Genomic DNA, 57,671 nt, shown 5'->3' on the forward strand with positions numbered 1-57,671 from the left:
TGGACGAATCGGTGCTGATCTATAACCGGGAGCGACCGCATTTGTCCCTGAAATACAAAACGCCCGATGCGGTGCATCGGGCGTTTGGCGACTGAAACAGGTGTAAACCTATTTCAGGACTAGACACTGCAGATCGAACCGGATCAGAAGTCCAGGTTGGACACTGCCAGGGCGTTGCTTTCGATGAAGTCACGACGTGGCTCGACCGCATCACCCATCAGGGTGTTGAAGATCTGGTCCGCGCCAATGGCGTCTTCGATGGTCACTTTCAGCATCCGGCGCGAGCCTGGGTCCATGGTGGTTTCCCACAGCTGATCCGGGTTCATCTCACCCAGACCTTTGTAGCGCTGGATGGTATGGCGCTTGGTGCTTTCGGCCATCAGCCACTCAAGAGCTTCCTTGAACTCGGTGACGGCTTTCTTGCGCTCGCCGCGCTGGATGTACGCACCGTCGTCCAGCAGGGTGCTCAGTTGAGCGCCCAGGGACACAACGGTCTTGTAGTCGTTGCTGCCGAAGAAGTCACGGTTGAAGGTGACGTAGTTCGACAGGCCATGGGAGATCAGTTCGACCTCTGGCAGCCAGACGTTACGTTCACGGTCTTCACGCAGGCTGGCCTTGTAGACCAGGCCAGATTTCTCGACGGTGCGCAGACGCACTTCAAACTGAGCCAGCCAATCCTGCATCGCAGCGTGATCGGACAGTTGCTCCAGGCTGACGGCCGGCAGGTAGATGAAGTGCTCGGTAAGCTCCTGTGGATACAGGCGCGACAGACGCTTGAGGGTCTTCATCACAAGACGGAAATCATTGACCAGACGCTCAAGGGCTTCGCCCGAGATACCCGGTGCATCTTCGTTCAAGTGCAGGCTCGCGTCTTCCAGGGCCGACTGCGTCATGTACTCTTCCATGGCGTCGTCGTCTTTGATGTATTGCTCTTGCTTGCCTTTCTTCACTTTGTACAACGGCGGCTGCGCGATGTAGATGTAGCCGCGCTCGATCAGCTCCGGCAACTGACGGAAGAAGAAGGTCAGCAGCAGGGTACGGATGTGCGAACCGTCGACGTCAGCATCGGTCATGATGATGATGTTGTGATAACGCAACTTGTCGATGTTGTACTCGTCGCGGCCGATGCCGCAACCCAGTGCGGTGATCAAGGTGCCCACTTCCTGGGAAGAGATCATCTTGTCGAAACGCGCCTTCTCGACGTTCAGGATTTTACCCTTGAGGGGCAGAATGGCCTGGGTCCGACGGTTACGACCCTGCTTGGCGGAACCGCCAGCAGAGTCACCTTCCACCAGGTACAGTTCTGAGAGGGCAGGGTCCTTTTCCTGGCAGTCCGCCAGTTTGCCCGGCAGGCCGGCGATATCCAGCGCGCCTTTACGACGAGTCATCTCACGGGCTTTACGCGCCGCTTCACGGGCACGGGCCGCGTCGATCATCTTGCCAACGACCAGCTTGGCTTCGTTCGGGTTTTCCAGCAGGAAGTCCGAGAAGTACTTGCCCATTTCCTGTTCGACAGCGGTCTTCACTTCGGAAGACACCAGCTTGTCCTTGGTCTGGGAGCTGAACTTCGGATCCGGCACTTTCACCGAAATGATCGCGGTCAGGCCTTCACGCGCATCGTCACCCGTGGTGGCGACTTTGTGCTTCTTGGCCAGGCCTTCGGCTTCGATGTAGGTGTTCAGGTTACGCGTCAGTGCGGAACGGAAACCCACCAGGTGAGTACCGCCATCGCGCTGAGGAATGTTGTTGGTGAAGCACAACAGGTTCTCGTTGAAGCTGTCGTTCCACTGCAGGGCGATTTCCACGCCGATGCCGTCTTCACGCTGGATGTTGAAGTGGAACACCTGGTTGACCGCAGTCTTGTTGGTGTTCAGGTATTCAACGAACGCACGCAAGCCACCTTCGTACTTGAACAACTCTTCCTTGCCGCTGCGCTCATCCTTGAGGACGATGCCGACACCGGAGTTGAGGAAGGACAGTTCACGAATCCGCTTGGCCAGGATGTCCCAGCTGAAGTGGATATTCTTGAAGGTTTCAGCCGAAGGCTTGAAGTGGATCTGGGTACCGGTTGACTCACTGTCGCCAACGATCTTCATCGGCTCTTGTGGTACGCCGTGGACGTAGGTCTGCTCCCAGATCTTGCCGCTGCGGCGAACGGTCAGAACCAGCTCTTCGGACAGGGCGTTCACTACCGACACACCTACACCGTGCAAGCCGCCGGATACTTTGTAGGAGTTGTCGTCGAACTTACCGCCGGCGTGCAGCACGGTCATGATGACCTCGGCTGCCGAAACGCCTTCTTCTTTATGCACGTCTACCGGAATGCCGCGACCGTTGTCGCGCACGGTGATGGATTCGTCCGGGTGGATGATGATGCTGATGTCGTCGCAGTGGCCGGCCAAAGCTTCGTCGATCGAGTTATCGACCACCTCGAACACCATGTGGTGCAGACCGCTGCCATCGTCTGTGTCACCAATGTACATACCGGGACGTTTGCGTACGGCATCCAGGCCTTTCAGCACTTTAATGCTCGTTGAGTCGTACGTATTTTCTTCGCTCATGCCTTCACTCCCGATGGTCGTGGGTCTGGGTGATACGGCCCTGTTCCACGTGGAACAAAGCGACTGGCGTTTCCGTCTGCCAGACTTCCCTCAATAATTCGTGATCTACACAAGTGATAAACACCTGGCAGCGTAAGTCTTCCAGCAAACGGCAAAGCGCGCGGCGGTGCTGCTCATCCAGCTCGGACGGCAAGTCATCCACCAGATAAATACATTGGCCGCGCCGGGCCTGGCTGACCAGATGCCCTTGGGCGATGCGCAGCGCACAGACCACCAACTTCTGCTGTCCACGGGACAAGATGTCCGCGGCATTGTGTGCGCCCAATCTAAGACGCAAATCAGCGCGTTGTGGTCCGGCCTGGGTATGCCCCATTTGCTGATCCCGGTGAACGGACGCAGCGAGCACTGCACTCAGCTCTCGCTCTTTGTCCCAACCCCGGTAATAGCTAAGCGTTAAACCCTCGAGTTCGACGAGTTCACTCAAGGTCTGTTCAAAGACAGGTTTCAAGGCTTTGATGTAAGCGCGGCGGTATTCATCAATTTCAGCGCTGGCCTGGCACAGTTCTCTGTCCCAAACCGCTTGCGAAACGGCGTCAAGTGTACCATGCCGCAGCCAAGAGTTTCTCTGACGCAGGGCCTTCTGCAGGCGCTGCCAGGTGGACATGAAACGCGGTTCCACGTGGAACACACCCCAATCCAGAAACTGTCGGCGAATCTTCGGCGCACCTTCCAACAGGCGAAAGCTGTCCGGGTTGATCAGTTGCAGTGGCAGGATCTCTGCCAGCTGAGCGGCACTACGAGCATTCTGCCCATCGATACGGATCTGAAACTCTCCCTGGCGATCCCGGGAAATTCCCAGCGCACTGTGCCCACCTTCAGCCAATTCGACCTGACCGAATACCGTGCACGCCAACTGCTCGTACTGGATCACTGGTAACAGTCGGGTACTGCGAAAGGAACGGGCGAGCCCCAGCAGATGGATGGCTTCCAGAACACTGGTTTTGCCGCTGCCGTTGGCGCCGTACAGGATGTTGATGCGGGGAGAGGGGGAGAAGGTCACCGGGTGCAGATTGCGCACCGCGGTGACCGAGACACGACTGAGGGACATCTAGCGGCTGCTAAGCATATTTACAGGCGCATCGGCATGACAACGTAAGCCGAGTCGTCGTTGTCGGACTCTTGCACCAGCGCACTGCTGTTGGAGTCAGACAGGATCAAGCGCACTTGCTCGGTAGTCATCACGCCCAACACGTCGAGCAGGTAGCTCACGTTAAAGCCGATTTCCAGCGAGCCACCGTTGTACTCAACGCCGACTTCTTCTTCCGCTTCTTCCTGCTCCGGGTTGTTGGCCTGGATCTTCAGTTGACCGTTGGCCAGCTGCAGGCGAATGCCGCGGTACTTCTCGTTGGACAGGATCGCAGTACGGCTGAACGCTTCACGCAGCGCCTGGCGATCACCCAGTACCAGCTTGTCGCCGCCTTTGGGCAACACGCGCTCGTAGTCCGGAAATTTGCCGTCGACCAGTTTCGAGGTGAAGGTGAACTCGCCGGTGGTGGCGCGAATATGGTGCTGGCCCAGAACGATGCTGACATTGCCATCCGGCTCGGTGAGCAAGCGTGCCAGTTCCAGGATACCTTTACGCGGAACGATGACCTGGTGGCGATCCGGCTGGCCGATATCGGCCTGCATCGAGCACATGGCCAGACGGTGACCGTCGGTGGCTACGGCACGGATGATCCCGGCGGACACTTCCAGCAGCATGCCGTTGAGGTAGTAACGAACATCCTGCTGGGCCATGGCGAAGCTGGTGCGCTCGATCAAACGGCGCAGCTTGCTCTGATCCAGGCTGCAGGTCAGCGAACCCGGGCCTTCTTCCACGGTCGGGAAGTCATTGGCCGGCAACGTCGACAAGGTGAAACGGCTACGGCCGGCTTTCACCACGAGCTTCTGCTCATCGACCTTGATGTCGATCAGGGCATCGTTCGGCAGGCTTTTGCAGATGTCCATCAGCTTGCGTGCCGGGACAGTGATTTCGCCCGGCTCGGCCGGCTCTTCGAGTTGCACACGACCGACCAGCTCGACTTCCAGGTCGGTACCGGTCAGCGACAGCTGCTGGCCCTCGACAACCAGCAGCACGTTGGAAAGCACCGGCAAGGTCTGTCGGCGCTCGACGACGCCTGCGACCAGTTGCAGGGGTTTCAACAGGGCTTCGCGTTGAATGGTGAAATGCATGGTCTAGTCCCTTGCCTTAATAAGCTGCGCTGGTGTTCATCAAGTGGTCAGTGTACGCAGCAGGTTCTTGTAGTCCTCGCGGATGTCCGCGTCGGATTCCTTAAGTTCATTGATCTTGCGGCAGGCGTGCAAAACCGTGGTGTGGTCGCGTCCGCCAAACACATCGCCGATTTCCGGCAGGCTGTGGTTGGTCAGCTCCTTGGACAGGGCCATGGCCACTTGCCGTGGACGTGCGACCGAACGCGAACGGCGTTTGGACAGCAAATCGGAGATCTTGATCTTGTAGTACTCGGCGACAGTGCGCTGAATGTTATCCACAGAGACCAGTTTATCCTGAAGCGCCAACAGGTCCTTCAAGGATTCGCGAATCAGCTCGATGGTGATATCGCGCCCCATGAAGTGCGAGTGGGCGATGACGCGCTTGAGTGCGCCTTCGAGTTCACGGACGTTGGAGCGAATGCGCTGGGCGATGAAAAACGCGGCGTCGTGCGGCAGGTCCACTTTGGCCTGGTCGGCTTTCTTCATCAGAATGGCGACGCGGGTTTCCAGTTCCGGAGGCTCTACGGCAACCGTCAGGCCCCAGCCGAAGCGCGACTTCAAGCGCTCTTCAAGACCCTCGATTTCTTTCGGGTAACGGTCACTGGTGAGAATGACCTGTTGGCCACCTTCAAGCAGTGCGTTGAACGTGTGGAAGAATTCTTCCTGGGAACGTTCCTTGCGGGCGAAGAACTGAATGTCATCGATGAGCAACGCGTCGACCGAACGGTAGAAGCGCTTGAACTCGTTGATCGCATTCAACTGCAACGCCTTGACCATGTCGGCCACGAAGCGCTCGGAATGCAGGTACACGACCTTGGCATTCGGGTTCTTCTTTAATAGGTGGTTACCCACTGCGTGCATCAAGTGGGTTTTACCCAAGCCAACGCCGCCATACAGGAACAGCGGGTTGTAACCGTGCTTGGGATTGTCCGCAACCTGCCAGGCCGCAGCGCGCGCCAGTTGGTTGGACTTACCCTCGACGAAGTTCTCGAAGGTGAATGTGCGGTTCAGGTAACTGGTGTGCTTGAGCGCACCTTCTACCTGCACGGTACGTTGTTCCGCACGTACCGGGGCCTGTTGCGAGCTGGCGCCAGCCATCGGGTCAAAGCTGTCACGGGACGGCTCTTCACTTTCCTCGACGACTTTTTGCGTTGCACGCTTGCTCGGCGCGGCAGGCGCGGGCGCGCTGACCGGTGTCGGTGCAGCGGCCGCCTGGGCGTGCGACGCTGCCGCAGCCAACGGTGCATTCGGTGCAGCCCGAGGGGCTGAACTGCGTTTGCTGCCTATTAATAAGGAAAGCGCGGGCGCCATGCCGTTGCCATGCTCATCCAGCAGTTCAAGCACGCGGCTCAGGTACTTTTCGTTAACCCAGTCGAGAACAAAGCGATTAGGTGCGTAGACACGCAACTCGTCGCCTTCGGCTTCGACCTGTAGTGGACGGATCCAAGTGTTGAATTGTTGGGCAGGCAGCTCATCGCGCAAAAGCTCCACGCACTGCTGCCAAAGTTCCACTGACACGGATATCCCCTAAGTTGAAAGCCGGTGAGGCAAAAACAAGCGCCCATTGTAACGGCCGGACGCAGACTTATCCACACGTAGCGTGCCCACAGGTGCAGATGAATCAACGTTTTATACGTAAAAAAGATGACCAACGGTCTGTGCATAAGCCCTGTGGATAAACCACCCTGAGCTCGTTGTACAAGTGAGGGGGAAACTCGGTGGATAACCGGCCTGTGGATAACCATCGATTCCACACACAGCTTATCCGACAGTGCAGCACAGGCTTAACACGGTTTTCCCTTGTAGTTGTCATTCTCTGTACAGCGCGGGATAGAAGGGCTCAAGCCAGTTATCCACAGATGGATGCCGCCCTAGCTTTTATAAGCTTTACAGAAAAGCTTTAAATCATTTCCTTCTTTATTTTTATATTTGACTGTCTGCCTTTCAAGGACGAACCGCCTGGATGACCATTTAAAGGAAACGCTGGTTGGAAATTGACCTAGAGGCTTGCTTTCTCTAGAATCCCCGGTCTCTTAAAACGGGGGCCATTCCGGCCCGTTGTGGACGAACCAGGTAACACGACATGAAACGTACTTTCCAACCAAGCACTATCAAACGCGCTCGTACCCACGGTTTCCGTGCTCGCATGGCTACCAAGAACGGCCGTGCCGTCCTGTCGCGTCGTCGCGCCAAAGGTCGTGCGCGTCTGGCAGTTTGATAATCCGGTACTGGAGGTGAGTCAGGACTTCAGTCGGGAAAAGCGTTTGCTGACCCCCCGGCATTTCAAGGCAGTCTTTGACTCCCCTACCGGCAAGGTTCCGGGGAAAAATCTCCTGCTCCTTGCACGCACCAACGATCTCGATCACCCCCGTCTAGGGCTGGTTATCGGGAAAAAGAGTGTGAAACTCTCCGTTGAGCGCAATCGCCTCAAACGTCTGATGCGCGAATCGTTTCGCCTCCACCAGGATTCTCTGGTTGGTTGGGATATCGTGATCGTCGCGCGCAAAGGTTTGGGCGACGTAGAAAACCCCGAATTGATTCAGCATTTCGGCAAACTCTGGAAGCGTCTGGCACGTAGCTCGCCGGTACCAGCAGTTAAAACCGAAACTGTAGGGGTAGACAGCACCGATGCGTAAACTGGCACTCGTTCCGATCCAGTTTTATCGCTATGCCATTAGTCCCCTGATGGCCAGCCACTGTCGTTTCTACCCCAGTTGTTCCTGCTACGCGTATGAAGCCATTGAAAATCATGGCCTTCTGCGCGGTGGCTGGCTGACCTTTCGTCGTTTAGGTCGCTGTCATCCGTGGAATCCCGGTGGTTATGACCCGGTTCCACCTATCCCTACCTCCCGTTCTTCTTCGATGGCCGAGTAATCATGGATATTAAACGCACGATCCTGATCGTCGCCCTGGCAATCGTGTCCTACGTCATGGTCCTGAAATGGAACCAGGACTATGGCCAGGCTGCCCTGCCGACTCAGAATGTTGCTGCCAATCAGGCTGCCCCGGCAATTGCGGACACCCCACTTGGTACCAATGCTTCCGCCAGTGCCGATGTACCCAGCGCGAATGCCGATACCAGCACCCCTACCGAAACTCCGGTAGTGACCAACAAAGACCTCATCCGCGTTAAAACGGATGTGCTCGAACTGGCTATCGATCCTCAAGGTGGTGATATCGCCCAGCTGATGCTGCCAAAATATCCACGTCGTCAGGACCACCCGGAAATTCCGTTCCAGCTGTTTGATAACGGTAGCGAACGTACTTATCTGGCCCAAAGCGGCCTGACCGGTACCAACGGTCCGGATGCGCGTCCTACCGGTCGTCCGGTTTACTCGACCGAGCAGAAGACTTATCAACTGGATAAAGATCAGAACCAACTGAATGTTGATCTGAAATTCAGCGATGCTGGCGTCAATTACATCAAGCGTTTCACCTTTACTCGCGGTCTGTACGATCTGAAAGTCACCTATCTGATCGACAACACCAGCGACAAGGCCTGGACTGGCAACCTGTTTGCCCAGCTCAAGCGTGATGCCAGTGCCGATCCTTCTTCGACTACCGCCACCGGTACCGCTACTTACCTGGGCGCTGCCCTGTGGACAAGTGCCGAGCCGTACAAAAAAGTGTCGATGAAAGATATCGACAAGGCGTCGTTGAAAGAAAGCGTTAACGGTGGCTGGGTTGCCTGGCTGCAACACTACTTCGTGACGGCCTGGATTCCAGCCAAGAACGACAGCAACGTGGTGCAGACCCGTAAAGACAGCCAAGGCAACTACATCATCGGTTTCACTGGCCCGGCGTTGACCGTTGCGCCAGGTGCCAAGGCTGAAACCAGCGCCACGTTGTACGCAGGTCCGAAAAGCCAGGCGATACTGAAAGAGTTGTCCCCAGGTCTGGAACTGACTGTCGACTACGGCATCCTGTGGTTCATTGCCCAACCGATCTTCTGGCTGCTGCAACATATCCATGAAATCGTCGGGAACTGGGGCTGGTCGATCATCTTCCTGACCATGCTGATCAAAGGGATCTTCTTCCCGCTGTCGGCTGCCAGCTACAAATCCATGGCGCGTATGCGTGCAGTGGCACCGAAACTGGCCGCGCTGAAAGAGCAACATGGCGATGACCGGCAGAAAATGTCGCAAGCCATGATGGAGCTGTACAAGAAAGAGAAGATCAATCCGCTGGGTGGCTGCTTGCCAATCCTCGTGCAGATGCCGGTTTTCCTTTCGCTGTACTGGGTACTCCTGGAAAGCGTTGAAATGCGCCAAGCGCCGTTCATGCTGTGGATTACCGACCTGTCGATCAAGGATCCGTTCTTCATTCTGCCGATCATCATGGGCGCAACCATGTTCATCCAGCAGCAGCTGAACCCGACTCCTCCGGATCCGATGCAGGCCAAAGTGATGAAAATGATGCCAATCATCTTCACCTTCTTCTTCCTGTGGTTCCCGGCGGGCCTGGTGCTGTACTGGGTTGTGAACAACGTCCTGTCGATCGCTCAACAGTGGTACATCACGCGTAAAATCGAAGCGGCGGCGAAAAAAGCCGAGGCATAACTTACGCTGTATGTAACCATTCAAAACGCCCCCTAGTGGGGCGTTTTGCTATCTGCCATTTTTATCGGGATATCGGTTTATGAGCGCTCCTCGTGAAACCATCGCCGCAGTCGCCACCGCCCAGGGCCGTGGAGGCGTCGGTATCGTGCGTATTTCCGGGCCGTTGGCCAGCAGCGCGGCGAAAGCCATCAGTGGCCGCGAACTCAAACCGCGCTACGCCCATTACGGTCCTTTTTTCAGCGCCGAAGAAGACGTGCTGGATGAAGGTATTGCCTTGTATTTCCCCGGTCCGAACTCATTTACCGGCGAAGATGTACTGGAACTACAGGGCCACGGTGGACCTGTAGTCCTGGATATGTTGCTGCAGCGCTGCCTGCAACTGGGCTGCCGATTGGCCCGGCCGGGTGAATTCAGCGAACGCGCGTTCCTCAACGATAAGCTCGACCTGGCGCAGGCCGAGGCCATCGCCGACCTTATCGAGGCCAGTTCTGCACAAGCCGCGCGCAACGCACTGCGCTCGCTGCAAGGCGCGTTTTCCCAGCGTGTGCATAACCTGACCGAGCAACTGATTGCGCTGCGCATCTACGTCGAAGCCGCCATCGACTTCCCGGAAGAGGAAATCGACTTTCTGGCCGATGGCCACGTGTTGACCATGCTCGATGCCGTGCGTGAAGCGTTATCCACTGTGCTGCGTGAAGCCGGCCAGGGCGCGTTGCTGCGTGATGGCATGACCGTAGTGATCGCCGGTCGTCCGAATGCCGGCAAGTCCAGCCTGCTCAATGCACTGGCTGGCCGGGAAGCGGCCATCGTCACCGAGATCGCCGGCACCACCCGGGACATCCTGCGTGAACATATCCACATCGACGGTATGCCGCTGCATGTGGTCGACACCGCGGGCTTGCGCGATACCGATGACCAGGTCGAGAAGATCGGTGTGGAACGGGCATTGAAGGCCATCAGCGAGGCTGACCGGGTGCTGTTGGTGGTCGACGCCACCGCCCCTGAAGCCCTTGATCCGTTTGCCTTGTGGCCTGAATTCCTGGAGCAGCGCCCGGATCCGGCCAAAGTAACCCTGATCCGTAACAAGGCGGACCTCACTGGCGAGGCCATTGAGTTGCAGGTCTGTGACGATGGCCACGTCACCATCAGCTTGAGCGCCAAGTCGGCAGGCGAAGGTCTGGAGCTACTGCGCGAGCATCTCAAGGCCTGTATGGGCTATGAGCAGACCTCGGAAAGCAGCTTCAGCGCCCGCCGACGCCACCTGGAGGCTCTGCGTCATGCCAGTGCGTCCCTTGAACACGGTCGTTCGCAGCTGACCCTGGCCGGAGCTGGCGAGTTGTTGGCTGAAGATTTACGTCAGGCGCAGCAGTCACTGGGTGAAATTACCGGTGAATTCAGCTCTGACGACCTGTTGGGCAGGATCTTTTCCAGCTTCTGCATCGGCAAATAGCGTCACTTCCCGGCTTCAACTGGGGGCCTGGCCTGCTCGCTACATGGTGTTTCCGATACGCCATGTAGGCTGATTTGCTGGCAAGCCAGTTCCTCTTCCTCTGCATCCCCCTCATTTTTCTGCATTGCCGGGCGGCATCTACCGCGTCGGTGGTTTTTCCGTGGGCGTGATTTGTGCCTTTCAGCGCTTTTCTGTGGATTAAGCCCTGTGAATAACCGCGGCTGAGCTCGGTTGATAACAGGGCTCCAAAACTGAGGAAAACCACCTCTGTGGATAACCACCCCATTCATCCACAGGCTTACAGCGGTTATCCAAGGGCCTCATGGGCACATGACCACAGACTTTTGAATCTCTGTACACATTTAAAATAAAGGCCTGTAGTAATCTATCCACAGAAAGGTAGCTGTATAGAAATAAACATAAAAACAAAGATTTAATAAATTTCTTTCTTTTTAATTTCTATTGTTCGTGACTTACCCACAGCTGGTTAAATTTTGTGCAAAGGGTTCTTTAGGAAGGGCGAAGTCCCTATACTTGTCGACCAGGTCCAGAAACCTGAGCTCAAACTATTCCTGATTACCTAACTGAAGCAGGCACGAGGTGCGTGGTGGATTTCCCTTCCCGTTTTGAAGTGATCGTCATCGGCGGCGGTCATGCCGGTACCGAGGCAGCACTGGCCTCAGCACGCATGGGTGCAAAAACCCTGTTGCTGACGCATAACGTGGAAACCCTCGGAGCAATGAGCTGCAACCCCGCGATCGGCGGGATTGGCAAAAGCCACCTGGTCAAGGAAATCGACGCCCTGGGCGGCGCGATGGCCATGGCCACCGATAAAGGTGGTATCCAGTTTCGCGTGCTCAACAGCCGTAAAGGTCCAGCCGTGCGCGCAACACGCGCCCAGGCCGATCGCGTGCTGTACAAGGCCGCTGTCCGCGAGATTCTCGAAAACCAGCCGAACCTGTGGATATTTCAACAGGCCGCCGACGATCTGATCGTCGAGCAGGAACAAGTACGCGGTGTCGTCACCCAGATGGGCCTGCGTTTCTTTGCCGACTCCGTGGTGTTGACCACCGGTACGTTCCTTGGCGGACTTATCCACATCGGCATGCAGAACTATTCCGGCGGTCGTGCCGGCGATCCGCCGTCGATCGCCCTGGCTCACCGTTTGCGTGAGTTGCCTTTGCGTGTGGGTCGCCTGAAAACCGGTACGCCTCCACGTATCGACGGTCGTTCTGTGGATTTCTCGGTGATGACCGAGCAACCGGGTGACACGCCGATCCCGGTCATGTCGTTCATGGGCTCGAAAGAGCAGCATCCGCAGCAGGTCAGTTGCTGGATCACGCATACCAACGCCCGTACCCACGAAATCATCGCCTCGAACCTCGATCGTTCGCCGATGTATTCCGGGGTGATTGAAGGTATTGGCCCGCGTTACTGCCCTTCGATCGAAGACAAGATCCACCGCTTTGCCGACAAGGAAAGCCATCAGGTCTTCATCGAACCGGAAGGCCTGACCACTCACGAGCTGTACCCGAACGGGATATCCACATCCTTGCCGTTCGACGTGCAATTGCAGATCGTGCAGTCGATCCGCGGCATGGAAAACGCGCATATCGTTCGCCCGGGCTACGCCATCGAGTACGACTACTTCGACCCGCGTGACCTGAAGTACAGCCTGGAAACCAAAGTCATTGCCGGCCTGTTCTTTGCCGGGCAAATCAACGGCACTACCGGTTATGAAGAGGCCGGCGCCCAGGGTTTGCTGGCCGGGGCCAACGCCGCCTTGCGCGCGCAGGGCAAAGACAGTTGGTGCCCGCGCCGCGACGAGGCGTACATCGGTGTGCTGGTCGACGACCTGATTACCCTGGGGACCCAGGAACCGTATCGGATGTTCACATCGCGTGCCGAATACCGGTTGATCCTGCGCGAAGACAATGCCGACCTGCGCCTGACCGAGAAAGGTCGCGAATTGGGTCTGGTGGACGACGTGCGTTGGGCGGCGTTCTGCAAAAAACGCGAAAGCATTGCCCTGGAAGAACAGCGCCTGAAAAGTACCTGGGTCCGCCCGGGTACCGAGCAGGGGGATGCGATCGCCGAAAAATTCGGCACGCCACTGACCCACGAATACAACTTGTTGAACCTGCTGAGCCGTCCGGAAATCGACTACGCTGGCCTGGTCGAAGTGACCGGGCACGGTGCGCAGGATCCACAGGTCGCCGAGCAGGTCGAAATCAAGACCAAATACGCCGGTTATATCGATCGCCAGCAAGATGAAATTGCACGCCTGCGGGCCAGTGAAGACACCAAGTTGCCTGTGGATATCGATTACACGAACATCTCCGGTCTCTCGAAAGAGATCCAGAGCAAGCTCGGTGCAACTCGTCCCGAGACGTTGGGCCAGGCTTCGCGGATCCCGGGCGTGACCCCGGCAGCGATTTCGCTGTTGATGATTCATCTGAAAAAACGCGGCGCGGGCCGTCAGTTGGAGCAAAGCGCTTGAGTTCGTTGGTCACCTCGCAACACGCCGAAGAGTTATCAACAGGTGCACGCCAGCTCGGCGTAAACCTGACCGAAGCCCAGCATGCACAGCTGCTGGGTTATCTGGCCCTGTTGATAAAATGGAACAAGGCTTACAACCTCACTGCCGTACGTGATCCCGACGAAATGGTTTCGCGGCATCTGCTCGACAGTCTGAGTGTGATGTCCTTCATCGAGAATGGTCGCTGGCTGGATGTCGGCAGCGGCGGTGGCATGCCCGGTATTCCGCTGGCGATCCTGTTTCCCGAATCGCAAGTGACCTGCCTGGACTCCAACGGCAAGAAAACCCGCTTCCTGACCCAGGTCAAACTCGAGCTCAAACTGGATAACCTGCAAGTTATCCACAGTCGCGTCGAAGCGTTCCAGCCTGAAAAGCCATTCAACGGGATCATCTCCCGGGCGTTCAGCAGCATGGAGAACTTCAGCAACTGGACTCGCCACCTGGGCGATCACGACACACGTTGGCTGGCAATGAAGGGCGTTCATCCCGCGGATGAGCTGGTAGCATTGCCGGCAGACTTCCACCTCGATAGCGAACACGCCTTGGCTGTACCCGGTTGCCAAGGCCAACGTCATCTGCTGATACTGCGCCGCACGGCATGATTGGGAACACAAGCAAGAATGGCTAAGGTATTCGCGATTGCGAACCAAAAAGGTGGTGTGGGCAAGACCACCACCTGTATCAACCTCGCAGCATCCCTGGTCGCCACCAAGCGTCGGGTGTTGTTGATCGATCTTGATCCACAGGGCAACGCCACCATGGGTAGCGGTGTGGATAAACACGGCCTGGAAAACTCGGTCTACGACCTGTTGATCGGTGAATGCGACCTGGCCCAGGCCATGCATTTCTCCGAACACGGTGGTTACCAGTTGCTGCCAGCCAACCGCGACCTGACGGCGGCTGAAGTCGTTCTGCTGGAAATGCAGATGAAGGAAAGCCGTCTGCGCAGCGCTTTGGCGCCGATCCGCGAGAATTACGATTACATTTTGATCGACTGCCCTCCGTCGCTGTCGATGCTCACGCTGAACGCACTGGTGGCCGCCGATGGGGTGATTATCCCCATGCAGTGCGAGTACTTTGCGCTCGAAGGCTTGAGTGACCTTGTGGATAACATCAAGCGTATCGCCGAACTGCTGAACCCGAACCTGAAAGTCGAAGGCCTGTTGCGGACCATGTTCGACCCGCGCCTGAGCCTGATGAACGATGTGTCGGCGCAGCTCAAGGAGCACTTCGGTGAGCAGTTGTACGACACGGTCATTCCACGCAACATTCGCCTGGCCGAAGCGCCAAGCTATGGCATGCCGGCGCTGGCGTACGACAAATCATCGCGAGGCGCCATAGCCTACCTGGCCCTGGCCGGCGAGATGGTTCGCCGTCAACGCAAAAACTCACGCACCGCCGCTGCTCAGGCAACTTAAGGAATCCCCATGGCCGTCAAGAAACGAGGTCTCGGACGTGGACTGGATGCACTGCTGAGTGGTCCGACCGTCAGCTTGTTGGAAGAACAAGCGGTGCAAGCCGACCAGCGTGAGTTGCAACATTTGCCCCTGGACCTGATCCAGCGGGGCAAATACCAGCCACGCCGGGACATGGACCCACAGGCGCTGGAAGAACTGGCTTCGTCGATCAAGGTACAGGGCGTGATGCAGCCGATCGTGGTGCGTCCCATCGGTGAAGGCCGCTTTGAAATCATCGCGGGTGAACGCCGCTGGCGCGCCAGCCAGCAAGCGGGCCAGGAAACCATCCCGGCGATGGTGCGCGATGTGCCGGATGAAACCGCGATTGCCATGGCGCTGATCGAGAACATCCAGCGTGAAGACCTCAATCCGGTCGAGGAAGCGGTTGCCCTGCAGCGTTTGCAGCAGGAATTCCAGCTGACTCAGCAGCAGGTTGCCGAAGCGGTTGGCAAATCCCGCGTGACGGTGGCCAACCTGTTGCGCCTGATTGCCCTGCCGGAGGTGATCAAGACCATGCTCTCGCATGGCGACCTGGAAATGGGTCATGCGCGTGCCTTGCTCGGGTTGCCGGAAAATCAACAGGTTGAGGGGGCGCGACACGTTGTCGCACGGGGTCTCACCGTACGCCAGACTGAAGCACTGGTTCGCCAGTGGTTGAATGGCAAACCGCAGGCGACAGAACCTGCTAAACCCGACCCGGATATCGCTCGCCTCGAGCAGCGCCTGGCTGAGCGCCTAGGCTCTGCGGTGCAGATTCGCCACGGAAAGAAGGGCAAAGGGCAGTTGGTGATTGGTTACAACTCCCTGGATGAGCTGCAAGGTGTCCTTGCACATATCCGCTGAAACATTTCCTCATGTAGCGTGCAGACGGAAATCACTACCTGACAGTTGAATAGGGGCTGAACCGCCCCTATACTCTGCGCGCATTTTGTCGGCACAAATTATGCCAAGTTATTGAATTCTGGCAGCCGACCTTTGAGGAGCAAATGTGATGGAAACACGCACGCCAAACCGCTTGCCGTTCCATCGCCTGGCAGTTTTTCCGGTGTTAGTGGCTCAATTTGTCGTTTTGCTGGTGGCTGCTTTGGCGCTCTGGCACTGGCATGGAGTCGTTGCCGGGTACTCAGGACTCTGCGGGGGCCTGATAGCCTTGCTTCCCAATGTATATTTCGCTCACAGGGCATTTCGGTTTTCCGGCGCCCGAGCAGCTCAAGCCATCGTCCGGTCTTTTTATGCCGGCGAGGCGGGCAAACTGATTTTGACGGCAGTGCTCTTTGCACTGACGTTTGCAGGTGTGAAGCCACTGGCGCCGTTAGCAGTCTTCGGCGTCTTTGTGTTGACCCAACTGGTCAGCTGGTTCGCTCCCCTGCTGATGAGAACAAGACTTTCGAGACCTTAGGGCGTTTGAGGCAACCATGGCAGAAACAACCGCTTCGGGCTATATCCAGCACCACTTGCAGAACCTGACCTTCGGTCAGCTCCCTAACGGCGGCTGGGGCTTTGCCCACACCGCAGCAGAAGCCAAAGAAATGGGCTTCTGGGCTTTCCACGTCGATACCCTCGGCTGGTCGGTCGCGTTGGGCCTGATTTTCGTTCTTCTTTTCCGCATGGCGGCGAAGAAAGCGACATCCGGTCAACCAGGTGCTTTGCAGAACTTCGTTGAAGTATTGGTCGAATTCGTCGATGGCAGCGTGAAAGACAGCTTCCATGGCCGTAGCCCGGTGATTGCACCGTTGGCACTGACCATCTTCGTCTGGGTCTTCCTGATGAACGCCGTCGACCTGATTCCGGTTGACTGGATTCCTCAAGTGGCCATGTGGATCTCCGGCGACCCGCACATTCCGTTCCGCGCCGTATCGACCACTGACCCGAACGCTACCCTGGGCATGGCCCTGTCGGTGTTCGCGTTGATCATTTTCTACAGCATCAAGGTCAAGGGCATCGGCGGCTTCCTCGGCGAACTGACCCTGCACCCGTTCGGCAGCAAGAACATCTTTGTTCAAGCCCTGCTGATTCCGGTGAACTTCCTGCTGGAGTTCGTGACGCTGATTGCCAAGCCAATCTCGCTGGCACTGCGTCTGTTCGGCAACATGTATGCCGGCGAGCTGGTGTTCATTCTGATCGCTGTGATGTTCGGCAGTGGTCTGCTCTGGCTTAGCGGCCTGGGCGTAGTTCTGCAGTGGGCGTGGGCTGTGTTCCACATCCTGATCATCACCCTGCAGGCGTTTATCTTCATGATGCTGACCATCGTCTACCTGTCGATGGCGCACGAAGAGAACCATTAAGGCCGGCTTAGGCTAGTCTGATGTCCCTCTCGTCTCGGCGGGAGGGGGCCCATAACGGGCTCGATGAAACGATTTGTTTTACCGCTTTAATCTAAAAAACCTAAACCATACGACGTAAAAGTCGGGAGGAAAGATGGAAACTGTAGTTGGTCTAACCGCTATCGCTGTTGCACTGTTGATCGGCCTGGGCGCACTGGGTACTGCAATTGGTTTCGGCCTGTTGGGCGGCAAGTTTCTGGAAGGCGCAGCGCGTCAGCCAGAAATGGTTCCAATGCTGCAAGTTAAAATGTTCATCGTTGCCGGTCTGCTCGACGCCGTAACCATGATCGGTGTTGGTATCGCTCTGTTCTTCACTTTCGCGAACCCATTCGTTGGTCAACTCGCTGGCTAATCACTCGAACCTTCGAGTGATTGGTGTGATGTGCAACGAACGAGCGAGGTGTTGGCGTGAACATTAATGCAACCCTGATTGGCCAGTCCGTTGCGTTCTTAATTTTTGTACTTTTTTGCATGAAGTTCGTGTGGCCTCCGGTCATCGCGGCTTTGCACGAACGTCAGAAGAAGATCGCGGATGGACTGGACGCTGCCGCCCGAGCAGCTCGCGACCTGGAGTTGGCCCAAGATAAAGCGGGTCAACAACTGCGCGAAGCAAAAACTCAGGCAGCCGAAATCATTGAGCAAGCCAAGAAGCGCGGTAATCAGATCGTTGAAGAGGCTGTTGAAAAAGCCCGTATCGACGCTGAACGTGTAAAGGTTCAGGCTCAGGCCGAGATCGAGCAGGAAATCAACAGTGTCAAAGACGCGCTGCGTACCCAACTGGGTGCACTGGCCGTTGGCGGCGCCGAGAAGATCCTGGGTGCCACAATCGATCAAAACGCGCACGCGGAGCTGGTTAACAAACTGGCTGCTGAAATTTAAGCGAGGGCGATCATGGCAGAATTGACCACGTTGGCCCGACCTTACGCTAAGGCAGCCTTCGAGCACGCCCAGGCCCACCAGCAACTGGCCTCTTGGTCAGCCATGCTCGGCCTGGCTGCAGCAGTGTCGCAAGACGACACGATGCAGCGCGTGCTCAAGGCCCCGCGACTGACGAGCGCAGACAAGGCCACCACGTTTATTGACGTGTGTGGCGACAAGTTCGATGTCAAAGCACAGAATTTCATCCACGTCGTTGCTGAAAACGACCGTCTCCCGCTTTTGCCGGAGATCGCCGCTCTGTTCGACCTGTACAAGGCCGAGCAAGAGAAATCGGTAGATGTGGATGTCACCAGTGCTTTTGCATTGAACCAAGAACAGCAAGACAAACTCGCCAAGGTTCTCAGTGCACGGCTCAACCGGGAAGTGCGCCTGCAAGTTGCGGAGGATGCCACCCTTATTGGTGGTGTCATCATCCGCGCCGGCGACCTGGTAATCGATGGCTCGATTCGCGGCAAACTCGCGAATCTTGCCGAAGCATTGAAATCTTGAGTTTGAAGGGGCAGCAGAGCAATGCAGCAACTCAATCCTTCCGAAATAAGTGAAATTATCAAGGGCCGCATCGAAAAGCTCGATGTGACCTCTCAAGCCCGTAACGAAGGCACTGTCGTCAGCGTATCTGACGGTATCGTGCGGATTCACGGTCTGGCCGACGTCATGTACGGCGAGATGATCGAGTTTCCGGGCGGCGTCTTCGGTATGGCCCTCAACCTGGAGCAAGACTCTGTAGGTGCCGTTGTATTGGGCGCATACCAGACTCTGGCTGAAGGCATGAGCGCCAAGTGCACCGGCCGCATCCTCGAAGTTCCGGTTGGTAAGGAACTGCTGGGTCGCGTAGTCGACGCACTGGGTAACCCAGTTGACGGCAAAGGTCCGCTGAACAACACCGAGACCGATGCGGTCGAGAAAGTTGCTCCAGGCGTGATCTGGCGTAAGTCGGTAGACCAGCCTGTACAGACTGGCTACAAGGCTGTCGATGCCATGATCCCTGTCGGCCGTGGCCAGCGTGAGCTGATCATCGGTGACCGTCAGATCGGTAAAACCGCTCTGGCGATCGACGCGATCATCAACCAGAAAAACAGCGGCATCTTCTGCGTATACGTGGCAATCGGTCAGAAACAATCGACCATCGCCAACGTGGTTCGCAAGCTGGAAGAAAACGGCGCACTGGCTAACACCATCGTCGTAGCTGCCAGTGCTTCGGAATCGGCCGCACTGCAATTCCTGGCACCGTATGCCGGTTGCACCATGGGCGAATACTTCCGTGACCGCGGTGAAGACGCGCTGATCGTTTATGACGATCTGTCCAAGCAAGCAGTGGCTTACCGCCAGATTTCCCTGCTGCTGCGCCGTCCACCAGGCCGTGAAGCTTACCCAGGCGACGTGTTCTATCTCCACTCCCGTCTGCTGGAGCGCGCATCCCGCGTTTCGGAAGAGTACGTAGAGAAGTTCACCAACGGCGCAGTGACCGGCAAAACCGGTTCCCTGACCGCACTGCCGATCATCGAAACCCAGGCTGGCGACGTTTCCGCGTTCGTTCCGACCAACGTGATTTCCATCACCGACGGTCAGATCTTCCTGGAATCGGCCATGTTCAACTCCGGGATCCGTCCTGCTGTGAACGCCGGTGTTTCGGTATCCCGTGTGGGTGGTGCCGCTCAGACCAAGATCATCAAGAAGCTGTCCGGTGGTATCCGTACCGCTCTGGCTCAGTACCGTGAACTGGCGGCATTCGCCCAGTTCGCTTCTGACCTGGACGAAGCGACCCGTAAGCAACTTGAGCATGGTCAGCGCGTTACCGAGCTGATGAAGCAGAAGCAATACGCACCAATGTCGATCGCTGACATGGCGCTGTCGCTGTATGCCGCTGAGCGTGGGTTCCTGACTGACGTTGAAATCGCCAAGATCGGCAGCTTCGAACAAGCGCTGATCGGTTTCTTCAACCGCGATCACGCCGAATTGATGGCGAAGATCAACGTGAAGGGTGACTTCAATGACGAAATCGACGCTGGCATGAAAGCCGGTATCGAGAAGTTCAAGGCCACCCAAACCTGGTAAGCCGCAGCGGGAGCCGCAAGGCTCCCGCTTGCTAACCTGATAGGTGTTACATGGCAGGCGCAAAAGAGATTCGCAGTAAGATTGCGAGCATCAAAAGCACGCAAAAAATTACCAGCGCCATGGAAAAAGTGGCGGTCAGCAAAATGCGCAAGGCACAAATGCGCATGGCAGCTAGCCGTCCTTATGCGGAGCGCATCCGCCAGGTTATTGGTCATCTGGCCAACGCCAACCCGGAATATCGCCACCCTTTCATGATCGACCGCGCCATCAAGCGCGTCGGTTACGTTGTGGTGAGCAGTGACCGTGGTCTGTGTGGTGGCTTGAACACCAACCTGTTCAAGGCCCTGGTCAAGGACATGGCGGTAAACCGCGAAAATGGCGTCGAGATCGATCTGTGTGTTGTTGGTAGCAAGGGTGCGGCTTTCTTCCGCAACTTCGGCGGTAACGTCGTAGCAGCTATCAGCCACCTGGGTGAAGAGCCGTCGATCAATGACCTGATCGGCAGCGTCAAGGTGATGCTGGATGCCTACCTGGACGGCCGTATCGACCGTCTGTGCGTGGTGTCCAACAAGTTCATCAACACCATGACGCAACAGCCTACCGTGGAGCAGTTGATTCCATTGGTGGCGACCCCGGATCAAGAACTCAAGCACCACTGGGACTATCTCTACGAACCGGATGCCAAGGAGCTGCTGGACGGCTTGATGGTCCGTTACGTTGAGTCGCAGGTCTACCAGGCGGTGGTCGAGAACAACGCAGCTGAACAAGCGGCGCGGATGATCGCAATGAAGAACGCTACCGACAACGCCGGTGATTTGATCAGCGATTTGCAGCTGGTCTACAACAAGGCGCGTCAGGCTGCGATCACCCAAGAGATCTCGGAAATCGTCGGCGGCGCTGCCGCGGTTTAACGGTTCAAATATTCAGAGGATCCAGCTATGAGTAGCGGACGTATCGTTCAAATCATCGGCGCCGTTATCGACGTGGAATTTCCACGCGACAGCGTACCGAGCATCTACGACGCCTTGAAAGTTCAAGGTGCCGAAACCACTCTGGAAGTTCAGCAGCAGCTGGGCGACGGCGTGGTACGTACCATTGCGATGGGCTCCACCGAAGGCTTGAAGCGCGGTCTGGACGTCAACAACACTGGCGCAGCCATCTCCGTACCGGTCGGTAAAGCGACTCTGGGCCGGATCATGGACGTACTGGGCAACCCGATCGACGAAGCTGGCCCGATCGGCGAAGAAGAGCGCTGGGGTATCCACCGCGCCGCTCCTTCCTTCGCAGAACAGGCAGGCGGCAACGACCTGCTGGAAACTGGCATCAAGGTTATCGACCTGGTTTGCCCGTTCGCCAAGGGTGGTAAGGTTGGTCTGTTCGGTGGTGCCGGTGTAGGCAAAACCGTAAACATGATGGAACTGATCCGTAACATCGCCATCGAGCACAGCGGTTATTCCGTGTTCGCCGGTGTGGGTGAGCGTACTCGTGAGGGTAACGACTTCTACCACGAGATGAAGGACTCCAACGTTCTGGACAAAGTGGCACTGGTTTACGGTCAGATGAACGAGCCGCCGGGAAACCGTCTGCGCGTAGCACTGACTGGCCTGACCATGGCCGAGAAGTTCCGTGACGAAGGTAACGACGTTCTGCTGTTCGTCGACAACATCTATCGTTACACCCTGGCCGGTACTGAAGTATCCGCACTGCTGGGCCGTATGCCTTCGGCAGTAGGTTACCAGCCGACCCTGGCTGAAGAGATGGGCACTCTGCAAGAGCGCATCACTTCGACCAAGAACGGTTCGATCACCTCGATCCAGGCGGTATACGTACCTGCGGACGACTTGACTGACCCGTCGCCAGCGACCACCTTCGCCCACTTGGACGCCACCGTCGTTCTGTCCCGTGACATCGCTTCCCTGGGTATCTACCCAGCGGTAGATCCACTGGACTCGACTTCGCGTCAGCTGGACCCGAACGTGATCGGCCAGGAACACTACGACACCGCTCGCGGTGTACAGTATGTTCTGCAGCGTTACAAAGAACTGAAGGACATCATTGCGATCCTGGGTATGGACGAGCTGTCGGAAGCCGACAAGCAGTTGGTAAACCGTGCTCGTAAGATCCAGCGTTTCTTGTCGCAGCCGTTCTTCGTGGCTGAAGTCTTCACCGGTGCTTCGGGTAAATACGTTTCCCTGAAAGACACCATTGCTGGCTTCAAAGGCATCCTCAACGGTGACTACGACCACCTGCCAGAACAAGCGTTCTACATGGTCGGCAGCATCGAAGAAGCGATCGAGAAAGCCAAGAAACTGTAATCCCAGCGCCCGGTAACGGGCGCTAATTTAGGTTGAGGCAATCAGATGGCTATGACAGTCCATTGCGACATCGTCAGTGCGGAAGGGGAAATCTTTTCCGGCCTGGTCGAGATGGTGGTTGCGCACGGTGAACTGGGTGATCTTGGTATCGCTCTGGGTCACGCGCCGCTGATCACTAATCTCAAGCCGGGCCCGATCCGCCTGATCAAGCAGGGCGGGGAAGCCGAGGTGTATTACATCTCGGGTGGTTTCCTCGAGGTTCAGCCGAACATGGTCAAGGTGCTTGCCGACACTGTGCAACGTGCTGCCGACCTGGACGAAGCCTCCGCTCAGGAAGCCGTCAAGGCTGCCGAGAAGGCTCTGCACGACAGAGGCGGCGAGTTCGACTACGGTGCTGCTGCCGCACGTCTGGCCGAGGCTGCAGCTCAGCTGCGCACCGTCCAGCAGATCCGCAAGAAGTTCGGCGGCTAATCAGCCTCCTGCTTGTTGTGCGATTGATTAAAAAGGGTAGCCTCGGCTACCCTTTTTCTTTTTTGCAATTCACCTCTTGGTCGCAGCCGCTGACCACCCAGGATTGGTAGCCAGTCATGTCTCTAGAAATCGTTATTCTCGCTGCCGGTCAAGGCACCCGCATGCGTTCGGCGTTGCCGAAAGTCCTTCACCCGGTCGCAGGCAACTCGATGCTGGGTCATGTTATCCACAGCGCCCGACAACTTGATCCACAGCGCATTCATGTGGTGATCGGCCATGGCGCCGATGCGGTCCGTGAGCGTCTGGCCGCTGATGATCTGAATTTCGTCCTGCAGGACAAACAGCTGGGAACCGGTCACGCCGTGGCCCAGGCTGTCCCCTTCATCAAATCCGATACCGTGCTGGTTCTTTACGGTGACGTGCCATTGATTGAAGTGGAAACCCTGCAACGCCTGCTGACACAGGTAGTGCCTGGACAGATGGGCCTGTTGACTGTCGAACTCGACGATGCGACCGGCTATGGCCGCATCGTGCGCGACGTTGACGGTAAAGTCGCAGCTATCGTTGAGCACAAGGATGCCAACGAGGCTCAACGCGCGATCCGCGAAGGCAACACCGGTATCCTCGCTGTTCCTGCCGATCGGTTGTCCGACTGGACGAGCCGCCTGTCGAACAACAATGTTCAGGGTGAGTATTACCTGACCGACGTGATCGAAATGGCGGTCAACGACGGTCTGGTGGTGGCCACCGAACAACCCCACGACGCCATGGAAGTGCAGGGCGCCAACGACCGCAAGCAGCTTTCCGAGCTCGAGCGCCACTATCAGCTGCGCGCCGGCCGTCGTTTGATGGCCCAAGGTGTGACACTGCGCGACCCGGCACGTTTCGATGTGCGCGGTGAAGTCACCGTTGGCCGCGACGTGCTGATCGATATCAACGTGATTCTCGAAGGCAAGGTCGTCATCGAAGATGACGTGGTCATCGGCCCGAACTGTGTAATCAAGGACAGTACCCTGCGCAAAGGCGTGGTGATCAAGGCCAATAGTCACATTGAGGGCGCGGTATTGGGCGAGGGCAGCGATGCCGGTCCGTTCGCCCGCCTACGGCCGGGAACGGTGCTGGAAGCACGCGCCCATGTGGGTAACTTTGTGGAGCTGAAGAACGCCCATCTGGGGGAAGGCGCCAAGGCCGGTCACCTGACATATCTGGGGGACGCCCACATCGGAGCACGCAGCAACATCGGCGCCGGTACGATCACCTGCAACTACGATGGTGCCAACAAGTGGAAAACCGTGCTGGGTGAAGACGTGTTCATCGGCTCCAACAATTCGTTGGTTGCGCCTGTGGATATCTCTGCGGGTGCAACCACCGCTGCCGGCTCGACTATTACCTCCAATGTGGATAAGTCTCAGCTGGCTGTTGGCCGGGCTCGCCAGAAGAACATCGATGGCTGGAAGCGGCCGGAGAAAATCAAGAAGGCATGAGTTATCCACAAGCAGTGGATCAGGGTGAGATATCCACAGCCTGATCGACTGGATTCGCGAGCAGCTCGCTCCCACAAGGATTTCGTAGTCCGATGGGAACGAGCTGCCTGCGATGCATTTATCCACAGATCATTTTATCGCTCCGCGCTTGACGAAGTTTCGTTGATAGGTTTTGATTGCTTCCGTTATCTTTCGAATCGAAACTTAGGCGGTCATGTCAAAACGCAACACTCCCCAGCGTCGCCACAATATCCTCGCCTTGCTCAATGAGCAGGGGGAAGTCAGTGTGGATGAATTGGCCAAGCGTTTTGAAACCTCGGAAGTGACCATCCGCAAGGATCTGGCCGCACTTGAAAGCAATGGGTTGCTGCTGCGTCGTTATGGCGGTGCAATCACCATGCCTCAAGAGCTGGTCAACGACCCGAGCCAACCGGTTTCCCAGTACAAGCAAGCCATTGCCCGGGCGGCCGTGATGCGGATTCGCGAGCATGCGCGGATCATCATCGACAGTGGCAGTACCACGGCAGCGATGATTCCCGAACTCGGCAAGTTGCCAGGATTGGTGGTCATGACCAACTCGCTGAACGTTGCCAATGCCTTGAGCGAACTGGAACACGAGCCTGTGCTGTTGATGACGGGCGGCACCTGGGACCCGCACTCCGAGTCCTTCCAGGGGCAGGTCGCCGAGCAGGTACTACGCTCATACGACTTCGACCAGCTGTTTATCGGTGCCGATGGCATCGACCTGGTTCGAGGCACCACGACCTTCAACGAACTGCTTGGCCTGAGCCGGGTGATGGCCGATGTGGCCCGTGAAGTGATCGTGATGGTCGAGTCTGACAAGATCGGCCGGAAAATTCCCAATCTGGAGCTGCCATGGAGCAGCGTCCATACCCTTATTACGGATGATCGCCTGCCCATCGATGCGCGCGATCAGATTCAGGCCCGCGGCATCACCTTGATTTGCGCGGCAGTCAGCCAGGAGAAATAGCATGTGTGGAATTGTCGGCGCGGTTGCGGAACGTAACATCACCGCCATTTTGCTCGAGGGCCTCAAGCGCCTTGAATACCGGGGCTATGACAGTGCTGGTGTTGCGGTATTTACCAACGACAACACGCTTGAGCGTATGCGTCGTCCGGGCAAGGTCAGCGAATTGGAGCAGGCTCTGGAAGCTGAGCCGCTGGCAGGTCGCCTGGGGATTGCCCACACCCGTTGGGCAACCCACGGCGCACCCTGTGAACGCAACGCTCACCCGCACTTCTCCGGCAATCTGGCCGTGGTGCACAACGGGATCATCGAAAACCACGAAGCCCTGCGTGAACAGCTCAAGGCACTGGGTTACGTGTTCACCTCCGACACCGATACCGAAGTGATCGCTCACTTGCTCGATCACAAGCTCAAAGATCTGGTCGACCTGACTGTTGCTCTTAAGGCCACCGTCAAAGAACTGCACGGTGCTTACGGTCTGGCGGTGATCAGTGCTCTGCAGCCTGATCGTCTGGTTGCGGCTCGCAGTGGCAGCCCGTTGGTGATTGGCCTGGGCCTGGGTGAGAACTTCCTCGCCTCCGACCAGTTGGCGCTGCGTCAGGTCACCGACCGCTTCATGTACCTGGAAGAGGGCGACATCGCCGAAATCGGTCGTGACAGCGTGCAGATCTGGGATATCGACGGCAAGGCGGTGGAGCGTGAATCGGTGCAGTACCGTGATGGTGCTGAAGCGGCCGAGAAGGGCGAGTTCCGTCACTTCATGCTCAAGGAAATCCACGAGCAGCCGTCGGTTGTACAACGTACCCTGGAAGGTCGCTTGAGCCAGAACCAGGTACTGGTGCAAGCGTTCGGCCCGCAAGCGGCCGAACTGTTCGCCAAAGTGCGCAATGTGCAGATCGTGGCTTGTGGCACCAGCTATCATGCCGGCATGGTTGCCCGTTACTGGCTTGAAGAACTGGCCGGTATCCCGTGCCAGATTGAAGTTGCCAGCGAGTTCCGTTACCGCAAGGTGGTGGTTCAACCCGACACCCTGTTTGTGACCATTTCCCAGTCCGGCGAAACCGCCGATACCCTGGCGGCCCTGCGCAATGCCAAAGAGTTGGGTTTCCTCGCCAGCCTGGCCATTTGCAATGTCGGCATCAGTTCGCTGGTGCGTGAATCCGACCTGACCCTGCTGACCCAGGCGGGTCGTGAAATCGGTGTGGCTTCCACCAAAGCCTTCACCACTCAACTGGTTGGTCTGCTGCTGTTGACCCTGTCTCTGGGTCAGGTCCGTGGCACCCTTGGCAACGGCGTGGAAGCTGAACTGGTCGAAGAACTGCGTCGCTTGCCCGCTCGCCTGGGCGAAGCCCTGGCCATGGACAGCACCGTGGAAAAAATCGCCGAGTTGTTCGCCGACAAGAACCACACCCTGTTCCTGGGCCGTGGTGCGCAGTTCCCGGTCGCGATGGAAGGTGCACTCAAGCTCAAGGAAATTTCCTACATTCACGCTGAAGCCTACCCGGCAGGCGAGCTGAAGCACGGCCCGCTGGCACTGGTCGATGACGACATGCCGGTGGTGACGGTGGCGCCGAACAATGAGCTGTTGGAGAAGTTGAAGTCCAACCTGCAGGAAGTTCGCGCTCGTGGTGGTCAGTTGATCGTGTTTGCTGACGAGAAAGCCGGTATGAGCAATGGCGAAGGCACCCATGTCATCAACATGCCGCATATCCACGACATCCTGTCGCCGATTCTCTACACCATTCCGCTGCAGCTGCTCTCGTACTACGTCGCGGTGCTCAAAGGCACTGACGTTGACCAGCCACGCAACCTGGCGAAGTCAGTCACAGTGGAATAAGTTATCCACAGTGATGTAAAACCAAAAAATCGCAGCCCAGGCTGCGATTTTTTTATTCATGCCGAGGACATGCCATGGACCGCTTTCAGGAAATGCAGGTGTTCGTTGCGGTTGCCCAGGACCAGGGTTTCTCGGCGGCTGCTCGACGGTTGGGGTTGTCGGCGGCCAGTGTGACTCGGGCGGTGGCGGCGGTGGAAACACGCATTGGCGCGCAGCTGTTGACGCGAACCACGCGCAGTGTGTACCTGACCGAAGCCGGGCAGCGTTATCTGGATGACTGCCGACGGATACTGGCGGACATTCAGGAGGCCGAAGCCTCTGCCGCCGGCAGCCATGCCCAGCCTCGCGGGCAACTGACCATCACCGCGCCGGTGCTGTTTGGCGAGCTGTTCGTCACCCCGGTGATGGTGGGTTTTCTTGAGCGGTTTGCAGATGTCAGCATCAACGCGTTATTGGTCGACCGGGTGGTGGGCATGGTCGAGGAGGGCGTTGACGTGGCGGTGCGTATCGGTGCACTGCCTGACAGCAATCAGCATGCGATCCGGGTGGGTGAGGTGCGTCGGGTGGTCTGTGGCTCTCCCGGGTATCTGCAGCGTCACGGTCGGCCTTTGCATCCGAATGATCTGGGGTGTGCACGGATTGTCGCGACGTCGTCGATTGGACAGCAGCGAAGCTGGTCGTTTACGGCGGCGGGTGAGCCGGTGAGCGTTCGCCTTGAGCCGCGCCTGGTGGTCACGGCCAATCAATCGGCAATCACTGCGGCTGCCTTGGGGTTGGGATTGACCCGGGTGCTGTCCTATCAGGTCGCCACCAAGGTGGCTGCCGGTGAGCTGGAAATCATCCTGAAAGACTTCGAACCGCCACCTTTACCGATCCATGTGGTGTATCAGGGGGGGCGCAAGGCGCCGACGCGGGTCCGCAGTTTTGTCGACTATGCCGTGCAGGCCTTGCGTGAACATCCTGCCTTGCGCAGCTGAGGCTTTATTGCGCCAGATGAAATGATGGATTGTATTTCATGGTCATTCTGTTGTTTTTGGCGGTGGTGGAAGATAGGGTTCCTCGGCGCGGATCTTCCCTGGACTGCGCGATTCATCTACGGAGTCGATCATGCCTGCCATCAAACTCTATCACTTCCCACGCTCAGGCCACGCCCACCGTGTGGAGCTGATGCTGTCGCTGCTTGAGTTGCCAACAGAGCTTATCTTCGTCGATCTGGTAAAAAACGAGCATAAAAAACCGGGTTTTCTTGCGCTCAATGCCTTTGGTCAGGTCCCGGTGATCGATGATCAAGGCGTGGTGCTGGCTGACTCCAACGCGATTCTGGTGTATCTGGCGCAACAGTATGGCAACGGCCATTGGCTGCCCACCGATCCGGTAGGGGCGGCCAGGGTCCAGCGCTGGTTGTCGGTAGCGGCAGGGCCGATTGCCTATGGCCCGGCGACAGCACGACTGATCACTGTGTTTGGAGCGCCCTACAACGCGCAAGAGGTGATCGCACGCTCCCATGCCCTGCTCAAGGTGATGGATCAGGAACTGGCCAGCGATCCCTATCTGGTCGGTGACCAGCCGACCATTGCCGATGTCGCCGCCTACAGCTATATCGCTCACGCACCGGAAGGCAATGTATCGCTGGTGAATTATGCCAACGTGCAGGCCTGGCTGGCGCGGATCGAGGCCTTGCCCGGCTTTGTCGGCATGCCTCGTACTGCAGTGGGTTTGCAATCCGCTTGAAGCGTCAGGCTCGCCGATGACGGGCCCTTCACACTGCGTCAGGTGCGCAGAGGAGTCGCATGATGGAGCGTTCACCCTGGCATGCCGGCGAGCAACAGTTGCAGGCTCACGTGGGGGTTGCCGAGCGCATGGAAGCGTTCGGACGAAAGGTGATCCGCAGTGAAATGCCGGATCAACACCGCCAGTTCTATCGCCAACTACCCTTCATGTTGTTGGGGGCGGTGGATGCCGAGGGAAACCCTTGGGCGAGCATCCTTGAAGGTCCACCGGGTTTCGCCCATTCCCCCGAACCTGCGAGGCTGCAACTCGACAGCCTGCCCACCGCCGATGACCCGGTCCAGTTGCAGGTCGGAGCAGCCATCGGGTTGCTCGGGATCGAGTTACACACAAGGCGGCGGAACCGGATCAATGGCCGAATCAGCGAAATCGACGCGCATGGGGTGAGCGTCACGGTTGACCAGGCCTTTGGCAATTGCCCGAAGTACATTCAATTGCGTCAGTTTCACTCGGTACCCTTGGTGGATCCTTCAACCCGTATCGCCCAGCGTTTCAATGCCCTGGATGACGCCGCCACAGCGATGATTCGGAGCGCCGACACCTTCTTTGTCGCCAGTTATGTGGATGTGGATAACTCACGGGCTGTGGATATCTCCCATCGTGGCGGTCAGGCTGGTTTCGTCAGGGTCGAGGGCAATTGCCTGACCATCCCGGATTTTGCCGGCAACCAGCATTTCAATACCTTGGGCAACCTGCTGCTCAACCCCCGTGCCGGGTTGTTGTTTATCGATTTCACCACGGGTGACCTTTTGCAGGTCAGCGGAGGCACCGAACTCATCCTCGATGGTCCGCAAGTGGAGGCCTTTCAAGGCGCAGAACGCTTGTGGAAGCTGCACGTGCAGCAGATCGTACGACGGCCTGCCGCGCTGGCGTTGCGTTGGCGCTTCGACGGGTATTCACCCAACAGCGTGATGACCGGTACCTGGGACCAAGCGGCCAGGTGAGTTATCCACAGCCCCGGCGACCGTACCTGACGCCGGGGAGGTGCTGATTTTCCGTGCGGTTTCGGCAAGGGAGGAACCGCTGCGGGGGCTGGATTTGTAGATCCAGGGTGTTCAGGCGTAGGACAGCGCTTTCTCTGCCAGTAGTTCCTGATACAGCTCGTTCCACTGACGACCCATTTCGTCGGCGGTAAACAACTGCCGGTAACGGGCTTCTGCCTTGGCTCCCATGGCGGCAGCCTGAGCCGGGTTTTCCCAGAGCGTGCGCATGGCTTCACGAAACGCCGGTGGATTGCTCGGCGGCACCACCAGGCCGGTCTCGCCGTGGATATTGATGTAGCTGGTACCGGTGCCGATTTCGCTGGAGATCATCGGCTTGCCATACATCGCCCCTTCCAGCAGCGAGATGCCAAATGCTTCAGAGCGCAGGTGGGATGGAAAGACGATCGCGTAGCTCAGTTCTAGCACGGCGGCTTTGTCTTCATCATCCAGGCGCCCGACGAAGTGAAGGTTATGCAGTCCCAGCGCGGCGGCCTGGGCGTGCAGTTCGGCTTCCAGGGGGCCTGCGCCGACGATCACGACCGGGTAATCGATGTCTTTGAGCGCCTCGATCAGGATATGCAGCCCCTTGTAGTAACGCATCACCCCCACGAACAGGAAAAAGCGCTCGCCCAGGCGCTCACGCCAACGGGCCATGCGTTCGGTGTCCGTTTTTGGATAGGCGGCCTTGTTCAGGCCGTAGGGAATGACCCGGGTCTTTTCCGGGAAGTTTTTCAGTACGTCGCTGGTGTGCAGGTAGTTCGGCGAGGCCGCGACGATCCGGTCAGCACTGGCCAGAAAACGGCTCATCAGCGGCTGATAGAGTTTGAGCAGGTGCTTTTGCCGGATGATGTCCGAGTGGTACGTGACAACACTGGGTTTGTTCAATCCACTGAGGAAATGCACCACGTCCATGAACGGCCAGGGGAAGTGATAATTGACCACGTCGGCTTCGGCAGCCAATTCACGAAACTGTTTGAAGACGCTGTAGGAGAAACCGGTGGATGCCAGTTGCACATCGAGTCTGGCGCGATGCACCTCGTGCGTCCCGAACGGGATGACCGTCGGTGTCGGGTTGGCGCTTAACGTCAGCACCTGGCTTTCGATACCGTGCTGTGCGCCGCTTTCGCAGAGTTCGAACATGACGTGTTCGATGCCACCAACGGTTTCCGACAAATAGGTTTTATAGAAATGAAGGACACGCATTCAACCTCCCAGAGCCTGGCGATAGGCGCGAGCCGTGAGCATCGCGCAACGATCCCAGGAAAAAAGCTTCGCCTGTTGCAGCCCCGCTTCCCGGCATACCTGCCAATGCGTTTGATCGTCGACCAGACGGGTCATGACGTTGCACAAATCGTGCAGGTCCTCGGGTTCAAAGTAGTTACCTGCAGCTCCCGCGACTTCCGGCATGGCCGAACGTCGAGTCAGGATCACCGGTGTACCGCTGGCCATGGCCTCCAGGACCGGCAGGCCAAAACCTTCATAAATCGACGGAAAAATCAGCGCCCGGGCGCCAGCCATCAGTTGGGCAACCTGCTCATCGGGCAGATACCCCAGCAGGCAGACATGACCACTGGCCAAGCCCTTGCGCAGCTCATCGTTAAGCTGCTGCGCCTTCCAGCCAGCCATTCCGACAACCAGTAACGGAAATTGCTGGCGCACCGCTTCAGGCAGCTCGGCGTGGGCGCGCAATGCCAGAGTGAGGTTCTTGCGCGGCTCCAGGGTTCCGACACACAGGAAATAACCTCGTGGCTCGACCCCGTGGGCTTGCAGTACCGCTTGCAACGATTCATCGGAGCGCGGATGGAATCGCGCAGCCACCCCCAGGGGGGCAACCACAAAGCGTTCTGGCCCAAGGCCGAAGTACGCCTGAGCCTCATCGGCAATGAACTGCGAGTCAGTCAGAATCAGGCTCGCCTGCTTCACACCCTGTTCCAGTCGGCGCTCGATCTCTTTCAAGCGGGCGGCCGGTTGGGTCGAGGGGTAGTGCACGTGGGTCAGGTCGTGCAGGGTAACGATGGTCGGGCCCTTGAACGCCAGTGGCCACAGACTCGGTTCGTGATACAGGTCGATGGTACGGGCACGTCCTTGATCGAAGCGCCGCTGCTCCAGCCAGCGTCGCGCTTGATAGGCACCGGGGATCTGTCGTAGCACGGGGCTGATACGCGAGTAGCCGGGCATCGCGGCCTCTGGCAGGTTTTCGCTCCAACCCCAGCCGTGGAACAACGACAGTTCAACGCCCGGCTGATGGCCAAGCGCATTGACCAGCTCAGCCAGATAATGGCCGATGCCGGTGCGTGGGGCCTGCAGGATCCGGGCATTAAGGGCAATCTGCATGCTGCCTCTCAACCGCCGCCGGGGTTTGGTTCACATGACTCTGGATGCGCTCGATCAGTTGCGCGCTTGCCTCGCGCCAGCCGAGCCACTGCCATTCGCTGACGTTACGCGGTGCCGGAAATGTCCCGGTGGTTTCCATCTGGGTGATCAGATCGACCAGGCTTTGCGGGGAGGCCAGGTCGAAGTACGCCATGAACGGGCCACCGATCTCGCGGAATACCGGAATGTCGCTGCCCATGGCTGGTAAACCGCGTTGCATGGCCTCCACCAGTGGCAAGCCGAAACCTTCGACATACGAGGGGAACACCAGCGACGTGGCGTTGGAATAGGCATACTCCAGGCTCTTGTCGGTGAGTGAGTTGAACATGAACAGGCGTTTTTCGAGTTCCGGATGTTTGCGGATACGTTCGATCAGCGCGTCGCATTTCCAGCCAATACGGCCGGCAATGCACAGCCGTGCGCGCGAACCCCTGGCCCAGGCAAGCTCGAAGGCATCGAGCAGGTAGGCGTGGTTCTTGCGCGGTTCAATGGTGCTGACCATCAGGAACACCGGGTCCTTACTCTTGAACATCTGCTTGAGCTGCGGCTCGACCCTGGAGGCGTCGTCGCACAGGTCCAGCTCACTGCCCAGGTGGAAGTAATCGAACCAGCGCTGGGCGACCTGTTCGGGCCCGACCCGGCGCAGCATTTCATCACGCACCTGGTCGCGGATGGTCGCGGAAATCGCGACGTAGCCATCGGCCGTTTTGGCGATCCAGTCGAACCAGTCGTTGAACACCCGGACCAGCCCCGCATCGCAAAATTGTGGATGGGTCAGGGGGATCAAGTCGTAGATGACTGACACGATTCCCACGCCGTCGCGCTTGAGCTGTTCGGCCAGCGGGAAAAAATCGGCATGCCAGGACGAGTCCAGCAGCACCAGTTGATCGCCTGGTTGGTGCTGAAGCGGTTTGCAGCGCGTAGGAATTTCCTGGCGTTTCAGACAGTAATTGAGAACCCTGATTGGCACACTCAAGGCAGCAAACGCCGCGAGCCGACAACCGACATACAGCACGCGGCGAGCAAAACGGGACTGGCGAAACGGTTGGCGTCGTTCCAGCGTGCGGTGCATCAGCCAGAACTTGTTGGCGATCTGTTCCAGGCGCACGCGCAAGCCCATCAGGTCCAGCTTGGGCACCGACAGTGGCGCCAGGCTTGTGACTTCGTACAGTCTTCCATTGAGCATCACCACCGGAATGCATTCCAGTGCCGCATGCTTTTTCGGCAGCTCGGTGATGACATTGCGAACCACACGCTGGATCCCGGAGTTAGCCTCTGGGTGTTCGAACACATAGGTGCATTCAACCAGCATTCGCGTCATGGGGCGATCTCCGGCGCAATGGGTTCTACAGGTGTCTGTGACGAACGGGAAATGCTGGTTTGCGCCTCCAGCCACGAGCAACCGACGAAGTCTTCCTGGCGGTTGTTGATAACGTGGAACACCAGTCCGTAATCGCGCCATTCGAAATTGCGGTCCAGGTGCGAGTCCAGGCGAGACAGGCTCAGGGCAACGGAGTAGTTGCCCTTGCCCAGGCGCATCGGGAACGCAAAGCGGTAGGTGACCCGCTCGCCGGCGTGCAGGTCCGTCAGGGCTTGATCAAGACGATGGGTATTGATGCCGTACATGGCCTGGCCGAGTCGATCCTTGATCAGGAAACCCAGCACCAGGCGCTCAATGTCTTGCCGTACGTCAACCTGCACTTCCAGCACCATAGGCTGGCCGACCTCGGCGACCTCCACCGGGCGCTGGCGCTGGTCCAGCAGGCGCACTCTATGGATAGTTGCCTCACCGGTACCGGAGATGGTTTGTACCTGGCCGTTGGCGAGCATCTCCTGGCGCACGATCTGCCCTTCACGTTCGGCGAGCATGGCGTTGTAGTAGTCCATCACCTCTTCCGGCTTGCCATGCATGGCCATGCGGCCTTTTTCCAGCAGAATGGCGGTGTCGCAGATCGACTGAATGGCCGAACGATCGTGAGACACGATCAGCAAGGTGGTTCCTGCCCGACGGAAGCTGCGGATGCGTTCGAAACTCTTGTGCTGGAAGTAGGCGTCGCCCACCGACAGTGCTTCGTCGACGATCAAAATGTCGGGTCTGCGGGCGGTGGCGACACTGAAGGCCAGGCGCATCTGCATGCCGCTGGAGTAAGTGCGCACCGGGTGGTCGATGGCTTCGCCAATCTCGGCAAAGCCTTCGATTTCCGGCATCAGGGCTTCGATTTCTTCGACCTGCATGCCCAACAACTGACCGGCCATGAAGGCGTTCTGACGGCCCGTGAAGTCCGGGTGAAAGCCCATGCCCAGCTCCAGCAACGCTGCTACGCGCCCTTGCAACTGAATCTGACCGCAGGTGGGCTGGGTCGTGCCGGTGATCATTTTCAACAGGGTACTTTTACCTGCGCCGTTGACGCCGACAATGCCGACCGCTTCACCGGGCTGGATCTCAAAGTCGACGCCTTGCAGTACCCAGTGCAGTTGGTGGCGGGTACGGGTAAATGGCACCAGCCATTCGAACAGCCGGCTCCAGCGATTGGGGTATTGCTTGTAGGCCTTGCCCAGGCCACTGACGCGTATGTGTCCCATCAGAGCTCATCCACCATTTCACCGACACGCTGGCGGAATAGCCGCAGCCCTATCACACAGAACAGCAGGCCGATCACCAGCAGCGGTGTCAGCGAACTCCAGACCGGCCACTGGTTGTAGAGAAACACGTTCTGGTAGCTGTGCATCAATGCCGTCAGCGGGTTGAGCCCCAGCACGCGCTGGATGCCTTCGGGAAGGATCGACATCGGGTAAACGATGGGCGTTAGCCAGAACCAGAATTGCAGGAATATTCCGAAGAACTGCCCGACATCGCGGAAGAATACGTTCAGTACGCCGAGAATCATCCCCAGCCCCGCCGAGAACATCACTTGCAGCACCAGTAGCGGTACCAGGGCCAGCAAGGCCATGCCAGGCAAGCGCCCGCTGATCAGCAGAAACCCCAGGAACAAACCGAGGATGATCGCAAAGTTGATCCCGGCATTGAGCAGCACGATCACCGGCAGGCAGATCCTGGGGAAGCTGATCTTCTTCAGCAGGTTGGCGTTTTCCAGAAACATGCTCTGGCTACGCAGGGTGATCTCGGAGAACAGGCCCCAGGTCAGCAGACCGGCACACAGGTAAACGCTATAGGCCAATCCATCATCCACCCCCGGCAGGCGGGCACGCATGATCTGGGAGAAGATCACCGTGTAGACGATGATCATCGACAGGGGGTTGAGCACGGTCCACAGGGCGCCGAACAGAGAGTTGCGATAACGCGACTGGAACTCGCGCTTGACGCTACCGAGGATGAACCCCCGGTAGCTGCACAGCGAGCGATACAGGTTGAGCAGCATTCAGACCGTCCTGCCGTACTGATCTTCGAAGCGGACGATATCGTCCTCCCCCAGATACTCACCGCTTTGCACTTCAATGATGACCAGGTCGATCACCCCCGGGTTTTCCAGGCGATGCTTGTGTCCGGCGGCAATGAAGGTGGACTCGTTCTTGGCGACCAGATGCGAGCCCGAGCCGTTGTTGGTGACCTTGGCCATGCCTTCGACCACCACCCAGTGTTCGTTGCGGTGGTGATGCATTTGCAGGGACAGTTTGGCCCCGGGCTTGACCACGATACGTTTGATCTTGAAGCGCGGACCTTCCTCCAGCACGGTGTAGGTGCCCCAAGGCCGGCTGACGGTACGGTGCAGGCGGTAGCTTTCGTGTTCTTTGTCTTTGAGTTGCTTGACCACTTTGCGCACATCCTGTGCTCGGTCGGCATGGGCGACCAGCACGGCGTCAGCGGTGTCGATGACGATCAGGTTATCCACACCCACGGTCGCGACCATGCGCCCGTCGCTCTGTACGAAGTTGTTGTGGCTGTCGATGAACAGCGCTTCGCCGCTGGCGCGGTTGTTCTGCATGTCGGCGGGAATCAGCGCACTGACGGCACCCCATGATCCGATGTCGCTCCAGTCGAACCCGGCAGGTATCACCACCACTTTGTCGGAGCATTCCATCAAGACGTAGTCGATGGAGATATCCGTCATCTCGGCGAAATGCGCCAGCGACAACTCCTGTTGCAGGCAGCCGCCGGTCTCGACCGGGGCGCTCACTGCCAGGCATGCATCGGCTTGTTCCAGTAGCTGCGGGGCATGGGTTTGCAATTCCGACAGCAAGGTGCCGACCGAGAAGCAAAACATGCCTGAGTTCCACAGGAAGTTGCCACTTTCCAGGTAGTCGGTGGCGGTCTGCAGATCGGGCTTTTCGACGAAGCGGGCAACCCTGGTGGCGCCCTGGTCATCCAGGTGATCGCCGCGCTCGATGTAGCCGAAGCCGGTTTCCGGGGCAGTCGGGATGACGCCGAAGGTCACCAGATGACCGGCTTCGGCCAGTTTCACCGCATGCTTTACGGCGGCTCTGAAGGCGTCTTCGTTCTGGATCAAATGGTCGGCGGGCATCACCACCATGATGGCTTCGTTACCGTGCAGCGCTTGCAGGGACAGGGCGGCTGCGGCAATGGCCGGGGCCGTGTTACGCCCTACCGGCTCGAGCACGAAGTGGCCGCGATGATGGCCCAGATGGGCATCCTGATAGTGATCCTTGCTTTGAAAGTAGTAGTCACGATTGGTCACGGTGACGATATCGCCGTGAGTGCCCAGCAGCGAGGCCGCGCGCCGATAGGTCTTGCCCAGGAGGCTCTCGCCATCAGGCAGGACCATGAACGGCTTGGGATGATCTTCACGCGAAACCGGCCACAGCCGTGTACCGGCACCGCCGGAAAGAATCACAGGTATCAGCATGGCCTACTCCTTGGCGACGCGCTTCATGTCCGCATCCATCATCATGCGGATCAGGGTCTGCAAATCGGTTTTTGGTTTCCAGCCCAACAGCCGCTGTGCCTTGGCCGGATTACCCAGCAGCACGTCGACTTCGGCTGGGCGGAAAAACGCCGGGTCGATCTTCACGAAGTCACGGTAATTGAGGCCGACATGCTCGAAGGCAATCTGGCACATCTCGCGCACCGTGGTGGTGACGCCCGTGGCGACCACAAAGTCGTCGGCCTTGTCCTGTTGCAGCATCAACCACATGGCCTCGACATAGTCACCGGCAAAGCCCCAGTCGCGCTTGGCATCGATGTTGCCCAGGCGCAGTTCCTGCTGTTTGCCCTGCTTGATCCGGGCGGCGGCGTCGGTGACTTTGCGGGTCACGAACTCGATCCCGCGCAGCGGCGACTCGTGATTGAACAGGATGCCGCTGCTGGCATGCAGGTTGAAACTCTCGCGGTAGTTCACGGTGATCCAGTGGCCATAGAGCTTGGCGACACCGTAAGGGCTGCGCGGATAGAAAGGGGTATTTTCGTCCTGCTGTTCGGCCTGGATCAGGCCAAACATTTCACTGGTCGAAGCCTGGTAGAAACGGGTGTGCGGGCTGAATTGACGGATGGCCTCGAGCAGGTGAGTCACGCCCAGGCCGTCGACGATCCCGGTGGTCACGGGTTGATCCCAGGAGGCCGCGACAAAGCTTTGCGCCGCCAGGTTGTAGACCTCATCGGGCGCTGACTTGATCACCGCGCGCTGCACCGAGCAGGCGTCGGCCATGTCGCCGTCCAGATAATGAATATCACCTTCGACGCCCATTTCGCGCAAGCGCCACCGCGAGTCGCTGCTGCGCCGCGCGACCAGGCCGTAGACCTGATAGCCCTTGTCGAGCAGCAATTTGGCCAGATAGGCGCCGTCTTGACCGGTGATCCCTGTGATCAATGCACTTTTTGTCATTCTTGTAGTACCCGTGACGTCCAGTCGGACAGGATCGCCCGCAAGGATTGTTGTGTTGTAAGTTCTGGTGCCCACCCTGTGGCCTGGTGCAGCTTGGCATGGTTGCCACAGACACGACGCTGCTCTGCACGGCGAAGGCGCGCAGGGTCTTGAATCAGTTGCATATCGACCTGGGCCAGATCGGCCAGTTGCTCGATCAGGCCACGGATACTCTGCTCGACCCCGGAGCAGATGTTGTAGACCTGCCCGGGCACGCCGCGTGCCAGCAATGCGAAGTAGGCGGACACCACGTCGCTGACATCGAGAAAATCGCGTGTCACATCGATGTCGCCGACCTCCAGCTCAGGCACTTGCAGGCCCTGTTTGATCCGGCAGATCTGTCGTGCGGCGCTGGCGATCACGAAGCTCTCCGCCTGCCCGGCACCGATGTGGTTGAAGGGGCGGGCGACCATGACCGGCCAGCCTTCGGTCATGCCCCATTGCAGGCACAGCATTTCCGCCGAGAGCTTGCTCACGGCATAGGGGTTGCGCGGGCAGGGTGGCTGATGTTCGTCGATCGGCAGGGCGCTCTCGCTGACCTGGCCGTAGACATCGCCGGAACTGACATACAGGAAGGTACCGTTGAAGCCACGCGCCTTGAGCGCTTGCAACAGGTTCAGCGTACCCAGCAGGTTGACCTCAAAGGTGTTGGCCGGGTCACGAAAGGCTTCGGGAACGAAGGTCTGGCCCGCCAGATGGATTACTGCGTCAGGGCGCTCTGGCCACAATCCCTCGAGGCTGTTTGGCTCACGCAGATCGTAGCGAGAGGCAACGGGCAGCAGTTCCCAGTCTGAATCGGTAGCGTTCAGGCTCGATTGGATGTGACGGCCTACAAATCCCTTAAGGCCTGTAACGAACAGACGCTTTTTCAAGCAGTAGCCCCCAAGTAGGCAAACTTCGGCAATCCCCCAGTCTTTGCTGGCTAAAACCGGAAAGCAGTGCTGCTTTCTCAGGAAAATCGGGTATGCGAAGATTTTGTTGTAGTTGTTTGGACGTCAATCTGTGCCAATTGCGCGGCAATTTCAACAGGTCCGAACGTGACTGGTGAGTTCTCGTCAGAGTAGCCCGATTTATTCTCGTGCAGCTGTTCACGAATCCCCAGCGGATGTGTTTAGAATGCCCCTCAGCACGATTGCCCAGCGATCAGCACGCAGGTTATCCGACCCTGCGAAGCTGACCACAAAAACAAGAACGTAGACGGGCATACAGATGATGGAAGAACACCGGTATACCGGGTTTGATCCATGGCTGGACCGTCATAAGAATGAGGCTGCCGGGATGGCGGTTTCATCGTGGGATGCCATGAATTTCATTCTTTATTCAGACGTGAACGACCGCTCGATCAGCCAGAGTCTCGGCCGTCCCGAATACAGCTATTATTTCGTCCTCAAGGCCTATCGTCCGGTCCTTGAGAGCCTTGGACGAGTTCATGTGGTTGATTCGATCGGTGAGGTCGACCCACTCTATCGACGCCTTCAAGACGAGGGCGAAGAAAGCCTGTTCCTTTCATTTGCACCGCCCCACAAGACACCCGCCGACCTGCATTGCCCAACGCTCTGCGTGGTGGCCTGGGAGTTCGACTCGATCCCCGACGAGCACTGGGATAACGACCTGCGGCAGAACTGGAGCCGCACGCTGGCCAGGCAAGGCCGGGTCATTACCTTGTCCAGCCATACCGCGCAGGCCGTACGCAAAGCACTGGGGGAGGACTTCCCGGTGCTGGTCTTGCCCACACCGCTGTGGGAAACCTTCGCCAGTGTGCGCGACCAGTGCCCGAGTGCCCCCATCAACCAGGGCGCGACCCTGCAGACCATCGGTTGCATCATCGACAGCCGTGTACTCGGTCTTTCAGCAGACGGCCTGGTTGCACCGATTATCCCGGAACCGGAATCGGAGACTGAACCCCTAGCACTGCCGGAGCCGGAAATCATCACCCAGGCACCCCCCCTGACCTGGCGCCGACGGCTTTTCATTGGCAAACACTATCTGCGCGAGAGTTTACGCGAGTCCGCTGGCCAGTCGCTGCCTAGGCGGTTGTTCATTTTCCGGCACTACCTGCACCAGACCTACGGTGAAGGTTTTCGTGATCTGTTGCCCGAGCGCCTTCGGGGCCTGCTTGCCCGGGTTCGTCCTGAGCAACCGCAGGTGGCCGAGCCTGTGATCGAGGTACTGTCCGCGGACCCGCATCCCCAAGCCAACCTGCCGGACACCACCGAGCGGGTGGAGACCCGGGTCGATGGCGTGGTCTACGTCAGCGTGTTCAATCCTGACGACGGCCGCAAGAACTGGCACCAACTGATCACCGCCTTCTGCTGGGCCATGCGTGAGGTCGAAGACGCCACGCTGGTGCTGAAAATGACCCAGAGCGACCTGTCCACCTATTACGTCGAAATGCTGACCCTGTTGTCGCAGTTGTCGCCGTTCTCCTGCCGAGTGGTGGTCATGCACGGCTACCTGGACGATCAGCAGTTCGCCCGCTTGTATGGCGCGGCCAGTTTCTATGTCAATGCGTCACGTTGTGAAGGGTTGTGTCTGCCGCTGATGGAGTTCATGGCCTGTGGCAAACCGGTGATTGCGCCCGCGCACACGGCCATGCAGGACTACATTGATGAGCGCGTGGCCTTTATCGTTGAGTCGAGCCAGGAGCCTGCGGTATGGCCGCAGGACACGCGCATCCTGTACCGAACCTTGCGTCATCGACCCGATTGGGGCTCGCTGAAAAACGCCTACCAGAACAGCTACCGGGTCGCCAAAGAGCAACCGGAGCACTACCAGGCGATGTCTGCTGCGGCCAGCCAGCGCATGGCTGAGTACTGCAGTTTCGCCGTCGTGCAACAACGGTTGAAGGACTTCTTCGAGCCGACCCCGACAACCCAGAGTAGGCCGGCATCTGCTGCCGCCGTGGCGGGCACAGCACCATGCTGATCATCATTCATTCGGAAACCAACAAAAGTAACATCGTGCAGAACCTTGGCCGCCCGGAGTACAGCTACTACTTTGTGCTCAAGGAGTTCCGCCCGGTACTGGAGCGTCTGGGGCAAGTCATCGAAGTCAGCAGCCCGGACGAGCTGGTCGACCGCTTGTATGTCGATTGTCAAAGCCGAGGCGAGGCGTGCATTTTCCTGTCCTTCTCTCCACCCCATCGCACGCCGATGCACTATGCCTGTCCGACCATCCCGGTGTTTGCCTGGGAATTCAGCACCATTCCCACCGACACCTGGCACGACGAGCCACGCCACGATTGGCGCGTGGTACTGGCAGCGTCGGGTGCGGCGATTACTCACTCCAGCTTTACGGTCAAGGCTGTACGCGATGCGATGGGCGCGGACTATCCCGTCAGTGCCATCCCGGCGCCGGTGTGGGACCGTTTTTCCGGACGCCGCCAGGGCCTGGACAAAAAGCCCCGGGCCGAACAAGTCACGCTCAACTTGCGCGGCCTGTTGATCGACAGCCGTACCCTCGACCTGCGGCCCTATGGCCCCGAGGCGTTGCGTGAAGGTGAGGCGGTGGTGTTCGACGGACCGGCACGCGACTGCCAACTGGTGCTCGATGGCGTGATCTATACCTCGGTGTTCAACCCTTACGATGGCCGGAAAAACTGGCAGGACATGCTCAGCGCGTTCTGCACCACGTTCCGCGATACGCCGGATGCCACCCTGGTGCTGAAGTTGACGCACCACGATATCGCCGATGCGTTGAATGACATGCTGCATCACCTCTATAAAAACCAGTCCTATCGCTGCCGGATTGTCCTGATTCACGGATTTCTTGCCGACGCTGACTACGAACGCCTGGTGGAAGCCACCAGTTATGTGGTCAACAGTTCGTTTGGCGAAGGGCAGTGCCTGCCCCTGATGGAGTTCATGTCTTGCGGTAAACCGGCCATTGCACCCTGCAATACCGCGATGGCCGACTACATCGACAGTGAGAACACCTTCATTGTCGATTCGACGGACGAGCTCACTGCCTGGCCTCACGATCCGCGCGCAGCCTATCGGACGCTGCGCTACATCACGAACTGGGACTCACTGTGTTCGGCCTACAAGACCAGCTTTGATGTGGCCTGGAACGATGAGGCGCGTTATGCGCGCATGTCGGCCCACGCTGTGAACAAGCTTGAGCAATTCTGCAGTCAGGCCAGTACCGAACAACGGCTTCGGGAATTTTTCACGACAGTGCTGGCCCGGGAAACGACCCCGGCATGATGGCTCGATTGATTCGCTGGTTGCGCCCGGTACCAGTGCCCACCCAGGTGACTGTTCCGGTCAGCGCAGTGTCGCCCCGCGATTGCGGGCTGACCGACGCGGTGCTCGATGGCTGGTTCCAGGGCGATACGGGTGAGTTGCTCAAGGGGTTTGCCATCACCGCCGAAGACACGCTGCTGGACGTCGGTTGTGGTGAAGGCGTGGCGACCCTGTTTGCCGTGCGCCAGGGCGCATCCGTGATCTTTACCGACAGTGAACACGACAAGGTGCGTGATCTGGCCAGTCAGGTGAATGCCCAGACCCAGGCGCCGTCTCTCGGTCTGGTCAGCAACAGCCTGCCGCTGCCATTGGCCGACGGTTGTGCGAGCAAAGTGGTGTGCATGGAAGTGCTGGAGCACGTCGATACACCTGAGCAGTTCATGGCGGAGCTGGTGCGCATGGGACGTCCTGGTGCCCAGTACCTGCTCAGTGTGCCCGCCCCGGTGGGTGAACACTTGCAACAGGGCATCGCGCCGGCAGGCTACTTTCAGTCGCCCAATCATGTGCAGATCTTTTCCCATGAGCGTTTCGCCGCGTTGGTCGAAGACGCCGGCCTGGTGATCGAGCACCGGCAGGCCACCGGTTTTTTCTGGGTCATGGGCATGATCTTCTTCTGGGCCAGCGAACGAGCGGCCGGTCGCGACCTGGGCGGGGCGGTGCGTGACAGGATACAGCCGCCATACCCGCCGTTGATGGAAAGCTGGGCGCGCACCTGGCAGGACTTGCTGGCACAACCCGACGGGCTGGCGATCAAGCAACTGCTGGACCGGTTCATGCCCAAGAGCCAAGTGATCATTGCGCGCAAACCGGTGACTTCGCAGGAGCGATCATGACCCACAAGCGGATCATGGACATTGAACTGCTGCGTGCCATTGCCGTGCTCGGTGTGTTGTTTCATCACCTGCAAGGCAGCCTGTTTCCGGGTTCGCAGCCTCTGCTTGAGCATCTCGCGTTGCGTGGGCAGCTCTGGTGGGGCGTGGACCTGTTCTTCGCCATCTCGGGCTTTGTCATTGCCCGTAGCCTGATACCGGCGTTGCGAGGTTGCCGCTCGCGCCAGGAATACTGGGAACAGACCCGCAACTTCTGGATTCGCCGGGCCTTTCGTTTGCTGCCGTCGGGCTGGCTGTGGCTGTTGCTGATCTTGTTGTGCAGCCTGTATCTCAACCAGTCCGGGGTGTTTGGTACGTTGCATGCCAACCTGATGGCAACGCTGGCGGGCTTCCTGCAGATTGCCAATTTCAGGTTCGCCGACAGCTTCTTCACCTACGAGTACGGGGCCAGTTTCGTCTACTGGAGCCTGTCCCTCGAAGAACAGTTCTATCTGCTGTTGCCATTGCTGGCGCTGATTTTTCGGCGTCATCTGGTATGGGCGTTGCTGGCGCTGGTCGCGGCACAGTTGCTGACTTTTCGTGACCCGTTGCTGATGGTGATCAGAACCGATGCGCTGGCACTCGGGGTGTTGTTGGCGTTGTGGAGTGCACGGCCTGGCTATGGGCGATGGGAGCCGATGTTTCTGCGGCGTGCCTGGCTCGGCCCATTGGTGTTACTCGGCATCGGGGCGGCCTTGAGCGTGCTGGCGACGGATCAATTCTCCCTGACCCGCTACCGCATTGGGGCGATCGCGGTGCTCTGTGCGGTGCTGGTCTGGATCGCATCTTACAACCGCGATTACCTGTGGCCACGGGGCCGGCTGAAGACGCTGCTGACCTGGGTTGGCAGTCGCTCCTATGCGATGTACTTGACGCACATTCCGGCGTACCTGTTGGTCCGCGAGTGCGGGTTCCGTCTTGAACCCTTGGGGTTGTCGCCTGCGTTGAGCCATCCAGTGTTGATCCTGGCCTGCGCGGTGACGCTGGTCGTGGTGCTCAGCGAACTCAACTACCGATTCATCGAGCTACCCATGCGTGACCGCGGTGCAAGCCTGATTGCACGCCTGAACGCTTTCCGAACGGCTGTCACGTCCTCTGGAGTCACCTCATGTTGAGCCTGTTGAAGAAACTCACTGCGGGTGCTCCCGCCCCCGTGTCCGTGCCGCCAGAGGCGCCCGCAGCCAAGGCTGACCCCTACATGCTGGGCCTGCGCGACGCAGTCCTGAGCGGTTGGTTCAATCAGCAAACCGGCGAGTTGTTCACCGGCTTCCCGGTGACGGCCGACGACACCTTGCTGGATGTCGGCTGCGGTGACGGCGGCAACGTGCATTTCTGCGCCACCCGTGGGGCGAAGATCATCATCGCCGACATCGATGCGGCCAAGGTCGAGGCGACCCGCTTGCGGCTGGCGGACACCATCGCCCCGAGCGTCGAGTGCCACGTCACCGATTGCGCACCGTTGCCGATTGCCGATGGCACGGCGACACGGGTGGTGTCCACCGAGGTGATCGAGCACGTCGATGACCCGGCACAGTTCCTCGCCGAACTGGTGCGCGTGGGCAAGCCTGGTGCGTTGTATCTGCTCAGCGTCCCGCATCCAAGTTCCGAAGATCTGCAGAAAGATATCGCCGCTGCAGAGTATTTCCAGAAGCCCAACCACATCCGCATCATCAGCGAAGATCAGTTCAAGCAGATGGTCGGCGATGCCGGTCTCGACGTGATCAGCCACAGCCAGTACGGCTTTTACTGGTCGCTGTGGATGTTGCTGTTCTGGGAGGCCAAGGTCGATTTCAGCAACCCCGACCACCCGCTGCTCAATCACTGGGCCGAGACCTGGCAGGCGGTCCTGGATTCGCCGCGCGGTGCGCAGATCAAGCAGGCGCTGGATGGCGTCGTGGCGAAAAGTCAGGTGATCATTGCCCGCAAGCCGTTGGCTGAGTAGGCTGATGCGCTGAGCAACAAGGGCCCTGAGAGGCTGATGCCAGTCAGTTAAGGATGGGGGTCGCATTTGTAGGAGCGAGCGTGCTCGCGATGGACGTTAACGATAACGCGTGTTTTCTGATTAAACGCGCTGTCCTTGAGTCCATCGCGAGCGCGCTTGCTCCTACAAGGGTTGAGTTCGCTTAACTGACTGGCATTACCCTGAGAGGCCCTTTTTGCGTTTAGGGATGACCTCAGCCACAGGCCTTTATGTCAGCGACTTTTTTGCGCCGTTGCGCGCTAGTGTTCAGCGCCGCGCTGCTCGGCGGTTGCCAGCAACAGGACGCACCGCCCCTCGATCAACAGCTCTACATCTGGCAGCGTCAATGGACGACGGCCCATGAAGATGCCCTGGCTCAATCGCGCCCGGACTTTTCCACCCTGCGGGTGCTGGCTCTGCAGGCATACCCGCAAACCGGTTGGCGCCGGGCGCAGATCAATCCAGCGTTGCTGAAGGATGATGGCCGTCCGCTGATCGCGGTCATCCGGCTCGATGGTCAGCTCAAGCATCTGGATCAAGCCGAAGCCATGGCGCAGGTCCAGCGCGTGGTCGCCCAATGGCAGGCTCAGGGGCTGACGCTGGCCGGCGTTGAGATAGACCACGATGCGGGCACGGCGCGTTTGTCTGCCTATCGTGAGTTCCTCGTTGGCTTGCGCAATGTCCTGCCAGTGTCATTGAAACTGAGTATCACCGCCTTGCCGGCCTGGCTGGACAGCCCTGAGCTTGCGCCGTTGCTGGCGGCGGTCGACAGCAGTGTGTTGCAGGTGCATGCCGTCAGCCGTCCTGAGCGTGGATTGTTCGACCCCGTGCAGGCCCGGAAGTGGGCCGAGCGCTGGAGCCGAATCACCACTAAGCCTTTTTATCTGGCACTGCCAGCCTACGGTATTGCATTACTGCCCGATGACGGCGGGGCGCCGTTGATTGAAAGCGAAGTGCCAATCGAGCGCGTTGGCCTGCGCCGTGAACTGCTGGCCGATCCGCAGCAACTGTCGACCCTGGCCAGCCAGTTGCGCGCCGAGCCTCCATCCCATCTGGCCGGGTTGATCTGGTTTCGCTTGCCGCTCAAGAGCGACCGGCGTGCCTGGAGCCTTTCGACATTAAGTGCGGTGGCGCGGGGTGATCGACTGCAGAGTCAGTTGACGCTGAACCTTTCCAGCCACGACGGTCTGTACGACATCGTCGTGAGCAACACCGGCAACCTCGACGCGGCGTTGCCGGAGCGTGTGACGTTGCCGGCGACCCAGTGCGATGGGTTTGATGCACTCAACGGCTACACCGTGCAACTGACATCGGGTGTGCTCGGTTTTACCCGTCTCAAGGACGGCCGATTGCCAGCCGGTGCCGAACGCACCCTGGGATGGGCCCGCTGCGTAACTATTGATCAAGGAGGCTCACATGTTTTCCCGTAATTGGCCGCGTCATTTGCTTGCCCTCGGCCTCTGCCTGCCTTTGGGTACGGCCATGGCCTGCGGGCCGGATTTCCCGCTGCGTTTGCTCAGTGACCGGGCGCAGACCCTGGGAGAGTTGCCGGAGGGCAGTTTCCAGTTCGAGGTCAATCGCCTGGGTAAAGCCATTGCGGGCCTCAAGCCGGCGGTGGCAAGTACCTTCAACACTGATTACGGCAGTGATGAAGATCCTCATGTGCAAGCCCGAAATCTCGCCGAACAGCAGGGCTTGAGCGACGTTCAACGTACGCAAGTGGCGCAGCTGCGCAGACTGCAAAGCGCGCAACAGGTACAGGCCGAAGCAGCCGGCTTGCCACCGGAACTCAGCCTGTACACCGCCGGTGCCGTGGCGTTCAACGCGGGCGAGCCTGGCGTGGCGGCGGAGTATTTTCGTCAGGTGCTGGCGCTGCCGGCCGACCAGCGTGCGCTGCGCAGCACCTGGGCGGCGTACTCGCTGGGCCGGGCGCTATTTGCGGTCAGCCAGGCGGCGAGCGAGCTCGATGCTGCCGGTCGCCGGGACGTTCTGCAGCAGGCGCGACAGGCCTTTGTGCAAGCGCGTCAGCTGAGCATTGATGGCTTCAGCGATCCGCTGGAGCTGGGTATCGCCAGCCTCGGCGAAGAGGCACGGCTGGTGCGCCAAGCGGGGGACTGGAACAGCGCCATCGAGTTGTACGCGACCCAGAGCCTGCAAGGCTCGCCCGTGGGCTACAGCTCCCTCAAGCAGTTGGTGGAAGAACTCAATGCAATGCCTGAGGCGCAACTGCACGAACTGCTCAAGGGCAAGGCCGTTCAGCACTTGGTCACCGCAGCCCTGGTCAGCCATGTCGGCTGGTCTTACGGTGAACAACCTCCGGCGGAGCAGAAGATGATCAAGGCGCTGGTGCGCAGCGCCACGGGCAGCCTGGAAAACGCGGACCGTCTGGCCGCGCTCAATTATCAGATTGGCGACTACGCCAGCACCAACACTCTGCTTGAGCACGCAGGTGACGGCGGCCTGGCCTGGTGGCTGCGAGCGAAAATGGCGCTGCGTAATGGCGACAAAGCGGCGGCGGTGAGTGCATACGCCAACGCTGCCAAAGCCTTTCCGCAAGACGAAGATTGGGGCTATCGCGGCACCTCGGATGGCGACTATGAAACCCTGAAACCTGGTTGCCGGGTCGACGGTGAGCGTGCGTTGTTGGCGCTGGAGCGCGGTGATTATCTGCAAGCTTTCGAGCAGCTATACCGCAGCCAGGACCTGTATTGGCTGGATGCGGCGATGGTGGCCGAACGAGTGCTGACGGTCGACGAGCTCAAGCAGTTCGTCGATCAACAGGTACCGGCACCTGCGCCGCTGACCCAGCAGGAGCGCGATGATTACGTACCGCTGTCCATTGCTGCACGCTTGCGGGATCTGCTCGGACGACGGTTACTGCGTGAGCAACGCTACGACGAAGCGCCTCAGTACTTTGCGGATCCACTGATGCAGGGGCTGGCCAAGGAGTATGGTCGCTTGCGTGAAGCCGCCGAGACGGGGTGGTGGCCGAGCCGTCGGGCGGAGAACTATTTCAACGCAGCGTTGATGGCACGCAACCATGGAATGGAGTTGCTGGGCTACGAAATGGCTCCGGATTACGCCACGTTTGACGGCAACTTCAGCCTCGCAACACCTGAGCTCAAGGTCGGGCCGCTGATCAGCGAGGCGGAGGTGAAACGTCAGCAGACCAGCGCCGCCAAACCGGATGAACGCTTCCACTATCGCTACGTCGCAACGGGCTTGGCCAGCCAGGCGGCCGACTTGCTACCCCACAGCAGTCAGGCATTCGCCGCAGTGTTGTGCGCCGCAGCCGGTTGGGGCACCAGCTTTGAGGAAGAGAAAGCCTTCTATCAACGCTACGTGAAGGAAGGGCCGTATGTGGATTGGGCAGTGAATTTCGGCCATCAATGCCCTTATCCCGATTTCCAGAGCGCCGACAAACGTTATGTAACCCAGGCACTGGCGCCGGTACGCAGTGCATTGCGGCCCTATAAGCCGTGGCTGCAGATAGGCGCTTTGCTGGTGTTTACCGGGCTGGGTCTATGGCTGATCAACCGCCATAAGCGCAGGACCAGGTAGGTTCACGCCTGCTGGGCAAAGGTCAGGCGCAGCGCGAAGCCGATCAGCAGGCTGCCAAACAGCCATTGCTGAACGCGCTGCGCCGACGGGCTGCGTGTCAGCCAGCGGCCGAGCCCGGCGCCGATCAGCGCGTAGGCACTGTCGAATAGCAAACCGACCAGCACCAACACCCCGCCCAGGGTCGCGAACTGCGTCAGCACCGGGCCGGCTTGCGGGTCGATGAACTGGGGTAACAGCACGGAACAGAACAGCAGGGCCTTGGGGTTGAGCAGGTTGGTCAACAAACCGCGCTGGATTGCCTCGCGCCAGTCCAGTCTCGACGCGCGCGTGCCATTGGCGTTCAGGTTCGGCAGCATGTTCGAGCGCAGGCATTGAATCCCCAGCCATAACAGGTACGCAGCACCTGCCAGGCGCACGATGTCGAAGGTCCAGGGTGCGGCTTTGAACAAGGCCGCCAGGCCCAGCGCGGCGAGTGCTACGTGGCACCCCCGGGCGATCGCCAGGCCGATGGCGGTGGCCAATGCGGCGGCCTTGCCCTGTCTGGCGCCGGTTTGCAGGAGCAGGATCATGTCGGGGCCTGGCAGCAGATAGACCACGGCCAATGCCAGGAAAAACAGCCAGAGCTGCGTCATGTCACACCCCTTCGATTGCGATTACATGAGCAAAGTCTAGGGCCGAAGGGCAGGGCAGGTGGTTGCGTAATGAAGTGTACAAGCCGCTAGAATTGGCAGCTTCTGCCATTCGATGCAAAAAAAACGTCAGGAACTGCCAAATCATGAAACTGGATGCTTATGACCGCCGAATTCTTGCCGCGCTGCAACGTGACGGACGCCTGAGCAATGTGCAATTGGCGGACGAAATCGGCCTGTCGGCTTCGCCATGTTTGCGCCGGGTGCGGATGCTTGAGGAGGCCGGGGTGATTCGCGGCTACCAGGCCAACCTAGACCGTGACGAAGTCGGATTGGGGCTGACGGTGTTTGTCGGGGTCAAGGTCGTACGGCACAACGATGAAGAAGCCGAGGCTTTTCGTCTGGCGGTGACCGCGCTGCCGGAAGTGATTTCGGCGTTTCTGGTGTCGGGAGAATCAGACTTTCTGTTGCAAGTGGTGGTACCTGACTTGCGCGCATACGAGAGCTTCCTCACTGGCAGTCTGCTCAAGCTGCCGGGGGTGAGCGACATCCGCAGCAACTTCGCGATCCACACGGTGAAAACCCCAGGGCCATTGCCGTTGGGGCATCTGCCGGCCTGAGTTCAGGTTGCGCCTGTATCGCTAGAGCTTCGATTTTCATTGTCGTCGATCCATGCAGCCACGAGCGTAGTTCCACGTGGAACACATGAATTCGGCGGCCCGTGGGTGTCGCGGTTCAACATTTTTCTGTTTTTTTCGATACGGCTGTAACGCCGCCGGGGCGGCGCTCTCTAGTGCTATGTCGGGATTGAACACCTTTCCAGCCGACACCCCTGTCGATTATCGAGGATAAGAAAAATGACCATGAAAACCGCTGCCGCTGGTGCTGCCCTCGCGTTGGCCGCCGCCACCCTGTTTGCCGGTGTCGCCACTACGGCTTCGGCTGCCGATGCCAATGTTCACTGCTATGGAGTGAATGCCTGCAAAGGTCAGAACGACTGCAAGACCAAAGACCACGCGTGTAAAGGCATGGGTGCCTGCAAAGGCCAGGGCTTCCAGGCGATGACCCAGGCGGCCTGTGAAAAGGCGGGTGGCAAAGTCGGCGAGTAACCGACGACCGCGTGTTACCGCAGTGGTGCCTTGTTCACCACTGCGGCCACTTTGCGAGGAGTCTGCAATGTCCGCGTCCACCCCCAGCCTCGGCTACGGCCTGGGTTTGCGCAGTGCCTACTATCAACAGATTCTGGAACAGTCGCCGGCAGTGGACTGGTTTGAAGTCGTCTCCGAAAATTTCATGGTTCAGGGCGGCAAGGCCCTGTACTACCTGGATGCCATCGCCGAGCGGTATCCGCTGGTGATGCATGGCGTGTCACTGTCCATCGGTGGGCCCCATGCCCTTGACCCTGAGTATCTGCAGCAACTCAAGGCATTGGCCGAGCGGGTCAGGCCCGCGTGGATTTCCGATCATTTGTGCTGGAGCCGAGGCAGCGCCCATCAGCTGCACGACCTGCTACCGCTGCCCTACACCGAGGAAAGCCTGAGCTACGTGGCCGACCGGGTGCGACAGGTGCAGGACGTGTTGCAGCGACCTTTGGTGTTGGAGAACGTCTCCAGTTATGTACGTGCAGCCGCTGATGAGTTCAGCGAATGGGAGTTCCTGGCGACGTTGAGTGCCGTCAGCGGTTGTGAGCTATTGCTGGATGTGAACAACGTCTACGTCAGCTCCCGTAACCATGGCTTCGATGCCTGGACATTCATCGAGGCGTTGCCGGCACAGCGTATCCGGCAACTGCACCTGGCGGGCCATCACGATTACGGCGACTACGTGATCGATACCCACGACCACCCGGTCAGTGACCCGGTCTGGGCGCTGTACCAACGAACCCTCGACCACCTCGGTCCCGTTGCGACCTTGCTTGAGCGGGACGACCATTTTCCGCCGTTTGAAGAACTGCTCGCTGAGTTGAAAAAGGCTCGCGAGCTGGGCGACGCCACGCTGGCTCGGAGACTCGAATGTGCCTGAACGAGTGGCAACGGGCTTTTGCAGACTACCTGCTCGGGGAGCAGGCCGCAGTCAATTCCGCCTTGGCTTGCACGTTGATCGGAGGTCCGAGCCTGGACGTCGAGACGGGGTTGGCGATTTACCACAATGCTTATCAGGCCAGGTTGCAGGATGTCCTGCGTGATGACTTTCCGGCGATCCGACACTGGATGGGTGACGCAGAGTTCGATCAACTGACGGCGCAGTACTTGCGGCAGAATCCGTCGGCACACTATAGCTTGCGTTGGCTGGGCAGCGGCTTCGAGGCGTTCATCCGTACGCATCTGGTTGAGGCGCAGGGCGCACCCTTGGCCGAGTTGGCACATCTGGAGTGGGCGTTCACCCTGGCCTTCGATGCCGTCGAGCATGAGCCGTTGACGATGGAGAGCATGGTCAACCTGTCGCCTGAGGAGTGGCCGGCGCTGCAACTTGCGTTACGGCCGTGCGTGCAGTGGCTGGAGTGCTGCTTCAACAGTGTTGTGCTGTGGCGTTCGGTGAAGGATGGGACTGAATTCCCGGGCAGCCGGAAGCTGGATGCGCCGCAGGTGGTCGTGGTCTGGCGTGCAGGCCTGATCTGCCATTACCGCAGCCTGCCGCCCGATGAGGCGTGGGCGCTCAGTGGCATGGTCAAGGAAGGCTGGAATTTCGCCGAACTGTGCGCACAATTGACAGTCAATTATGGAGAGGGCGCACCTCTTCAGGCCGTGACCTGGCTGAAACAGTGGGTTTACGACAGCTTATTGCTCCGTCGTGATTCATAGGAAAAGGCTATTTATTCGGTAGCCAGCTTATTTTTCACGATGGTCTACCCTCAGTTCAGACGTCTGAAACAAGGGGGATTATTCATGCTCGTGCAACTTCCGCCGGCCTTACAGAATCTGCAATTGCCGCTTCGCTTGCGACTCTGGGACGGCCATGAATTCAATCTGGGCCCTGCGCCCACCGTCACGATTGTGGTCAAGGATCCGCAACTGGTGCCGCAATTCATCCATCCCAGCCTTGACCTGCTCGGTGCGGCTTTTGTTGAAGGCAAGCTTGAGCTCGAGGGTTCGATCAGCGATGTGATCCGGGTCTGTGATGAGTGGACCCAGGCACTGCTGGAGGACGTTGACGGCAATCAACCAGTGCGCACGGTCCATGACAAAGCCACTGACGCGGCGGCCATTTCCTATCACTATGACCTCTCTAACGCGTTTTATCAGCTCTGGCTCGACAGTGACATGGCGTACTCCTGTGCCTACTTCGAGACTGGGAGTGAATCCCTGGAACAAGCCCAGCAAGCGAAATTCCGTCACCTGTGTCGCAAACTACGGCTGCAACCCGGCGAGTACCTGCTGGATGTAGGCTGCGGTTGGGGAGGGTTGGCGCGTTATGCGGCGCGGGAGTTCGGGGCCAGGGTGTTTGGCATCACCCTGAGCAAGGAGCAGTTGGCGCTGGCCCGTGAACGGGTGGCCGATGAGGGGTTGCAGGATCTGATCGAGCTGCAGTTGCTCGACTACCGCGATCTGCCCCAGGACGGTCGGTTCGACAAGGTGGTGAGTGTCGGCATGTTCGAGCATGTCGGCCACGCCAACCTGCCTGAGTACTGCCAGACCCTGTTCGGCGCGGTGCGTGAAGGCGGCCTGGTGATGAACCATGGCATTACCGCCAAGCACACCGATGGCCGGCCGGTCGGGCGCGGGGCAGGGGACTTCATCGGGCGCTATGTTTTCCCGAATGGCGAGTTACCGCACCTGGCGATGATGTGTGCCCAGATCAGTGAGGTCGGGTTGGAAATCGTCGATGTCGAAAGCCTGCGCCTGCACTACGCACGTACGCTGGATCACTGGAGCGAGCGGCTGGAGGACAACCTTGAGACCGCCGCCAAAGAAGTGCCGGAACAAGCCTTGCGGATCTGGCGGCTGTACCTGGCAGGTTGCGCCTACGCGTTCGCACGGGGCTGGATCAACCTGCACCAGATCCTCGCGGTCAAGGCCCATCCCGACGGCAGTCACGAGCTCCCCTGGACCCGTGACGACATCTACAACCCTTGAATTAAAGTATCGGTGAGATAAGCCGGGCGATCCGCATGCCAAGCTGTTGCAGGCGGTGGGTCTCCTGGCCTTCGTCCTTATCGATCTCGCTGGCCAGGGCGAAGTCGTCGTTGAGCATGTGCTCCACTTCACCGGCAAATGCACTGTCGACGGTCAGCAACATCACTTCGAAGTTGAGCCTGAATGAACGGTTGTCCAGATTGGCACTGCCAATGGCGCTGATTTCGTTGTCGATCAACACAACTTTCTGATGCAGGAAACCTGGGCGATAGCGGTACACCCGGACCCCCGCGCGAACAGCTTCGAAGGCATAGAGACTGGAAGCGGCGTAGACGATCCGATGATCCGGTCGTGACGGCAGCAGAATCCGCACATCGACACCGCGCAGCACCGCCAGGCGCAGCGCGGCAAACACGGCTTCGTCAGGAATGAAATACGGACTGGTGATCCACACGCGTTCGGTGGCGGCATGGATGGCCTCGACGAAAAACAACGAGCAGGTTTCGTAGGGGTCTGCCGGGCCGCTGGCCAGTAATTGGCAGAGCACACCTTCATCGGGATAGCTCTGCGGCAGGATCAGGGGCGGGAGCGCTCGCGCCGCCCAGAACCAGTCTTCGGCGAACGACTCCTGCATGCACGCCACCACTGGGCCGCAGACGCCAACGTGCGTGTCGCGCCAGGGTGACAGCGGCGCCTTGGCGCCCATGTATTCGTCCCCGACGTTGTGCCCGCCAACGAAGCCCTGCACGCCGTCGACCACGACGATCTTGCGGTGGTTGCGGAAGTTGACCTGGAACCGGTTGAGCCAGCCACTGCGGGTGGCGAACGCCTTGACGTTCACCCCCGCGTCGCGCAATGCCTGCACATAGCTGCGGGGCAGGGAGTGGCTGCCAACACGGTCGTAGAGCAAGTAGACCGCCACGCCTTGCGCGGCTTTCTCCAGAAGCAGCGTCTGCAGGCGTCGGCCCAGATGGTCGTCATGAATGATGAAGAACTGAATCAACACCGCTTCGCGTGCGTGACGGATGGCCTCGAAAATCGCCTCGAAGGTGGCCTGGCCATTGATCAGCAGGCGCAGTTGATTGTTGGCCAGGCACGGCATGCGTCCCAGTTTGGGCATCGCCCGCAATGAGGTGTAGGCTTTCGAGGCGCGGGCAGTCAACGCTTCCTCGATCCAGGGACGCCAGTTCAGGTCGGTGATGGCCTTGCGCATTTCTTCGTTGGCCTGGCGACGGGCCTTGATGTAGGCGTCGAACGTGCTGCGACCGAACACCAGATAGGGGATGAGCGTCAGGTAAGGGATGAACACCAACGACAGGGCCCAGGCGATCGAGCCTTGGGCCGTCCTGACGGTCAGTACGGCATGAATGGCCGCGATCGTGCCCAGGGAATGAATGAGCGCGATCAGGTAAGCGAAAAGGTGGGGTCCAAAAAAATCCATGGGGCGACCTTGCTCCTGAGAGTTCAACGCTTAACAGACCATGTTCCACGACGAATGTCGCTATTTAATTGAGCATGCAACCGAAGTCGCCTGGCGACGTCTAACGGCCATTAATGAACGGGAGTTACTCGATGAACGTACGTCTGCTGGGTTTTGCCATGGCTGCTGGCTTGTCACTTCCTTTGGCTGCTCAGGCTCAGATGCTGCAGCCGGGCTTGTGGGAGCTGACGTCAAGCAACATGAAGGTCGATAACCAGAACCTGCCGGATCTGCAACTGATCCTCAGCCAGTTGGGCAATCAAATCACCCCGGAACAAAAGGCGGCACTGGAGAAACAGGGCATCAACATGGGCGGTAAAGGTATTCGCGTGTGCCTGACACAGGCGCAGGTTCAAACCGACAGTATTCCGCTACAAGATCCGCAATCGGGTTGTAAGCAGGAGATTACCGACCGCACCGGCAACCAGTGGAAATTTCGTTTCAGTTGCCCGAAAGCCCAGGGCGCCGGCGTTGCTACCTTCCTCAGCGACCGAGAGTTCAACACCACCGTCAACGGTACCTTCAACGCGACCGGTATCCAGCAAACGGGCAGCATGGACACCCGCGCCGTGTGGTTGGGACAGGACTGCGGGACCATCAAACCTCGCGCCTGAATGCTTTGCTGGTGAGCCCGTGCCTACTCGATCGAGGTTGCAGGCATGGGCTCGTCAGCGAAGGCCTGGTCATGCCCCACACCCAATCGCAATCGCTCGCATACCGCTTCGACGCTCATCTGCCCCAGATCCTCCCCCACGCTGCTGCGCAAGCTGACAAACCCACCGTCCAGTTCCTTGTCTCCGATCACTAGCAGATAGGGCACTGCCTGCTGGCGGTGCAGACGAATCTTGCTGCTGATGTGCTCGTTGCGGACATCGGAGTTGGCACGCAAACCGGCGCGACGCAGTGCATCGGTGACGGCTTGGGTGTAGTCGATCTGGCGTTCGTCAATGTTCATCACCATGACGTGTTGCGGTGCCCGCCATTCATCGAGCTCGTGCGGGCTGGCCCAGCACACGCCATAAATCCGTTGCCGTGATGTACCGCCGAGGTGGTTGAGGGTGAACGCCTGAATCACGCTGGTCGAGGGCACGTGCGGCCCTTCACTCAGCCTGAGGGGGTTCGATGGGTACCGCGACAGCAGGTGAGACATGGAATGGTTGGTCGCTGCCAGGGTGTGCATGCGGGTTTCGATGTTTTGCAGGTCATAGGCAGATAACGCGTGCTCATGGGCAAACTCACAGTAGAAGCCATCACCGACCACTGCGCCGTCTAGTACCTGTGCATGGGGATAAAGCTGCCGGATCGTCATCGCCAGCAACAGTGCGCACGAGCGGCGCAGGATTTCCAGTCCATCCGGTTCACGCACCGTGACGATGCTGACCCGCGTGTCACGGGAAATCAGAAATCCACAATCGACCAGCGAGCCATTCACCCGTCCGGCCACAGCGGCTTTGGCCAGGCCGAGACTGATGCTCGCGGCGATTTCGAAAATGGAAAGCGCTTGGTCGTACTCGCGCCGTGAGCCGTCAGGCAAAGTGATATGAATCATCGTTAGCGATCCTGTGTGTTGCACGCATAACGGGATTTAACGCATGAACCGTAATGGGAAACGCTGACATCTGTCATTAAGACGTTCGGTGTATCTGCAATGTGTTCCGATACCCTCGTTGTACTGAGCGAGAATCGACAACCACTCAACGCGCTGTTCATGCATGCTCAGAATTCGTTCTGCAGGGCTTTGTATCCGCGCACCAGATCGACGTTGGTGCGCGCGACGTCTTCGGAAAATTCCGAGGCGCTGACACTGACTGACGGGAACCTGGACAAGTCGGTGCCGGGGCCAATGCGGGTGGTGGAGGGGACATAGAAGTCACTCGGCAAGTCCCGGCCATCCACCACCGAGTTATGCCGCACCACGCAACCATCGCCCACTACACAGTTGAACAGCACGCTGTTGAAACCGATGAACACCCGATTGCCGACAGTGCACGGGCCATGGACGATGGAGCGGTGGGCAATCGAACTGTACTCACCGATGGTCACCGCCGCCCCGGATTTTGAGTGGATCACCACGCCATCCTGAATGTTCGAATTGGCGCCGATAGTGATCGGCTCCATCTGCCCTGAGTCGTCGACTTCATCGGCGCGAATCACCGCATAGGGGCCGACGAACACATTCTCTCCGATCACCACTTTACCGCAGATGATCGCAGTTTTATCCACGTAGGCCGACTCGGCAATCCACGGCAAGTCACCGGAGGGGTTCTTGCGAATCATGCGGTCTCCCCGTTCCAGTGACTCTCTGCCACCGCATCGTGAGCGTGAAGACTTTCCGCGTGCACGACCCGCAGACGGAACGACTTGATGCCTGGAGAGCGTTTTAGCGCCCGGTTCAAGCGGCGTGCGGCGTCTTCGCAGAACATCAGGTTTTGGCCATTGGCCAGGGCGAAAGCCTGTTCATCCGCGCGCTTTACCGCGGTTTGAACGGCGGTTCCCAGTGCCGCTTCGGCGTCGTTGATCGCCGCTATCAGTGGCAGGTCATCCAGGTAGTCACCCAGGCACAACTGCAACTGTGCGCTGCTGCGTTGGCTGTGGGGGGTTGCAAGGATGCCGCTGGAAGAGCC

The 57,671-nt window shown here is 58.8% G+C and carries 53 protein-coding genes and 1 pseudogene (1 of these 54 running past the window's edge); 37 read left to right on the top strand and 17 right to left on the bottom strand.

The window, feature by feature from the left end:
- Positions 1-143: 143 nt before the first annotated feature.
- Genes gyrB through dnaA form a run of 4 tightly spaced genes read right to left on the bottom strand, consistent with a single transcriptional unit; the run spans position 144 to position 6,350 of the window.
- On the bottom strand, positions 144-2,561 hold the full coding sequence (gene gyrB, locus CKW07_RS17100; protein ID WP_095146170.1) for a DNA topoisomerase (ATP-hydrolyzing) subunit B: 2,418 nt from the start codon (positions 2,559-2,561) through the stop codon (positions 144-146).
- 4 nt (positions 2,562-2,565) lie between these two features.
- A complete protein-coding gene (gene recF, locus CKW07_RS17105; protein ID WP_095146172.1) occupies positions 2,566-3,669 on the bottom strand; it encodes a DNA replication/repair protein RecF in 1,104 nt (367 codons plus the stop codon).
- A gap of 20 nt (positions 3,670-3,689) precedes the next feature.
- On the bottom strand, positions 3,690-4,793 hold the full coding sequence (gene dnaN, locus CKW07_RS17110; RefSeq protein ID WP_095146173.1) for a DNA polymerase III subunit beta: 1,104 nt from the start codon (positions 4,791-4,793) through the stop codon (positions 3,690-3,692).
- Between the two features lie 39 nt (positions 4,794-4,832).
- Positions 4,833-6,350, bottom strand: coding sequence for a chromosomal replication initiator protein DnaA (gene dnaA, locus CKW07_RS17115; protein WP_095146175.1), 1,518 nt, complete (start codon positions 6,348-6,350; stop codon positions 4,833-4,835).
- Positions 6,351-6,915: 565 nt separating this feature from the next.
- Here dnaA and rpmH point away from each other — a divergent pair.
- From rpmH to CKW07_RS17235, 24 genes and pseudogenes are all read left to right on the top strand, one after another.
- Positions 6,916-7,050 (top strand): 50S ribosomal protein L34, encoded by a 135-nt coding sequence (gene rpmH / locus CKW07_RS17120; protein WP_003213577.1) that lies wholly within the window; start codon positions 6,916-6,918, stop codon positions 7,048-7,050.
- A gap of 16 nt (positions 7,051-7,066) precedes the next feature.
- Entirely contained in the window at positions 7,067-7,468 is a 402-nt protein-coding gene (gene rnpA, locus CKW07_RS17125; protein ID WP_218192034.1) for a ribonuclease P protein component, read from the top strand.
- On the top strand, positions 7,461-7,706 hold the full coding sequence (gene yidD / locus CKW07_RS17130) for a membrane protein insertion efficiency factor YidD (protein ID WP_010465488.1): 246 nt from the start codon (positions 7,461-7,463) through the stop codon (positions 7,704-7,706). The genes rnpA and yidD overlap by 8 nt, the downstream gene beginning before the upstream one ends.
- A gap of 2 nt (positions 7,707-7,708) precedes the next feature.
- Complete coding sequence (gene yidC / locus CKW07_RS17135) at positions 7,709-9,391, top strand: membrane protein insertase YidC (protein ID WP_095146177.1); 1,683 nt, start codon at positions 7,709-7,711, stop codon at positions 9,389-9,391.
- 79 nt (positions 9,392-9,470) lie between these two features.
- The gene (mnmE, locus tag CKW07_RS17140; RefSeq protein ID WP_095146179.1) at positions 9,471-10,841 is read left to right on the top strand and encodes a tRNA uridine-5-carboxymethylaminomethyl(34) synthesis GTPase MnmE; all 1,371 of its coding nucleotides are present in this window, start codon (positions 9,471-9,473) and stop codon (positions 10,839-10,841) included.
- A gap of 607 nt (positions 10,842-11,448) precedes the next feature.
- Positions 11,449-13,341: a tRNA uridine-5-carboxymethylaminomethyl(34) synthesis enzyme MnmG gene (gene mnmG / locus CKW07_RS17145; RefSeq protein ID WP_095146181.1), complete on the top strand. Its 1,893-nt coding sequence runs from the start codon at positions 11,449-11,451 to the stop codon at positions 13,339-13,341.
- Positions 13,338-13,982 (top strand): 16S rRNA (guanine(527)-N(7))-methyltransferase RsmG, encoded by a 645-nt coding sequence (rsmG, locus tag CKW07_RS17150; protein WP_095146183.1) that lies wholly within the window; start codon positions 13,338-13,340, stop codon positions 13,980-13,982. Before mnmG ends, rsmG begins: the two co-directional genes overlap by 4 nt.
- Positions 13,983-14,000: 18 nt before the next feature.
- Positions 14,001-14,798: a ParA family protein gene (locus CKW07_RS17155; RefSeq protein WP_095146185.1), complete on the top strand. Its 798-nt coding sequence runs from the start codon at positions 14,001-14,003 to the stop codon at positions 14,796-14,798.
- A gap of 9 nt (positions 14,799-14,807) precedes the next feature.
- Positions 14,808-15,680, top strand: coding sequence for a ParB/RepB/Spo0J family partition protein (locus CKW07_RS17160; RefSeq protein ID WP_095146187.1), 873 nt, complete (start codon positions 14,808-14,810; stop codon positions 15,678-15,680).
- 148 nt (positions 15,681-15,828) lie between these two features.
- Positions 15,829-16,236, top strand: coding sequence for a F0F1 ATP synthase subunit I (locus tag CKW07_RS17165; RefSeq protein WP_095146189.1), 408 nt, complete (start codon positions 15,829-15,831; stop codon positions 16,234-16,236).
- 16 nt (positions 16,237-16,252) lie between these two features.
- Entirely contained in the window at positions 16,253-17,122 is an 870-nt protein-coding gene (atpB, locus tag CKW07_RS17170; protein ID WP_095081071.1) for a F0F1 ATP synthase subunit A, read from the top strand.
- A gap of 133 nt (positions 17,123-17,255) precedes the next feature.
- A complete protein-coding gene (atpE, locus tag CKW07_RS17175) occupies positions 17,256-17,513 on the top strand; it encodes a F0F1 ATP synthase subunit C (RefSeq protein ID WP_002555987.1) in 258 nt (85 codons plus the stop codon).
- A gap of 56 nt (positions 17,514-17,569) precedes the next feature.
- On the top strand, positions 17,570-18,040 hold the full coding sequence (locus tag CKW07_RS17180; protein ID WP_095146191.1) for a F0F1 ATP synthase subunit B: 471 nt from the start codon (positions 17,570-17,572) through the stop codon (positions 18,038-18,040).
- A gap of 12 nt (positions 18,041-18,052) precedes the next feature.
- The gene (locus tag CKW07_RS17185; protein WP_095146193.1) at positions 18,053-18,589 is read left to right on the top strand and encodes a F0F1 ATP synthase subunit delta; all 537 of its coding nucleotides are present in this window, start codon (positions 18,053-18,055) and stop codon (positions 18,587-18,589) included.
- A gap of 21 nt (positions 18,590-18,610) precedes the next feature.
- A complete protein-coding gene (gene atpA / locus CKW07_RS17190; protein WP_095146194.1) occupies positions 18,611-20,155 on the top strand; it encodes a F0F1 ATP synthase subunit alpha in 1,545 nt (514 codons plus the stop codon).
- Positions 20,156-20,205: 50 nt separating this feature from the next.
- Complete coding sequence (gene atpG / locus CKW07_RS17195) at positions 20,206-21,066, top strand: F0F1 ATP synthase subunit gamma (protein WP_095146196.1); 861 nt, start codon at positions 20,206-20,208, stop codon at positions 21,064-21,066.
- Between the two features lie 27 nt (positions 21,067-21,093).
- Entirely contained in the window at positions 21,094-22,470 is a 1,377-nt protein-coding gene (gene atpD / locus CKW07_RS17200; RefSeq protein WP_095146198.1) for a F0F1 ATP synthase subunit beta, read from the top strand.
- A gap of 45 nt (positions 22,471-22,515) precedes the next feature.
- A complete protein-coding gene (locus CKW07_RS17205; protein ID WP_095146200.1) occupies positions 22,516-22,941 on the top strand; it encodes a F0F1 ATP synthase subunit epsilon in 426 nt (141 codons plus the stop codon).
- 116 nt (positions 22,942-23,057) lie between these two features.
- The gene (gene glmU, locus CKW07_RS17210) at positions 23,058-24,425 is read left to right on the top strand and encodes a bifunctional UDP-N-acetylglucosamine diphosphorylase/glucosamine-1-phosphate N-acetyltransferase GlmU (RefSeq protein WP_095146202.1); all 1,368 of its coding nucleotides are present in this window, start codon (positions 23,058-23,060) and stop codon (positions 24,423-24,425) included.
- A 214-nt stretch (positions 24,426-24,639) separates the two neighbouring features.
- The gene (locus tag CKW07_RS17215) at positions 24,640-25,416 is read left to right on the top strand and encodes a DeoR/GlpR family DNA-binding transcription regulator (protein ID WP_095146204.1); all 777 of its coding nucleotides are present in this window, start codon (positions 24,640-24,642) and stop codon (positions 25,414-25,416) included.
- Between the two features lies 1 nt (position 25,417).
- A complete protein-coding gene (gene glmS / locus CKW07_RS17220) occupies positions 25,418-27,250 on the top strand; it encodes a glutamine--fructose-6-phosphate transaminase (isomerizing) (RefSeq protein ID WP_095146205.1) in 1,833 nt (610 codons plus the stop codon).
- Positions 27,251-27,324: 74 nt separating this feature from the next.
- Positions 27,325-28,227 carry a LysR family transcriptional regulator gene (locus CKW07_RS17225; RefSeq protein WP_095146207.1) on the top strand — a complete coding sequence of 301 codons (903 nt, stop codon included), beginning with the start codon at positions 27,325-27,327 and terminating at the stop codon, positions 28,225-28,227.
- Between the two features lie 130 nt (positions 28,228-28,357).
- Positions 28,358-28,981 carry a glutathione S-transferase family protein gene (locus tag CKW07_RS17230; RefSeq protein ID WP_095146209.1) on the top strand — a complete coding sequence of 208 codons (624 nt, stop codon included), beginning with the start codon at positions 28,358-28,360 and terminating at the stop codon, positions 28,979-28,981.
- 62 nt (positions 28,982-29,043) lie between these two features.
- A pseudogene (locus tag CKW07_RS17235) lies at positions 29,044-29,973 on the top strand (pyridoxamine 5'-phosphate oxidase family protein); the annotation flags it as partial.
- 120 nt (positions 29,974-30,093) lie between these two features.
- Here CKW07_RS17235 and CKW07_RS17240 read toward each other — a convergent pair.
- From CKW07_RS17240 to CKW07_RS17275, 8 genes are read right to left on the bottom strand one after another with little or no spacing between them, the layout of a single operon-like run.
- The gene (locus tag CKW07_RS17240) at positions 30,094-31,224 is read right to left on the bottom strand and encodes a glycosyltransferase family 4 protein (protein ID WP_095146212.1); all 1,131 of its coding nucleotides are present in this window, start codon (positions 31,222-31,224) and stop codon (positions 30,094-30,096) included.
- Positions 31,225-32,355, bottom strand: a complete 1,131-nt coding sequence (locus CKW07_RS17245; RefSeq protein WP_095146214.1) for a glycosyltransferase family 1 protein — start codon at positions 32,353-32,355, stop codon at positions 31,225-31,227.
- Positions 32,339-33,715, bottom strand: coding sequence for a glycosyltransferase family 1 protein (locus CKW07_RS17250; RefSeq protein ID WP_095146216.1), 1,377 nt, complete (start codon positions 33,713-33,715; stop codon positions 32,339-32,341). The genes CKW07_RS17245 and CKW07_RS17250 overlap by 17 nt, the downstream gene beginning before the upstream one ends.
- Positions 33,712-34,977, bottom strand: coding sequence for an ABC transporter ATP-binding protein (locus tag CKW07_RS17255; protein WP_095146218.1), 1,266 nt, complete (start codon positions 34,975-34,977; stop codon positions 33,712-33,714). Before CKW07_RS17255 ends, CKW07_RS17250 begins: the two co-directional genes overlap by 4 nt.
- Positions 34,977-35,774, bottom strand: coding sequence for an ABC transporter permease (locus CKW07_RS17260; protein WP_095146220.1), 798 nt, complete (start codon positions 35,772-35,774; stop codon positions 34,977-34,979). The genes CKW07_RS17255 and CKW07_RS17260 overlap by 1 nt, the downstream gene beginning before the upstream one ends.
- Positions 35,775-37,217, bottom strand: coding sequence for a mannose-1-phosphate guanylyltransferase/mannose-6-phosphate isomerase (locus CKW07_RS17265; protein ID WP_095146222.1), 1,443 nt, complete (start codon positions 37,215-37,217; stop codon positions 35,775-35,777).
- A 3-nt stretch (positions 37,218-37,220) separates the two neighbouring features.
- A complete protein-coding gene (gene gmd, locus CKW07_RS17270; RefSeq protein WP_095146224.1) occupies positions 37,221-38,192 on the bottom strand; it encodes a GDP-mannose 4,6-dehydratase in 972 nt (323 codons plus the stop codon).
- The gene (locus tag CKW07_RS17275) at positions 38,189-39,103 is read right to left on the bottom strand and encodes a GDP-mannose 4,6-dehydratase (protein WP_095146225.1); all 915 of its coding nucleotides are present in this window, start codon (positions 39,101-39,103) and stop codon (positions 38,189-38,191) included. The genes gmd and CKW07_RS17275 overlap by 4 nt, the downstream gene beginning before the upstream one ends.
- Before the next feature lie 430 nt (positions 39,104-39,533).
- On the opposite strand from CKW07_RS17275, the gene CKW07_RS17280 reads away from it, so the two are divergent.
- The 7 genes from CKW07_RS17280 to CKW07_RS17310 all read left to right on the top strand — a co-directional run bounded on the left by CKW07_RS17280 (position 39,534) and on the right by CKW07_RS17310 (position 48,865).
- Positions 39,534-41,156 (top strand): glycosyltransferase, encoded by a 1,623-nt coding sequence (locus CKW07_RS17280; RefSeq protein WP_095146324.1) that lies wholly within the window; start codon positions 39,534-39,536, stop codon positions 41,154-41,156.
- Complete coding sequence (locus CKW07_RS17285; RefSeq protein WP_095146227.1) at positions 41,150-42,436, top strand: glycosyltransferase; 1,287 nt, start codon at positions 41,150-41,152, stop codon at positions 42,434-42,436. Before CKW07_RS17280 ends, CKW07_RS17285 begins: the two co-directional genes overlap by 7 nt.
- Positions 42,433-43,308 carry a bifunctional 2-polyprenyl-6-hydroxyphenol methylase/3-demethylubiquinol 3-O-methyltransferase UbiG gene (locus CKW07_RS17290; protein ID WP_095146229.1) on the top strand — a complete coding sequence of 292 codons (876 nt, stop codon included), beginning with the start codon at positions 42,433-42,435 and terminating at the stop codon, positions 43,306-43,308. The genes CKW07_RS17285 and CKW07_RS17290 overlap by 4 nt, the downstream gene beginning before the upstream one ends.
- Entirely contained in the window at positions 43,305-44,459 is a 1,155-nt protein-coding gene (locus CKW07_RS17295; RefSeq protein WP_095146231.1) for an acyltransferase, read from the top strand. Before CKW07_RS17290 ends, CKW07_RS17295 begins: the two co-directional genes overlap by 4 nt.
- Complete coding sequence (locus tag CKW07_RS17300) at positions 44,453-45,286, top strand: bifunctional 2-polyprenyl-6-hydroxyphenol methylase/3-demethylubiquinol 3-O-methyltransferase UbiG (protein ID WP_095146233.1); 834 nt, start codon at positions 44,453-44,455, stop codon at positions 45,284-45,286. The genes CKW07_RS17295 and CKW07_RS17300 overlap by 7 nt, the downstream gene beginning before the upstream one ends.
- Before the next feature lie 248 nt (positions 45,287-45,534).
- Complete coding sequence (locus CKW07_RS17305; RefSeq protein ID WP_095146235.1) at positions 45,535-46,734, top strand: DUF3142 domain-containing protein; 1,200 nt, start codon at positions 45,535-45,537, stop codon at positions 46,732-46,734.
- Complete coding sequence (locus CKW07_RS17310; RefSeq protein WP_095146237.1) at positions 46,721-48,865, top strand: hypothetical protein; 2,145 nt, start codon at positions 46,721-46,723, stop codon at positions 48,863-48,865. The genes CKW07_RS17305 and CKW07_RS17310 overlap by 14 nt, the downstream gene beginning before the upstream one ends.
- A gap of 2 nt (positions 48,866-48,867) precedes the next feature.
- Here CKW07_RS17310 and CKW07_RS17315 read toward each other — a convergent pair whose 3' ends face one another.
- Positions 48,868-49,497, bottom strand: coding sequence for a LysE family translocator (locus CKW07_RS17315; RefSeq protein ID WP_095146239.1), 630 nt, complete (start codon positions 49,495-49,497; stop codon positions 48,868-48,870).
- A 143-nt stretch (positions 49,498-49,640) separates the two neighbouring features.
- Here CKW07_RS17315 and CKW07_RS17320 point away from each other — a divergent pair, with 143 nt between their 5' ends.
- The 5 genes from CKW07_RS17320 to cfaB all read left to right on the top strand — a co-directional run bounded on the left by CKW07_RS17320 (position 49,641) and on the right by cfaB (position 53,567).
- Positions 49,641-50,114, top strand: a complete 474-nt coding sequence (locus CKW07_RS17320; RefSeq protein WP_095081125.1) for an Lrp/AsnC family transcriptional regulator — start codon at positions 49,641-49,643, stop codon at positions 50,112-50,114.
- 237 nt (positions 50,115-50,351) lie between these two features.
- Positions 50,352-50,603, top strand: coding sequence for a hypothetical protein (locus tag CKW07_RS17325; RefSeq protein ID WP_095146240.1), 252 nt, complete (start codon positions 50,352-50,354; stop codon positions 50,601-50,603).
- 67 nt (positions 50,604-50,670) lie between these two features.
- A complete protein-coding gene (locus tag CKW07_RS17330; protein WP_095146242.1) occupies positions 50,671-51,516 on the top strand; it encodes a DUF692 domain-containing protein in 846 nt (281 codons plus the stop codon).
- A complete protein-coding gene (locus tag CKW07_RS17335) occupies positions 51,507-52,295 on the top strand; it encodes a DNA-binding domain-containing protein (protein ID WP_095146244.1) in 789 nt (262 codons plus the stop codon). Before CKW07_RS17330 ends, CKW07_RS17335 begins: the two co-directional genes overlap by 10 nt.
- 84 nt (positions 52,296-52,379) lie before the next feature.
- The gene (gene cfaB / locus CKW07_RS17340; protein WP_095146246.1) at positions 52,380-53,567 is read left to right on the top strand and encodes a C17 cyclopropane fatty acid synthase CfaB; all 1,188 of its coding nucleotides are present in this window, start codon (positions 52,380-52,382) and stop codon (positions 53,565-53,567) included.
- Position 53,568: 1 nt separating this feature from the next.
- Here cfaB and cls read toward each other — a convergent pair whose 3' ends face one another.
- Complete coding sequence (cls, locus tag CKW07_RS17345) at positions 53,569-55,008, bottom strand: cardiolipin synthase (protein WP_095146248.1); 1,440 nt, start codon at positions 55,006-55,008, stop codon at positions 53,569-53,571.
- 131 nt (positions 55,009-55,139) lie between these two features.
- Here cls and CKW07_RS17350 point away from each other — a divergent pair, with 131 nt between their 5' ends.
- Positions 55,140-55,661, top strand: coding sequence for a DUF3617 domain-containing protein (locus CKW07_RS17350; RefSeq protein WP_095146250.1), 522 nt, complete (start codon positions 55,140-55,142; stop codon positions 55,659-55,661).
- A gap of 23 nt (positions 55,662-55,684) precedes the next feature.
- Here CKW07_RS17350 and CKW07_RS17355 read toward each other — a convergent pair whose 3' ends face one another.
- The 3 genes from CKW07_RS17355 to folE2 form a co-directional block, all read right to left on the bottom strand.
- Positions 55,685-56,596: a His/Gly/Thr/Pro-type tRNA ligase C-terminal domain-containing protein gene (locus CKW07_RS17355; RefSeq protein WP_095146251.1), complete on the bottom strand. Its 912-nt coding sequence runs from the start codon at positions 56,594-56,596 to the stop codon at positions 55,685-55,687.
- 167 nt (positions 56,597-56,763) lie between these two features.
- The gene (locus CKW07_RS17360) at positions 56,764-57,324 is read right to left on the bottom strand and encodes a DapH/DapD/GlmU-related protein (protein ID WP_095146253.1); all 561 of its coding nucleotides are present in this window, start codon (positions 57,322-57,324) and stop codon (positions 56,764-56,766) included.
- Positions 57,321-57,671: the 3' end of a GTP cyclohydrolase FolE2 gene (folE2, locus tag CKW07_RS17365; RefSeq protein ID WP_095146254.1), read on the bottom strand. Its footprint extends 546 nt past the window's final position; only the last 351 of its 897 coding nucleotides appear in the window; the start codon falls outside the window, past its right edge; the stop codon is at positions 57,321-57,323. Before folE2 ends, CKW07_RS17360 begins: the two co-directional genes overlap by 4 nt.

It is taken from the genome of Pseudomonas sp. Irchel s3b6 (assembly GCF_900187415.1).
In the GTDB taxonomy this organism is placed as follows: domain Bacteria; phylum Pseudomonadota; class Gammaproteobacteria; order Pseudomonadales; family Pseudomonadaceae; genus Aquipseudomonas.

Coding starts and splice junctions, on each gene's coding strand:
- CKW07_RS17160 (WP_095146187.1), top strand. CDS start 14,808: ATGGCCGTCAAGAAACGAGGTCTCGGACGTGGACTGGATGCACTGCTG.
- cfaB (WP_095146246.1), top strand. CDS start 52,380: ATGCTCGTGCAACTTCCGCCGGCCTTACAGAATCTGCAATTGCCGCTT.
- CKW07_RS17315 (WP_095146239.1), bottom strand. CDS start 49,497: ATGACGCAGCTCTGGCTGTTTTTCCTGGCATTGGCCGTGGTCTATCTG.
- CKW07_RS17185 (WP_095146193.1), top strand. CDS start 18,053: ATGGCAGAATTGACCACGTTGGCCCGACCTTACGCTAAGGCAGCCTTC.
- CKW07_RS17330 (WP_095146242.1), top strand. CDS start 50,671: ATGTCCGCGTCCACCCCCAGCCTCGGCTACGGCCTGGGTTTGCGCAGT.
- atpB (WP_095081071.1), top strand. CDS start 16,253: ATGGCAGAAACAACCGCTTCGGGCTATATCCAGCACCACTTGCAGAAC.
- rpmH (WP_003213577.1), top strand. CDS start 6,916: ATGAAACGTACTTTCCAACCAAGCACTATCAAACGCGCTCGTACCCAC.
- yidC (WP_095146177.1), top strand. CDS start 7,709: ATGGATATTAAACGCACGATCCTGATCGTCGCCCTGGCAATCGTGTCC.
- dnaN (WP_095146173.1), bottom strand. CDS start 4,793: ATGCATTTCACCATTCAACGCGAAGCCCTGTTGAAACCCCTGCAACTG.
- CKW07_RS17280 (WP_095146324.1), top strand. CDS start 39,534: ATGAATTTCATTCTTTATTCAGACGTGAACGACCGCTCGATCAGCCAG.
- CKW07_RS17265 (WP_095146222.1), bottom strand. CDS start 37,217: ATGCTGATACCTGTGATTCTTTCCGGCGGTGCCGGTACACGGCTGTGG.
- CKW07_RS17350 (WP_095146250.1), top strand. CDS start 55,140: ATGAACGTACGTCTGCTGGGTTTTGCCATGGCTGCTGGCTTGTCACTT.
- cls (WP_095146248.1), bottom strand. CDS start 55,008: ATGGATTTTTTTGGACCCCACCTTTTCGCTTACCTGATCGCGCTCATT.
- CKW07_RS17335 (WP_095146244.1), top strand. CDS start 51,507: ATGTGCCTGAACGAGTGGCAACGGGCTTTTGCAGACTACCTGCTCGGG.
- CKW07_RS17285 (WP_095146227.1), top strand. CDS start 41,150: ATGCTGATCATCATTCATTCGGAAACCAACAAAAGTAACATCGTGCAG.
- CKW07_RS17305 (WP_095146235.1), top strand. CDS start 45,535: ATGTCAGCGACTTTTTTGCGCCGTTGCGCGCTAGTGTTCAGCGCCGCG.
- CKW07_RS17260 (WP_095146220.1), bottom strand. CDS start 35,774: ATGCTGCTCAACCTGTATCGCTCGCTGTGCAGCTACCGGGGGTTCATC.
- CKW07_RS17205 (WP_095146200.1), top strand. CDS start 22,516: ATGGCTATGACAGTCCATTGCGACATCGTCAGTGCGGAAGGGGAAATC.
- CKW07_RS17325 (WP_095146240.1), top strand. CDS start 50,352: ATGACCATGAAAACCGCTGCCGCTGGTGCTGCCCTCGCGTTGGCCGCC.
- CKW07_RS17310 (WP_095146237.1), top strand. CDS start 46,721: ATGTTTTCCCGTAATTGGCCGCGTCATTTGCTTGCCCTCGGCCTCTGC.
- CKW07_RS17245 (WP_095146214.1), bottom strand. CDS start 32,355: ATGCAGATTGCCCTTAATGCCCGGATCCTGCAGGCCCCACGCACCGGC.
- CKW07_RS17250 (WP_095146216.1), bottom strand. CDS start 33,715: ATGACGCGAATGCTGGTTGAATGCACCTATGTGTTCGAACACCCAGAG.
- CKW07_RS17155 (WP_095146185.1), top strand. CDS start 14,001: ATGGCTAAGGTATTCGCGATTGCGAACCAAAAAGGTGGTGTGGGCAAG.
- CKW07_RS17360 (WP_095146253.1), bottom strand. CDS start 57,324: ATGATTCGCAAGAACCCCTCCGGTGACTTGCCGTGGATTGCCGAGTCG.
- gmd (WP_095146224.1), bottom strand. CDS start 38,192: ATGACAAAAAGTGCATTGATCACAGGGATCACCGGTCAAGACGGCGCC.
- CKW07_RS17290 (WP_095146229.1), top strand. CDS start 42,433: ATGATGGCTCGATTGATTCGCTGGTTGCGCCCGGTACCAGTGCCCACC.
- CKW07_RS17295 (WP_095146231.1), top strand. CDS start 43,305: ATGACCCACAAGCGGATCATGGACATTGAACTGCTGCGTGCCATTGCC.
- glmU (WP_095146202.1), top strand. CDS start 23,058: ATGTCTCTAGAAATCGTTATTCTCGCTGCCGGTCAAGGCACCCGCATG.
- CKW07_RS17255 (WP_095146218.1), bottom strand. CDS start 34,977: ATGGGACACATACGCGTCAGTGGCCTGGGCAAGGCCTACAAGCAATAC.
- atpG (WP_095146196.1), top strand. CDS start 20,206: ATGGCAGGCGCAAAAGAGATTCGCAGTAAGATTGCGAGCATCAAAAGC.
- CKW07_RS17215 (WP_095146204.1), top strand. CDS start 24,640: ATGTCAAAACGCAACACTCCCCAGCGTCGCCACAATATCCTCGCCTTG.
- glmS (WP_095146205.1), top strand. CDS start 25,418: ATGTGTGGAATTGTCGGCGCGGTTGCGGAACGTAACATCACCGCCATT.
- recF (WP_095146172.1), bottom strand. CDS start 3,669: ATGTCCCTCAGTCGTGTCTCGGTCACCGCGGTGCGCAATCTGCACCCG.
- CKW07_RS17355 (WP_095146251.1), bottom strand. CDS start 56,596: ATGATTCATATCACTTTGCCTGACGGCTCACGGCGCGAGTACGACCAA.
- CKW07_RS17320 (WP_095081125.1), top strand. CDS start 49,641: ATGAAACTGGATGCTTATGACCGCCGAATTCTTGCCGCGCTGCAACGT.
- atpE (WP_002555987.1), top strand. CDS start 17,256: ATGGAAACTGTAGTTGGTCTAACCGCTATCGCTGTTGCACTGTTGATC.
- atpA (WP_095146194.1), top strand. CDS start 18,611: ATGCAGCAACTCAATCCTTCCGAAATAAGTGAAATTATCAAGGGCCGC.
- CKW07_RS17240 (WP_095146212.1), bottom strand. CDS start 31,224: ATGCGTGTCCTTCATTTCTATAAAACCTATTTGTCGGAAACCGTTGGT.
- gyrB (WP_095146170.1), bottom strand. CDS start 2,561: ATGAGCGAAGAAAATACGTACGACTCAACGAGCATTAAAGTGCTGAAA.
- CKW07_RS17225 (WP_095146207.1), top strand. CDS start 27,325: ATGGACCGCTTTCAGGAAATGCAGGTGTTCGTTGCGGTTGCCCAGGAC.
- CKW07_RS17165 (WP_095146189.1), top strand. CDS start 15,829: ATGGAAACACGCACGCCAAACCGCTTGCCGTTCCATCGCCTGGCAGTT.
- mnmE (WP_095146179.1), top strand. CDS start 9,471: ATGAGCGCTCCTCGTGAAACCATCGCCGCAGTCGCCACCGCCCAGGGC.
- yidD (WP_010465488.1), top strand. CDS start 7,461: ATGCGTAAACTGGCACTCGTTCCGATCCAGTTTTATCGCTATGCCATT.
- atpD (WP_095146198.1), top strand. CDS start 21,094: ATGAGTAGCGGACGTATCGTTCAAATCATCGGCGCCGTTATCGACGTG.
- CKW07_RS17230 (WP_095146209.1), top strand. CDS start 28,358: ATGCCTGCCATCAAACTCTATCACTTCCCACGCTCAGGCCACGCCCAC.
- CKW07_RS17300 (WP_095146233.1), top strand. CDS start 44,453: ATGTTGAGCCTGTTGAAGAAACTCACTGCGGGTGCTCCCGCCCCCGTG.